Genomic DNA, 57671 nt, shown 5'->3' with positions numbered 1-57671 from the left:
GTGCCGGCCTGCGTCTCGGTGACGGCGGTGCTTCCCCCGGCAGCGGGGGAGTGCCTGGCACTGACCCACTCCACCCGCCACCCCAGGCACAGGGCCTGGACAGAGAGCCAGAGAGCTAGGGCAAAGCCGTCCTCCCCCACGGTGCCCATCGCCCGTGCCCTCGCCCACCCGCGCCCAGGCTCTCCCCACCCGTGCACCTCCCACCCGTGCACCTCCCGGCCGAACGCCTCCCGGTCGGGCGCCTGCCGGCCGCGCGATCCGCCCGACGCTCCCCGCACCTCCCGCCGCGAATCCGGTGGCGTCCAGGCTCAGGCTGAGCTGCCGGGCCACCCCGGGTACCGTCCTCGCGCTACCCGCCGCAGGGGCGGGGAACTGGGCGGCCAGGCGCGGCAGGACGGAGTAGAGCAGCCGGGCCGGGTCCGATCTCACTAGGCGGCGGGTGCGGTACTCGCGCACCCGCGCGGAGAGCCTGCGCCAAAGTGGCGCTCCCACCCAGCGCAGGAGCGCCCACGCCACCACGGCCGCGCCGATCACCAGCGCGGCCCGCCGCCACCCGCCGGTGCGCAGGAGCGGCCAGGCGAGCATGAACACCACCGGCATCGCCAGCCGCGCCACCCAGGTGCCGAGACCCGCCTTGCCCCGCGCGCCACCACCGGCATACCGTCCGTAGCCGCTCAGTCCCGAGTCCTGCCCGCCGCCTCCGCCTAGGGCGTGCTCGCGCTCGTCGTCCAGGGACCAGCCTGCAGCCCCGACTGTATCCGCCGCGCCCGGCACGCTTGTGCCCGCCCTGCTCCCCGCGCCCACCGCAGGCAAGGGAGCGCTCAGCGGCGAGGTGGTCAGGCCGGACAAGCTCGGCCCGTCGTGCCCGCCCGGCTGCCCGATTTGCCCTGTTTTGTCCGACGTTCCGCCCTCCGCCCCGCCGTGCCCGCCCGCTGCGTCTGGGACCGTGCTGCCGACGGTGAGCGGCCGCAGCGCCAGGGCGGTCTGCCCCAGCCTGACCACCTCGCCGGGGCGCCAGTGCCGCCAGCCCGCGCGCCCCGTCCGACCGGCCACCCCGGTGGCGGCGGGCCGGACCCCGGGCGCGTAGCGCCAGGTCACCCCGCCCCGACCCGCGCGGACCTCCAGGTGGAACCTGGACACCCGGGGATCGCTGAGGGCGTCCGGGCCCCTGCCGAGCCGACTGGTGCCGGTAGGCAGCAGGAACCTGGCCCCCAGGTCCGCGCCCTCAATCACGTCTATCGCCCACACCCCTTCAGTGTTGGTGGGCGCTCTCCTCGGGCAAAACCGGGGCGGTGCCGGGACGCGACTAGCGATTTCCACAGGGAGGGCCGCCGCCGGGCCGCCGTAGAGTCACCACAGGGCCGCCGCCTTGCGGCGCCGCTTTGCCCCAGTTTTGCCGCCGCCGGGCCGCCGCAGCCCTACCTAGCTGCTTTGCCTGGCCTGCTTGCCGAATGGGAGGGAGGCCGCCAGCACGGCGGCGCATACCCCGGCCGCCAGCGCTGCGGCCATCGTTATTCCAACCATGTCCCAGGGAACGTCGGGCACAAAGACCCGCGTGCGCGACAGCACGGTGTAGCTCCCCAGTAGGCCAAGCGGGATCCCGCCCAGGACGCCCACGCTCACGCCCACCCCGGCCAGAACCAGGCCCTCGATGGCGAGCATGAGGCGGACCTGGCGCCGGCTCATGCCAAGGGCGCGCAGGGTGGCGAGCTCGTCTCGCCTCTCCACCACGGACAACATCAGGGCGTTGGTAACGCCCACGAAGGCGATGACGACGGCGATGGACAGCAGCCCCACCAGCAGGGTCAGCACCCGGTCGATAAGTATGTGGTAGGCCTGCATCTTGGCCACCGGTCCCTCGATCTGGGGCATCTGGCCGTTGGTGCGTTCGGCGATCTTGGGGCCCACCTGCGGCAGCAGGTCCTGGGCACGGTCCTGGTCAACCTGAACCAGGATCCGGCTGTTTTGCAGCGGGGTGCGCTGGTTGGTCAGGGTGGGCAGCGAGGTGGATTCGCCCGCCCCCAGCGTGGCCGGCACGGGCGCAGCGTCGAGGCTGAATCGCTCCTGCGTGTGCAGGCTATCCACGTCCACGTTGATCACGGGCGTGTAGTAGACCGTGCGCACCACCAGCGTCGGGGCGCGGCCCCAGTCGAGGGACAGGATGTGGGCTCGCGTTGCCTGGAGCATTGCCGCGATCTCCCGGTTCAAGCTCGCCAGCTGTGCCTCGCTCGCTGCGGCTTCGGCGGCCAGCACCTCGAGCCCTGCCTCGGTCCCCGCCTCGACTCCTACCTCGAGCCCTGCCTCAGCCCCCGCCTCAAGGACAGATTCCTCCAGGAGGGGGGCCGTCGCGTCGGACTGGCCAGCGCCGTATTGGCCACCGCCGTACTGGTCACCGTCGGACTGGCCAGCGCCGGCGTGTCCCCCGTCGCCGGGACCGAGCTGGTCGGCAACGTACTCGAGGGCGGTGAGGTAGAAGGAGGGCCCGCTGACCGGGAAGTAGAGGTCGGCGGGGGAGACAAGCACCCCGTCGACGATCTTCGGCTCGCCTGGCGGCGCGGCCAGTGGGGCCACCATGATGGCCTCGCCGTCGCTGAGGCCCAGGGTCTCGGCGTGGTCGACGGAGAGCAGCAATTCCCCGGGCAGGGGGAGGTCCAGGTAGGCGTCGGAGGACACCTGGGCGATCTGCTCGGACCGCCCGACGCTCAGCGTCCCGTATCCCACCTGCTCGCCGTGCGTGAGGCGGAGCGCGATTGGTGCTTCGTGGGTGGCCGCCACGGCCTCCACGCCGGGCAGGTTGGCTATGGCGGCGAGGTCGGCGTCGTCCACCGCGTCAACGTGGTAGGCCTCGATGTCGAACGGGTTGGAAGCAGTGAATAGGTAGGTGAGGGAGCTGTGGGCGGTGCGCGCGCCGGTGGCCACGATCACCGCCAGGGACACGCCCACCACGACTGCTCCGATGGTGGTGCCCGCGCGGGCAGAGGAGCGGGTGATGCTGAGTAGCGCGATCCGCGTGCTGGCCCGCAGTCTGCTCCCCCCGGCGTGCTCCAGTAGGGGCTTGGCCGCCCGGATCGCCCACACGAGTGCGGGGTGGGAGGCGATGATCAGGCCCGCCATGAGGGGGACCGCCCCGCCGATTCCCATCAGGGAGAGCGTCACGAATCCCTCGCTGCCCAGGTTCAGGTAGCTGTTTGCCGCCTGCGCAACGATGAGCAGCATGCTCACCCCGGCTGCCACCAGGGCGCCGCCAAAGAGCAGGGTCTTGCTGGACGACGTTTCCTGGGACTGTGTGCGCATCGCGGCCAGCGGCGAGGTGCGGGAGGCCCGCCGCGCGGCGGGCAGTGCGGCCCCCACGGTGATGGCGATTCCAGCCAGGAGGGGAACCAGCACGGAGGTGGGGGTGACCAGCAGGCCGGGGGCCGATAGCCTGATCCGCTCGTGGCCCTGGGCCACCATGGCCGCCAGCTGCCCAATCAGGTGGCCAGCGGTGACGCCGATCGCGCTGGCGGTGCCGCCCAGCAGGAGGGCTTGGCGCAGCACCTGGTTGCGCAGCTGCCTGCGGGTGGCCCCCATGCAACGCTGGATGGCCAGCTCCCAGGTGCGGCGGGTGATCAGCACGTGGAAGGTGGTGGCCACCACCAGCCCGGCCACGGCGACGCCGAGGGCGGCGAAGCTGAGGGTGAGGGCGTCGGTGAATCTGTCCGTGCCGGTGTAGGCCAGCAGCCGGTTCTCCGCCCAGGACTGGGCGGTGTAGACCACCGTGTCCGCCCCGAGGCGTTCGCGCAGTCCCTGGGCCACGTTCTCGGGGTGGGAGCCGGAGACGGCGACGAGGATCGTGGCCCACTGGGAGATGGAGACGTCCTCGCTGGTGAACTGTTCGATGTGGGCAAAGTCCTGTGGGTTTACCAGCGCGGGGATCTGGTTGGTGGCGAACGAGGACGGCGGGGCCAGCGTGGTCCGGTAGGTCAGGTTCAGGTAGCGGGTCTGGCCCGAGAGGTCCTGCAAGTGCAGGCTCACCGGCTCACCCAGCTCCAGGTCCAGCTCTGCGGCCGTCACGGCGGTTAAACCGATCTCGCCCGGCAGGGGGCTGTGCCCGTGCTGGATGGCAACGGTCTCCAGCTCCGGGACCGGGGCGTTGGCCTGCAACTCCACGGAGGCGAGCGTCTCAACCAGCTCGTCCTGCCGCACCTGGGCGGGGGGCTGCTCGCCCGGCTTGCTCAGCGCACACCAGATGGTGTGGACCCGGTGGGCGGCGCTCACGCCCGGTTGGGTGGTGATGACCGAAAGGTCGGGGATTGGGTGGGCGGGCTCCACCACCACGGCGGCCTCGCCCAGGCCCGCCGTCATCACGTTGTTCAGGCTGCGCCCCACCTGGCCCATGCCGAGTAACAGGGTGGACAGGAAGGTGGTTGCCAGCGCGACCGCCAGCGCCGCCCCCCAGAGCGAGGAGAGCTGCCTGCGCAGCGGGGAGGGGCCCATTAGTTGTAGGCCCCCTGCCCAAGGGCCTCCAGGCCGGCCAGCACTGAGGTGGTGGTCGGGTTGACTATGCGGCCCACCAGGAGACCGTCGGCCAGCAGCAGCACCTCGTCGGCGTAGGCGGCGGCGGCCGGGTCGTGCGTCACCATCACCACGGTCTGCCCCAACTCACGCACCAGCGTGCGCAACAGCGCCAGCACCTCGCTGGAGGAACGCTGGTCCAGGGCGCCGGTGGGCTCGTCGGCAAACACCACCTCGGGCTGGTTGACGATGGCACGGGCGATAGCAACGCGCTGCGCCTGGCCGCCCGCCAGCTGCTCTGGCAGGTGCTCCAGCCGCTCGGCCAGGTTGAGCGTCGCCACCACCCGCTCCCACCAGGCCTCGGTGGGGGCGGTGCCCGCCAGGTCGCAGGGCAGGAGAATGTTTTGCCGCGCGGTCAGGTTGGGCAGCAGGTTGAACTGCTGAAACACGAACCCGACCCGGCGGCGGGCCATGGCCAGGGCGTCGTCGTCCATGTCGGTGAGGCGCTGCCCGCCCAGCTCCACCTCGCCGGAGGTGGGCTGCGCGATCCCGGCCAGGATCTGCAGCAGGGTGGACTTGCCGGAGCCCGAGGGGCCCATGATGCAGGTGAACTTGCCGGCCGGGATCTCCACGTCCACCCCGCGCAGGGCGTGCACGGGGACCGCAGAGTTGAATTGCTTGGTCAACCCCTTGCCAGAAACAGCCGATCGCATGCTTGCACCTCCTGACAAGACGCTAACTCTTGCGGGGCCGCCGCCCCATCCGACCAGGGTGGGACGCCCGCGTCGCGCAGTTACGCCCCAGGGTGCACCAGGCCCAGCTCGTAGGCCGCGACCACTGCCTGCACCCGGTCGCGGGCCCCCAGCTTGGCCAGCACCCGCCCCACGTGGGTCTTCACCGTCGCCTCGGCGACGAACAGGTCAGCGGCGATCTCGGAGTTGGACTTGCCTCGGGCCATCAGCACCAGCACCTCGCGCTCGCGGTCCGTCAGGCTGTCCAGCAGCGGGGAGGGCTCTTGGGGCGTGGGCAGGTGGTTGGCCACGTGAGCCAGCAGGCGGCGGGTGGAGGACGGCGCGATCACTGCATCGCCGGCGTGGACGGTGCGGATCGCCTCCAGCATGTCCTCCGGCGGGGCGTCCTTAAGGAGAAAACCGGAGGCCCCGGCACGCACGGCCGCCAGCACGTACTCGTCCAGGTCAAAGGTGGTCAGGATGATGATGCGCGGGCTGTCGCCGCGCTCGGTGATGAGCTGGGTGGCCTCCAGGCCGTCCATCTCCGGCATGCGCACGTCCATGAGGACCACGTCAACGGGGTGGTCCTTGAGGAGCCGCACTGCGGAGGCGCCGTTGCCCGCCTCGATCACCACCTCCATGTCCGGCTGGGAGGAGATCACCAGCGAGAATCCCGCCCGCACCAGCTGCTGGTCGTCCACGATCGCTACCCGGATGGGTTCCACTGCTAGTCCTCCCTTGGGGCCGGCTGGTCGGCTCGGTCTTGGGCAATGCTACCGAGCGGGTCGGGGGTCTTCCCCGCCCCTTCGGTCCCGCCCGCCGGTACGTCTGCCGCAGCCGGTGCTTCTGCCGCAGCCGGGGTTTTGGCCGTGGCGGCCCCTGCGGGGGGCGTTCCCGTGGGGACGGGCCGGGGCGGCAGCGTCGTCCCTGCACCGTCCGCTCCCTGGCCGGAAGTCAGCGCGGCGTGGGACAGGGGGATGTGGGCGCGCACGCGAAAACCGCCGCCGGGCTTGGCCCCCGCGTGCAGCGAACCACCAAAGGCCGCCACGCGCTCGCGCATGCCCACCAGGCCGTGCCCCTTGCCGTCGTTCTCCACACCGGCGCCGCGGCCGTCGTCGTCCACAGTCACCTCCAGGGCGGAGTCGGTCCAGTTGACCACCACGGTGGCACTGGCCGCCGGGCCGGCGTACTTCAACGAGTTAGTCAGCGCCTCCTGGACTAGGCGGTGCACGGTCAGGCCCAGCCCGGGGGCGAGCACCTGGGAGGTTCCCACGCGCACGATGGAGGTGGGCAGGCCCGCGTCCACCACGGTGGCCACCAGGCTGTCCAAGTCGTCTTCCATGGGCTGGGGCAGGCGCTGCAGGGCGTCCTCGTCCGGGCCGCGCAGCACTCCCAGGATCGCCCGCATGTCCTTTAGCGCGGCACGGGAGATCTCCGCGATGGTGGTCAGCGCGCGCTCTGCGGCCTGCGGGTTGGTGGCGGCGGCGTAACGTCCCCCGTCCGCCTGGGCGATCACCACGGAAAGGGAGTGGGCCACGATGTCGTGCATCTCCCGGGCGATGCGGGTGCGCTCGGTGGCACTGGCGGCGAGCGCGGCCTGCCCGGCGGCCTCCTGCACCAGGAGCTGCTCCTGCCTGGCCCGCTGGGCCGCTGCGGTCCCGACGCGTCGCCGCATGCCGAGCAGCACCGCAGTGGTCAGGATCAGGGCGTTGTAAAGGGCGAAGAAAAGGGCAGAAGCGTCAGACGTCCCGTAAGCCAACAGCAGGGTGGCCGCAGCGGCCAGAGCCCCGCTAAGGACGAATCCGGTCAGGGCCAGCGCGGTCCCTAAACGGTAGGCCGCCTGGTAGAGCACCAGGGGCAGCAGCACGGCCGCCGGCACGAACCAGTTTGTGGATACCAGCCCCAGCGCGGTCACCCCCAGCACGGCAGTCAGCGGCACGGCGGGCAGCTTGCGCACGAGCGCGCAAGAGAACGCCGCCAGCAAGGAGAGCACCACCATCGGTAGGTCGATGGGCATCTCCCAGGGGACGGAGACCAGCAGCTTCTGCTCGTAAGCGAGCAACGCCAGGGCGGTGGCGGTCAGCGCCGCGACGGCTATTGCCCCATCGCGCGATTCCAGTGGGAGCAGCGAGGGGCGGGAGGGAGCGGCCGGCTTGTGCACGGGCTCAGCCTAAAGGGGGCCGTGGCGCCGGGACATGCACCCTGGGGTGCAGTTGCTGGCTCGTTTTGTCAGACCACGGCCTGACCCGGCGGCGCCCCGACCCCGGCGCGCCCCGCCCCCGGCGGGTGTTCACCCCAGCGTGTCCCTGGGGTCGGCGCGGCAGGGCCGGGTGCGCGATGATTGGGGAGGCTCGCGGTTGGCGCTCAGCGCTAATCGCATCGGGGCCGCAGGCGAGGGGCCCCTTGGTGCCGCCCTCGCCGATAGGTTGAGTGGAGAGGCAGGGGAAGTGGACCACCTGGTTGACGCCGAGAAGCGGGCGGGCGAGCTGCGCCAGATGATCGCGCAGGCGCGCGGGGTCTACTACCGGCCCGAGGGGGACGCGGCCGAGCCGCTCTACTCCGACGCCCAGTACGACGCCGCCGTGCGCGAGCTGCGTGACCTGGAGGCGCGCTTCCCGCAGCTGATAAGCCCGGACTCGCCCACGCAGACCGTGGAGGAGCCGCTTGCCGACCGCGGCGAGGTGGCCGCCACTGAGAGCGGCGGCGGGGTGGGGGAGGCGGGCGGAGCGTCGGCCTTCGCCCCGGTGGTGCACGGGGAGAGGATGCTCTCGCTGGAGGACGTGTTCGACTTCGACGAGGTCGCCGCCTGGGGCGAGCGCGTCGGCGCCACCACGCTGACTGCGGAGCCCAAGATCGACGGCCTGGCCGTCTCCATCACCTACGAAAACGGCGTGCTGGTGCAGGCCGCCACGCGTGGGGATGGCCGCGTGGGGGAGGACGTCACGGCCCAGGCTCGCACCATCGCCAACCTGCCGGCCTCACTGGCGGACGGTCCGCACCCGGCGCACGTGGAGGTGCGCGGCGAGGTCTACATCCCCGTGGCGGAGTTCGAGCAGTTCAACGCCGCGCGCGCCGCAGCCGGGGAAAAGACCTTCATGAACCCGCGCAACGCGGCGGCCGGTTCGCTGCGCCAGAAGGACGCGGCGCAGACCGCCAAGCGGCCACTGCGATTCCTGGCCCACGGGGTGGGCGCCCTGCGCCTGGAGACGGCAGGGGACGACGCTGCCTTCGCGCCGCCCCCAACGCAGAGCGGTTGGTATGCGCTCCTGGCGGCCTGGGGGCTGCCCACCATCCCGGGCACGCGGGTGGTGAGCGGCAGCGCGGGTGCCCTGGACTACATCAGGGAGCTGGGGGAGGAGCGCGCCCGCCTGCCCTTCCTGATCGACGGGGTGGTGTTGAAGGTGGACGGCCTGGCCGAGCAGGAGGAGCTGGGCTTGACCTCGCGCACCCCGCGCTGGGCGGTGGCCTACAAGTACCCGCCCCAGGAGGTGCACACGCGGCTGCTGGACATCGCCGTGGACGTGGGGCGCACGGGGCGGGTGACCCCCTACGGGGTGATGGAGCCGGTGCTGGTGGACGGTTCGATGGTTGCCCGCGCCACGCTGCACAACGGTTTCGAGGTGACCCGCAAGGACGTGCGCATCGGTGACACGGTGGTGCTGCGCAAGGCCGGGGACGTGATCCCGGAGATCCTGGGCCCGGTGGAGCGGGCGCGCACGGGCCACGAGGTCGTCTTCGTGATGCCCACCAATTGCCCGGCCTGCGGGGCGGTGCTGGCGCCCACGAATGAGGGGGAGAAGGACCTGCGCTGCCCCAACGTGGCCCTGTGCCCGGCGCAGCTGCGCGGGCGGGTGGAGCACCTGGCCTCGCGCGGCGCCCTGGACGTGGAGGGCCTGGGGGAGGAGGGGGCGCGGGCCCTGACCAACCCGGACGCCAACCGGCAGGACGCCGTAGACGCGCTGCTGCGCGGGGGTGCGCTCTGGATCGACCGCGAGGCCCACTATCTGCGCGCGCCAGAGGGCGTGGACCCGGCGGACTGGGACGTGGCCGAGCGCACCGCCGCCGCCCACGCCCTGCTCGACCGCCTGGCACCGGTGCAGGCTGCGCCCCTGACCAGCGAGGCGGGGATCTTCCACCTCACCCCGGAGGACCTACGCCAGGTGCGCATCTTCCGTCCCGCCGTCGGCAAGGGGGCCGGGGAGAACGACGTGGCCTGGGTGCGCGCCTTTTGGACCACCCCGTCCGCGCCGCGCAAGGACGGCAGCGTGGCCAAGCCCTCCGAGCTGTCCAAGTCCGCCGCCGCCCTGCTGGCCAACCTGGCGGCCGCCCGCACCAAGGAGCTGTGGCGCTTCCTGGTGGCTTTGTCCATCCGGCACGTGGGCCCGGTGGCGGCGCGCGCGCTCGCGGCCCGCTTTGGTTCCCTGGCGGCCATCGAGGAGTCGATTGCGCTCCACGACCTGGTCGAGCTGGCCGACGTCGAGGGCGTCGGGCCGATCATCGCGGCCTCCCTGCGGGACTGGCTGGCCACCGAGCGCGGCCAGCAGATCATCGCGGCCTGGCGCGAAGCCGGGGTGGAGTTGGCCGACGCTCCGCTCGCCGAGTCTGAGGAAGCGGCGCCCCAAACTCTGGCCGGGTTGACGATCGTCGCCACCGGGGCGCTGCAGGGCTACACGCGCGACTCAATCGGGGCCACGATCGCTCTCCACGGCGGGAAGGCAGCGTCGTCCGTGTCTAAGAAGACCGACTACGTGCTGGCGGGCGAGAAGGCGGGCTCGAAGCTCACCAAGGCGCAGACGCTGGGGGTGCGGGTGATCGACGAGGACGAGTTCGAGGTGCTGCGCAGCGGGGGCACGCTGGACTAGCTGCCCAGGCTGAGCGTGGGCGCCGGGCGAAGGTGCGCGGTACTGGGCTGCTGGTCGGGTGGGCGGCTGGGCGAAGGTGCGAGGTACTGGGCTGCTGGTCGGGTGGGCAGCTGGGCGGCGGTGCGCGGTAGGGCGGGGATTTGCTCACCTGTTGGACTGGCCGCGAAGGGCCGGAAAAATGCGCCTTAGCAGACGGTGACGCTTGTCATGGAGCGTGTGAATCTCGCAACCAGACCCCGGAAACGGCCTATTTTGTGCAAGTATTCGTTAGGCATCTACCTCGTTTGAAAGGGATCCGATATGTCTTTCCCCGCTCCCGGCCAGGGACCGCAGCAGCCGATGGTTCCTCAGCAGCCGCAGGCTCCCGCCCCGGCTTTCAACTTCGGCGCCGTGATGGCTGACACCAAGCAGCGCTGGCTCCTCCTCGCTGGTGCCGCCGGCGTATTCGTCGCGCTGGGCTCCTTCCTCCCCTGGGCGTCCGCGAAGGTCTTTGGTGAGACGATCAACGTCAACGGCGTCAGCGGCGAGGGCAAGTTCACCCTGATCCTGGGCCTGATGCTGGCCGTCTACGCCGGCCTGAAGGTCTTCAAGCCGGAGATCCTGAAGGAGCAGTGGGGCGCCCCGGCTTTCATCGCTGTCGCGGCTGTTTCTCTGCTGATCACCATCGCCTCCATGATGTCCATCAAGAGCGAGGACACCTTCGGTGTCATCTCCTACGGCTACGGTCTGTGGCTGACCTTCTTCGCCGCGATTGCCGCCGTGGCCTTCTCGGTCCTGAACTTCTTGGCCAACCGTGGCGCCGCTCCGGCCGCAGGCCCGGTGCCGCAGGTTCCCACCACCCCCTTCACCGCTCAGCAGCCGCAGGCCCCGGGCTACCCGATGCCGGGTCAGCCCGTACCCGGCCAGCCTATGCCGGGTGTTGCCCCGCAGCAGGGCTTCCCGCAGGCCCCGCAGCAGCCCCAGCCCCCGGTTAACCCGCAGGGCTGATCCCAACTAACCGCGCTTCCGAGTCCCCGCCCAGTAGGACGGAAAGAGCGGAAGTCGAAGTGAGGTGGGGGCGAGCAGAAGATGCTCGCCCCCACCTCGCTCATTTGTGCGCCAAGCGGCGAAAGCGCGTTCTGCCGGTCTTGTTGGCATGAGCGCAAACGTGGGAGCATATTCGGGCTTTAACTGAATCGAAAGGTGCGTCGAATGACCTTCCCCGCTCCCGGCCAGGGTCCCCAGCAACCGCAGGCCCCGATGGTGCCGCAGCAGCCGCAGGCTGCCGCCGCTTCCTTTAGCCTCTCCGCCGTGATGGCCGACCCGAGGTCCAAGTGGGTCTTCCTGACCGGCGCAGCGAGCGTCGTACTCGCCCTTGCGGCGTTTATGCCGTGGGCCAATGCCAGCTTCCTGGGCGCCACCATTCAGGTGAGCGGTACCTCCGGTGATGGGATGCTGACCCTCATCCTTGGTACTGCCATGGCGGTGCTGGCGGGCCTGAAGACGTTCAAGCCGGAAGTCCTGAAGGGCTCGTGGGTCGGCTACACCCTGATCGGCCTCTCTGCGGTGTCCCTGCTGATCCCGGTGGTCTCCTTTTCCAACTTCGCTTCCAAGGACACTCGCGGGATGGTCTCGATCGGCTTCGGCCTGTGGCTCACCTTCCTGGCCGCAGCAGCTGCCGTGGCCTTCTCCATCCTGAACTTCCTGGCGACCCGTGGCGCGGCGGCGCAGGTTCCGGCGCGGGGCTTCGCCCAGCCTGCGGGCTACCCGCTGTCGGGGCAGCCGGTCGCGGGGCAGCCGGTCGCGGGCGTTGCCCCGCAAGCCCAGGTGCCGGGTGTTGCCCCGCAGCAGGGCTTCCCGCAGGCTCCCGCTCAGAGCGTCCCGCAGGTTCCCGCGCAGGGTTTCCCGTCGGTGCCGGGCACCGTGCCGCAGGCTCCTCAGCAGCCCCAGCCCCCGGTGAACCCGCAGGGCTGATCCCCGGCGTGCGGAAGCGGTGGCGGGGTGAGTGTCAAACACTCACCCCGCCACTTCTTGCGTTTCTGGGCGGGCCGTTTCGAGCGGTCGTTTTTCGCCCGCCCTAACGGCCGGGGCTGCCGGGGCCTGGAGGAATCGGGAGAGGGCTGGTGCCTGAGCCACTTGTATGAGTGCTGCGCGATGCCCGGGTGGCGCGGTGCACGGGTGGCGCGATGCCCGGGTGGCGCAATGCCCGGGTTACGTTGTGGTGCCCGGGTGCCGGCGAGCGTGAATCTAGACGTTCGCCCTTTCAACTCGACGTTTGGCCTTTCAACTCGACGATCCCGACCTGGTTTACGTCGAGATTCGGCACCAAACGTCGAGACGGGCCACCGAACGTCGAGATTCGCCCCCAAACGTCTAGATTCGAGCACAGGAGCAGCGCCTTGCTCGGTGCCGAGCACCTCCGCCCGGCGGTTCCAACCCCGACACGCCGAGCCTGCACACACATTTCTGCAGCTAACCCGCGCTTCGGGTCGGCCTAGATCAGGGGCGCGAAAGGCCGCAGCAGCCGCTCGCCGACGCGGTGGATGAGCGGGCGGTTGTCCCATTCCTCCAGGGTGAGGCGGCGTGACTGGCTGAGGTCCCGCAGAAAGACCGCCTCCATGTTTTGCGCCTGGCCGTAGTCGAAGAACTCCAGGTTGACCTCGTAGTTGCCGCGCAGGCTGAGACGGTCGATGTTGGCGGTGCCGATGGTGGACCAGCGGCCGTCCACGGTGGCGGTCTTTGCGTGGATCATTGCGCCCCGGTAGAGCCACAGCTCCACGCCTGCCTCCAGGAGGCGGGAGTAGTGGGAACGGGCCACCCAGTCGGCGACCACGTGGTTGGAGATCTCCGGCACCAGCACCTTCACGTCCACCCCGCGCCTGGCGGCCGCGATGAGGGCGTCCAGGATTTCCTGGTCGGGGATGAAGTAGGCCTGGGTGATCCAGACGCGGTCGGTGGCCCGCTCGCACGCGTCGATGTACAGGCCGCGGACGGGGAAGAGCCATTTAGTGGGGGTGTTCTGGGCGGCGCGGATGCGGGCGTTCCAGGATCGGGCTCCTGCGTCGGGCAGGGCGGGCAGCTTGCCGCGCCGGTGCTCGTTCCAGAAGTCAACGAAGGCGTTTTCGAGCTCCCAGGCCCCCTCGCCCTGCACGCGCACGTGGGTGTCGCGCCACTCGGCGTGGTACAGGCTGCCGATGTTGTAGCCGCCGGTGTAGCCGTCCACGCCGTCCACCACCAGGATTTTGCGGTGGTCGCGGCCAAAGTGGCGCAGGGAGAGGGAGAGCATTCCCCAGTTGAAGGTGGGGAAGCGCAGCACGTGCAGGTTGGCCATCTTGGGGAAGGCGAACAGGCGGGGGTCCACCACCCAGTTGCCGAAGGCGTCGTAGATGATCCGAACGTCAACGCCGCGCTTGGCGGCCTGGATGAGCTCGTGCTTGAACTGCTCGCCCCATTCGTCGCTCTTCCAGATGTAGGTCTCGAAGTAGATGTGGTGCTTGGCCGCGCGAATGGAGGCGAGCATGGCCTCGTACAAGGCCCGGGCATCGGTGTAGGTGGTGACGCAGTTGCCGGCCACGGAGGTGGCCTCGGGCGGGCCGGTGAGGAACGAATCGGCGGTGAACTTGCGGCGCTTTCGCAGGTGATCGTTGATCATCACGGTGGCAAGGGTGACCGCCTGGGCGGCGGCGATGCTGCCGATCCACCACTTGGCTGCGCGGGTGATGGTGCGCGGGCTGGGTGGGGTTAAGAGTTTGCGTGCAAGGCGGTAGCGCCACGATGTCATGGTGGTAACTCTATGCAATGGCGGGCTGACACTAGAATCGAGCCCATGACCACGTTCACCACCGGCGAGGTGCACCGCTTGGCGGGCCTCGCGCGCATTGCAATGACAGACCAGGAGGCGGCCAAGCTGGCCAGCGAGCTGGAGGTGATCGCCAACTCTGTGGCGCGAATCAACCAGTTTGTGGGGCCGGACGTGCCGGCCACGTCTCACCCGATTCCGCTGACGAACGTCATGCGTGAGGACGTCGTAGTGCCGACGCTGTCCCAGGAGGAGTCCTTGGCGATGGCGCCCGCCAGCGAGGATGGGCGTTTCTTGGTGCCGCAGATTCTGGGGGAGGACGCGTGAACGAGCTGATCAAGCACAGTGCGGCCAAGCAGGCCGCGATGCTGGCCGCCGGTGAGGTGAGCTCGGTTGAGCTGACCCAGGCGCACCTGGACCGTATCGCTGCGGTGGATGGGGAGGTGCACGCGTTCCTGAACGTGAGTGGGGAGGATGCCCTGGCGACGGCGGCGGACGTGGACGCTCGCCGCGCTGCGGGCGAGGAGCTGCACCCGCTGGCTGGTGTGCCGGTGGCGGTGAAGGACGTGGTGGTCACGAAGGGCCAGGTGACTACGGCGGCATCGAAGATGCTGGAGGGGTGGATTCCCCCGTACGACGCGACGCTGGTGAAGAAGCTGCGCGCTGCGGGCATGCCGATCTTGGGCAAGACGAACATGGACGAGTTCGCGATGGGCTCGTCCACGGAGCACTCCGCGTTCGGCCCCACTCGCAACCCGTGGGACCTGGAGCGCATTCCTGGCGGTAGTGGTGGTGGATCGGCCGCTGCGGTGGGCGCGTTTGAGGCGCCGCTGGCGGTGGGCACGGACACGGGTGGTTCGATCCGTCAGCCGGCGGCGGTGACGGGCACGGTGGGCGTGAAGCCCACGTATGGCTCGATTTCCCGCTATGGCCTCATTGCGATGGCTTCCTCGTTGGACCAGGCCGGTCCGTGCACGCGCACCGTGGAGGACGCCGCGTTGTTCCACGAGGTGATGGGCGGTCACGACCCGCTGGATTCCACCTCGCTGCCGATGCCGTGCACGGGTTACGTGGCGGCGGCGCGTGACACCTCCTCCTTGGAGGGCGTGCGCGTGGCGGTGGGCAAGCAGCTGACGGGCGAGGGCTACGAGGAGGGCGTGCGCGCCTCCTTCGAGGAGTCCCTGGACCTGCTGCGTGAGGCGGGTGCGCAGATCGTGGAGGTGGACTGCCCTTCGTTTGAGATCGCGCTGGACGCCTACTACCTGTTGATGCCGGCGGAGGTTTCTTCCAACCTGGCGAAGTTTGATGGCATGCGTTATGGCTTGCGTGTGGAGCCCGACGATGGCCCGGTTACCGCAGAGCGCGTGATGGCCGCTACGCGTGCGGCCGGTTTTGGTGACGAGGTCAAGCGCCGCATCATCTTGGGCACCTACGCGTTGAGCGCCGGCAACATTGACCACTATTACGGGGCGGCGCTGAGGGCCCGCACGCTGGTGCAGCGTGATTTCGCGAAGGCCTTTGAGCAGGCCGACGTTCTAGTCTCGCCTACGGCACCGACGGTGGCTTTCAAGTTTGGCGCCAAGGTGGATGACCCGATGGCGATGTACCTGAACGACGTTGCCACGATTCCCGCGAACCTGGCCGGCGTGCCGGGCATGTCGCTGCCGTCGGGCCTGTCTGAGGGCCTGCCGGTTGGTTTCCAGATCCTGGCCCCGGCGTTCGAGGACGCCCGCCTGTACCGCGTCGGTGGCGTGCTGGAGCGCGCCCTGGAGTCCAAGTGGGGCGGCCCGCTGCTGGCCAGCGCCCCGGCCCTGAAGGAGAACTGAGATGACGGACCTGCTGGACTACGACGAGGTCACCGCCCGCTTCGACCCGGTGCTGGGCATCGAGGTGCACGTGGAGCTGGGGACGGCCACGAAGATGTTTGATGGCGCCCCGAACGCGTTTGGTGGCGAGCCGAACGAGTACGTCACTCCGGTGTCGCTGGGTCTGCCGGGCACTCTGCCGGTGGTGAACGCGACGGCGGTGCGTTACGCGGTGATGATCGGCCTGGCGCTGAACTGCAAGATCCGCGAGTCTTGCCGTTTTGCCCGGAAGAACTACTTCTACCCGGACGTGCCGAAGAACTTCCAGACCTCCCAGTACGACGAGCCGATCGCCTACGACGGCTACCTGGACGTGGAGCTGGAGGACGGCGCGGTGTTCCGCGTGGAGATCGAGCGGGCGCACATGGAGGAGGATGCCGGCAAGAACACCCACGTGGGTGGCTCGGCCGGTCGCATCCAGGGGGCGGACTACTCGCTGGTGGACTACAACCGCGCCGGCGTGCCGCTGGTGGAGATCGTGACTCGTCCCGTTGCCGGGGCGGGGGAGCGGGCCCCGGAGGTGGCGCGCGCGTACGTGCAGGCGTTGCGGGACATCTTCCGCGCGTTGGGCGTGAGCGAGGCCCGCATGGAGCGCGGCAACGTGCGTGCGGACATTAACGTCTCGCTACGCGAGGGCGTGGACGCGCCGCTGGGCACCCGTACGGAGACCAAGAACGTCAACTCCTTCCGCGCGATCGAGCGGGCGGTGCGTTTCGAGATGCAGCGTCAGGGCGCGATCCTGGCGGGTGGCGGCAAGGTGGTGCAGGAGACGCGCCACTGGCATGAGGACACGGGTACCACTTCTGCTGGCCGCGAGAAGTCTGACGCGGACGACTACCGCTACTTCCCCGAGCCGGACCTGGTGCCGGTGGTGTGCACGCCGGAGTGGGTGGAGGAGGTGCGCGCCTGCCTGCCGGAGATGCCGGCGGTGCGCTGCCGCCGCCTGCAGGAGGAGTGGGCTTGCACCGACCTGGAGATGCGCGACGTTCTGAACGCCGGCGCCCTGGACATCATCGAGGCGACCGTGGCGGCTGGTGCCGGCGCTGCGGCCGCCCGGAAGTGGTGGCTGGGTGAGCTCTCCCGCGAGGCCAAGGAGCGCGGCGTGGCGCTGGAGGAGTTGCCGGTTGGTCCGGCCGACGTTGCAGAGCTGGCCGCCTTGGTGGACAAGGGCGAGTTGAATGACAAGCTGGCCCGCCAGGCGTTGGCAGGCATGCTGGCTGGTGAGGGGAGTGCCGCGGAGGTCGTGGCCAAGCGCGGCCTGGCAGTGGTCAGTGACGACGGCGCCTTGCGAGCCGCGGTCGAGGAGGCGCTGGCCGCGCAGCCCGACGTGGCGGACAAGATCCGTTCCGGCAAGGTTGCTGCCGCTGGCGCGATCGTCGGCGCGGTCATGAAGGCCACCAAGGGGCAGGCCGACGCCGCCCGGGTGCGTGAGCTGATCATGGAGGTCTGCGGCGCCTGAGCCGTTCTGCCCTAGGCGGGAGCGTCCACACACTGGACGCTCCCGCCTAGTGATTTTCGCCTGGCTGTGGGCGGTGCCGGCCTGAGGCAGGGCGGGAAAAACGTCGTCCACAAAAAACTTCCCATAACTTGTGGGCCTTTGGTACTAGCCAACGCGGGGGGCGGCGCGCCAATATCGGGGCGAACATCACGTCTTCATGTGAGGAGCGAGCATGGCTCAGCCATCCCCCAGTTACACCGTTGTACTGCGACTGGAGGCCAACGCCTCGCAGGCCGACGCCAGCAAGATCGTTGACCTGGTGGCCGCCACGGGCGCCGTCATCACTGGCCTGGACGTCACCGACGCGGAGGGCGGGCGCATCTCCTACGACCTGACGTGCGACGCGCGCGACTCGGTGCACCGCCTGGAGATCGTCTCCATCCTGGAGGGCGTGGACGGGGTGGAGGTCACCTCGGTGGAGGACTCCACCTTCCTGGCCCACCTGGGCGGCAAGGTGGCCATCCACTCCAAGATTCCGTTGCGCAACCGCCGCGACCTGTCGCGCGCGTACACGCCTGGTGTGGCGCGCGTGTGCAAGGCCATCTACGACACTCCCTCGCGTGCCCGCGAGCTGACCATCAAGCGCAACACGGTCGCCGTGGTCACCGACGGCACCGCGGTGCTGGGCATGGGTGACATCGGGCCGGAGGCTTCCCTGCCGGTGATGGAGGGCAAGGCGCTGCTGTTCAAGGAGTTCGGTGGCGTGGACGCCTGGCCGGTGCCGCTGGCCACCAAGGACGTGGACGAGATCGTGGCGATCGTCAAGGCGATCGCGCCGGCCTACGGCGGCATCAACCTGGAGGACATCTCCGCGCCGCGCTGCTTCGAGATCGAGGAGCGCCTGCGCGCCGAGCTGGACATCCCGGTGTTCCACGACGACCAGCACGGCACGGCCATCGTGACGCTGGCGGCGCTGATCAACGCGCTGAAGGTGGTCGGCAAGCGCATCGAGGACGTTCGCATCGTTATCTCCGGTGTGGGCGCGGCCGGTTCCGCCATCGCCAAGCTGCTGATGGCGCAGGGTGCGCGCGACATCGTGGGCTACGGCCGCTCCGGGGCGTTGAGCGCGTCCGACACCGAGGGCATGAACCCGCACCGCAAGTGGCTGGCGGAGAACACCAACCCGCGCGGTGTGACCGGTTCCTTGGAGGAGGGCCTGAAGGACGCCGACGTGTTCATCGGTGTCTCCTCCGGCAACCTGTTCCCTGCCGAGCTGGTGGGCACCATGGCCAAGGACGCGATCGTGTTCGCGATGGCCAACCCGACCCCGGAGACCGACCCGATCGAGGCGGCCAAGTACGCGGCCGTGGTGGCGACGGGCCGCTCCGACTACCCGAACCAGATCAACAACGTGCTGGCCTTCCCAGGCCTGTTCCGGGGTCTGCTGGACGCGGGCGTCTCTGACATCACCATGGAGCTGCTGCGCGTGGCGGCCGTGGCGATCGCGGAGGTGCTGGACGACAGCGAGCTCAGCCCGGCCTACATCATCCCGGGTGTGTTCGACACCCGCGTGGCCAAGGCCGTGGCCGGGGCGGTGCGTCGCTCGGTCGAGGCCTGAGCCGGAAGGGCGAAGGCCCGGCGGTTGAAGCCTGGTGGGCGGGGTGGCAAGCCACCCCGCCCACCAATTTTCGTTGCGATTCCAGGGAAAATGGGGTGTGTGTTGCGTGCCACGTGGATCTGAGTTGACATGGCTGCGGAAACTGCGTAAATTATTCACTCGCTGCCGGGGAGCACGGCTTCCGGGAAGCGAGCAGTGAATCTGAGGCCTGCGGGCCACGGAGGAGCGATCAACAAGCCATCTTGTTGGGGTGCTGGTTCTGTTTGGGGCTGGTGTTCTGGTGGGTGTGGGTGTTGTTTGGGAACTCAATAGTGTGTGGTTTGTTTTTTGTTTAGTGTTTGTTTTTTGGGCTGACTGTTTTGGTTGGTCTGTTTTGTTTGCCTGGCCTTTTTGGTTGGGTGTTGTTTTTGTCAGGGTTTCTGGCAGGGGCTTTGGCTGGCTGGCCTGTTTGTGGGTTGGTTGGTTTTGGTTTTTGTTGGAGAGTTTGATCCTGGCTCAGGACGAACGCTGGCGGCGTGCTTAACACATGCAAGTCGAACGGGATCCAAGCGAGCTTGCTTGTTTGGTGAGAGTGGCGAACGGGTGAGTAACACGTGAGTAACCTGCCCCCTTCTTTGGGATAACGACCAGAAATGGTTGCTAATACTGAATATTCACGCATGATCGCATGGTTGTGTGTGGAAAGGTTTTTCTGGTGGGGGATGGGCTCGCGGCCTATCAGCTTGTTGGTGGGGTGATGGCCTACCAAGGCTTTGACGGGTAGCCGGCCTGAGAGGGTGACCGGTCACACTGGGACTGAGATACGGCCCAGACTCCTACGGGAGGCAGCAGTGGGGAATATTGCACAATGGGCGAAAGCCTGATGCAGCGACGCCGCGTGAGGGATGACGGCCTTCGGGTTGTAAACCTCTTTCAGTAAGGACGCAGGCCTAGGCTTTTGTTTGGGTTGACTTTACTTACAGAAGAAGCGCCGGCTAACTACGTGCCAGCAGCCGCGGTAATACGTAGGGCGCAAGCGTTGTCCGGAATTATTGGGCGTAAAGAGCTCGTAGGCGGTTTGTCGCGTCTGTCGTGAAAACCCACAGCTTAACTGTGGGCTTGCGGTGGGTACGGGCAGGCTTGAGTGCGGTAGGGGAGACTGGAATTCCTGGTGTAGCGGTGGAATGCGCAGATATCAGGAGGAACACCGGTGGCGAAGGCGGGTCTCTGGGCCGTTACTGACGCTGAGGAGCGAAAGCATGGGGAGCGAACAGGATTAGATACCCTGGTAGTCCATGCCGTAAACGTTGGGCACTAGGTGTGGGGGCTGTTTCCATGGTTCCTGCGCCGTAGCTAACGCATTAAGTGCCCCGCCTGGGGAGTACGGTCGCAAGGCTAAAACTCAAAGGAATTGACGGGGGCCCGCACAAGCGGCGGAGCATGCGGATTAATTCGATGCAACGCGAAGAACCTTACCAAGGCTTGACATACATCCAGAGTCTGCAGAGATGTGGGCGCATTTAGTTGGGGGTGTACAGGTGGTGCATGGTTGTCGTCAGCTCGTGTCGTGAGATGTTGGGTTAAGTCCCGCAACGAGCGCAACCCTTGTCTCATGTTGCCAGCACGTTATGGTGGGGACTCGTGAGAGACTGCCGGGGTTAACTCGGAGGAAGGTGGGGATGACGTCAAATCATCATGCCCCTTATGTCTTGGGCTTCACGCATGCTACAATGGCCAGTACAGAGGGTTGCGATATCGTAAGGTTGAGCGAATCCCTTAAAGCTGGTCTCAGTTCGGATTGGGGTCTGCAACTCGACCCCATGAAGTCGGAGTCGCTAGTAATCGCAGATCAGCAACGCTGCGGTGAATACGTTCTCGGGCCTTGTACACACCGCCCGTCACGTCACGAAAGTTGGTAACACCCGAAGCCCATGGCCTAACCGTTTGGGGGGAGTGGTCGAAGGTGGGACTGGCGATTGGGACGAAGTCGTAACAAGGTAGCCGTACCGGAAGGTGCGGCTGGATCACCTCCTTTCTAAGGAGCAACTTTTTCCACCTGCCGGGCTGGTGCGCGTTTTTGTGTGTTGGTTTGGTGTTTGTGGGTTTCCTGGTTGTTTGTTTCAGGCGCGTGTTGTGTCTGGCTTCTGGGGGGCTTGGTGGGTTGCTTTTAGTGGAAAAGACACTAGACACACTTTCCTCGTGTCTGCTTGGTCCTTGGGGCTTTTGGGTTCCCGGGGCTGGGTTCGGGGTTGGTGTAGTGGAGAACAGGCCGCATGCTATTGGGTTTCCAGGCCACACTTGTGGTTTGGGTGTTTTGACTACTTGCTGCTGAGCTGGCCTTGGTTTTTTGGTTTGGTTTGGTGGTTTGTTGGTTGGTTGGTTTGTAACTGTATAGTGGGTGTGAGCATGATACGTAGTGTTGTGTTCATGGTTTATTGTTTTCTGTATTAGTGTTTTGTTTGTAGTTTCTAAGAGCATTCGGTGGATGCCTTGGCACTAGGAGCCGATGAAGGACGTGGTAGTCCGCGATAGGCCTCGGGGAGTTGACAAACGAGCTTTGATCCGAGGGTGTCCGAATGGGGAAACCTGGCCAGAGTCATGTCTGGTTACCCGCGCTTGAATATATAGGGCGTGTGGGGGGAACGCGGGGAAGTGAAACATCTCAGTACCCGCAGGAAAAGATATTCCGTGAGTAGTGGCGAGCGAAAGCGGATGATGGCTAAACCATGTTCGTGTGATACCCGGCAGGGGTTGCGGATGTGGGGTTGTGGGACGCGTGCGTGTCTGGTCTGCCGGCCAGTGGTTCCAAGCGTGGTTGTAGGTGAATGGTTTGGGAAAGCCAGCCGTAGACGGTGAGAGCCCGGTAACTGAAACGATCATTGCTTGTGTTCGGTGCGTGTTCCCGAGTAGGACGGGGCCCGTGAAATCCCGTGTGAATCTGGCAAGACCACTTGCTAAGCCTGAATACTACCTAGTGACCGATAGCGGATCAGTACCGTGAGGGAATGGTGAAAAGTACCCCGTGAGGGGAGTGAAATAGTACCTGAAACCGGATGCTTACAAACCGTAGGAGCCCTCTTTTGTTGGGGTGACTGCGTGCCTTTTGAAGAATGAGCCTGCGAGTTACTGGTATGTGGCGAGGTTAACCCGGGTGGGGAAGCCGTAGCGAAAGCGAGTCTGAATAGGGCGCTTGAGTCGCATGCCGTAGACCCGAAGCGGAGTGATCTACCCATGGTCAGGTTGAAGCACGTGTAAGAGCGTGTGGAGGACCGAACCCACTTCAGTTGAAAATGGAGGGGATGAACTGTGGGTAGGGGTGAAAGGCCAATCAAACTCCGTGATAGCTGGTTCTCCCCGAAATGCATTTAGGTGCAGCGTCGCGTGTTGCTTGCTGGAGGTAGAGCTACTGGATGGCTGATGGGCCCTACAAGGTTACTGAGGTCAACCAAACTCCGAATGCCAGTAATGTTAGCGCGGCAGTGAGACTGCGGGGGATAAGCTTCGTAGTCGAGAGGGAAACAGCCCAGATCACCGGCTAAGGCCCCTAAGCGTGTGCTCAGTGGGAAAGGATGTGGAGTTGCAGTGACAACCAGGAGGTTGGCTTAGAAGCAGCCACCCTTGAAAGAGTGCGTAATAGCTCACTGGTCAAGTGATTCCGCGCCGACAATGTAGCGGGGCTCAAGCACACCGCCGAAGCCGTGGCAACAACACAAAACCCACACACCTAAAGCTTTCGAGCTGGTTGGGTGTGCAGGGGTGTTGTTGGGTAGGGGAGCGTCCCACGTGGGGTGAAGCTCATCTGGAAGGATGGGTGGACTGCGTGGGAGTGAGAATGCAGGCATGAGTAGCGAAACTAGGGTGAGAATCCCTAGCGCCGATTGACCAAGGGTTCCAGGGCCAGGATCATCCGCCCTGGGTAAGTCGGGACCTAAGGCGAGGCCGACAGGCGTAGTCGATGGACAACCAGTTGATATTCTGGTACCGGCGAAGGACCGTCCATGGTGAGCCTGGTAGTACTAACCACCAACCCAAACCATCCACACCTTCGGGTGTGGTCGGGGCGGGCTCGTGGGACCGATACCAGTAGTAGCCAAGCGTATTAACAGGGGTGACGCAGAAAGGTAGCCACCGCGGGTCTTATGGCATGGCCCGTCTAAACACGCAGCCCGTTACCCAGGCAAATCCGGGTAACACCAGGGTGAGGTGTGATGGTGACCCACACTCGTGGGGAAGCAGGGTGATCCTATACTGCCAAGAAAAGCCTCGACGCGAGGGACTAGCCGCCCGTACCCCAAACCGACACAGGTGGTCAAGTAGAAAATACTAAGGCGACGAGATAATCATGGTTAAGGAACTCGGCAAAATGCCCCCGTAACTTCGGGAGAAGGGGGACCTGGAACGTGAAGCCCCTCGCGGGCTAGCGCGAAAGGTCGCAGAGAATAGGGAGAAGCGACTGTTTACCAAAAACACAGGTCCGTGCGAAGTTGCAAAACGATGTATACGGACTGACGCCTGCCCGGTGCTGGAAGGTTAAGAGGAAAGGTCAACCCTCGGGTGAAGCTTTGAATCCAAGCCCCAGTAAACGGCGGTGGTAACTATAACCATCCTAAGGTAGCGAAATTCCTTGTCGGGTAAGTTCCGACCTGCACGAATGGCGTAACGACTTCTCTACTGTCTCAACCATGAACTCGGCGAAATTGCACTACGAGTAAAGATGCTCGTTACGCGCAGCAGGACGGAAAGACCCCGGGACCTTTACTATAGCTTGGTATTGGTGCCCGCTTCAGCTTGTGTAGGATAGGTGGGAGACTATGAAACCAACACGCCAGTGTTGGCGGAGTCATTGTTGAAATACCACTCTGGTTGAAGCGGTCATCTAACCTCGGTCCGTAATCCGGACCAGGGACAGTGCCTGGTGGGTAGTTTAACTGGGGCGGTTGCCTCCCAAAAAGTAACGGAGGCGCTCAAAGGTTCCCTCAATCTGGTCGGCAACCAGATGTCGAGTGTAAGTGCACAAGGGAGCTTGACTGTGAGACTGACAAGTCAAACAGGTACGAAAGTAGGAACTAGTGATCCGGCACCACCTTGTGGAAGGGGTGTCGCTCAACGGATAAAAGGTACCCCGGGGATAACAGGCTGATCTTGCCCAAGAGTTCATATCGACGGCATGGTTTGGCACCTCGATGTCGGCTCGTCGCATCCTGGGGCTGGAGTAGGTCCCAAGGGTTGGGCTGTTCGCCCATTAAAGCGGTACGCGAGCTGGGTTCAGAACGTCGTGAGACAGTTCGGTCCCTATCCGCTGCGCGCGTAGGAAACTTGAGAAGACCTGTCCCTAGTACGAGAGGACCGGGACGGACGAACCTCTAGTGTGCCAGTTGTACCGCCAGGTGCACCGCTGGTTAGCCACGTTCGGAAAGGATAACCGCTGAAAGCATCTAAGCGGGAAGCCTGCTTCAAGACCAGGTCTCCAAACACACAAGTGTTGAAGGTCCCCCGCAGACCACGGGGTAGATAGGCCAGACGTGGAAGCGTGGTAACACGTGAAGCTGACTGGTACTAATCGACCAAACAACTACAAACACCAAAACACGCCAAACAACAAACACGAACACAACACCACACGCTCACACCCCCTATACGGTTACAAACCCACCAAGGGTTAAAACACGTGCGGCGGTCACAGCAGCAGGGAAACGCCCGGCCCCATACCGAACCCGGAAGCTAAGCCTGCCAGCGCCAATGGTACTGCACCCGCCAGGGTGTGGGAGAGTAGGACACCGCCGCCACCAACCACAACACAACGGCCCCCGTAGCGCGAACCAAACCGCAGCAACGGGGGCCGTCCCCACACCCACAAACACCCAACCCCCTGGGTCACTAAAGACGCACGACTCAAGTGACAAAACCAGCCACACCCACCACACCCGGAACGTGAAACTCGACGCTCGAAACCCCAACACGACGAAAACCAGGGCCAAACGTCGAGTTGAAGAGCCGAACGTCTAGTTGACTGGGGGACCCGCGCAGCGTCCGAGAGCGCGTCATCAACCAAGCCAGCCAGAGCCACCGCACTCGGAACGTGAAACTCGACGCTCGAAACCCCAACTAGACGTTCGAAGCTTCAACTCGACGTTCGAAACCCCAACTCGACGTTCGATGCCACAACTCGACGAAAGACCGGCCCAAACGTCGAGCCGAGCATTCAAACGTCCAGACGAAGACCCAAACGTCGAGACGAAGGGGCAAACGTCTAGTTGACTGGGGGACCCGCGCAGCGGCCGGGAGCGCGTCAGTGAATAACCCAGACAGGGGCCACTCCACCCGGAACGTGAAACTAGACGTTCGAAACCCCAACTCGACGTTCGATGCCTCAACTCGACGAAAGACCGGCCCAAACGTCGAGTTGAAGGGCTGAACGTCGAGCTGAAAAGCCGAACGTCGAGCTGAAGAGCCGAACGTCTAGTTGACCGGGGGACCGACGCACCAAGCCGGGAGCGCGTCATCAACCAAATGAGCCAAAGGCGCCACACACGGAACGTGAAACTAGACGAAAGCAGCTTCAACTAGACGTTTGGCGCCTCAACTAGACGAAAAGCCGGCCCATACGTCGAGTTGACGGGCCCAACGTCGAGTTGAAAGGCCAAACGTCTAGTTGGCGAGCTGAATGTCGAGTCGACGGGTCCAACGTCTCGTTGGCCGTAGGACCGGGGCACCAAGCTGGGAGCCGAACCCGGGGCACCAAGCTGGGAGTCCAACCCGGCAACCCAACCAACCCAAGCGGCCCGGCGCGTCGATGCCGAATATGTGACCCATGTCCGCCCGTAAATTGCGTCCCGGCACCACCCGCACACGGACTGCGGCAGTTGCATGTTTGGCGCAGTTTGGCCTATGCGGGCCACGGGTTGAGCACCGCAACGTGGGGGAGAGGCTCGAGGCATAGAATCACGCGCATGGGTACCAACGAGATTGACATCAAGCCGCGCAGTCGGCAGGTGACCGATGGTCTGAAGGCCACGGCGTCGCGCGGAATGCTCCGCGCCGTCGGCATGGGGGACGCCGACTTCGTTAAGCCCCAGATCGGTGTCGCTTCATCCTGGAACGAGATCACGCCCTGCAACCTCTCCCTCCAGCGCCTGGCGCAGGCGGCGAAGGAAGGCGTGCACGCCGCCGGTGGTTACCCGTTGGAGTTCGGCACGATCTCCGTCTCCGACGGCATCTCCATGGGGCACGAGGGAATGCACTTCTCGCTCGTCTCCCGTGACGTGATCGCGGACTCCGTGGAAACCGTTATGCAGGCCGAGCGCCTGGACGGCTCGGTGCTGCTGGCCGGTTGTGACAAGTCGCTGCCGGGCATGCTCATGGCGGCGGCCCGCCTGAACCTGGCCTCAGTCTTCCTCTACGCCGGCTCGATCATGCCCGGCCACGTCAAGCTCTCCGACGGTACGGAGAAGGACGTCACCATCATCGACGCCTACGAGGCCGTGGGTGCCCACCAGCGCGGCCTGATGAGCCACGAGGACGTGATGGCTATCGAGCGCGCCATCTGCCCCGGCGAGGGCGCCTGCGGTGGCATGTACACCGCCAACACCATGGCATCCGTTGCGGAGGCGATCGGCATGTCGGTGCCCGGCTCGGCCGCGCCGCCGTCCGTGGACCGCCGACGGGACGCGGCGGCGCGGCGCTCCGGCGCTGCGGTAGTTGAGCTCCTGCGCAGGGGCATCACCGCCCGCGACATCATGACCAAGGAAGCCTTCGAGAACGCCATCGCCGTGGTGATGGCCTTCGGCGGCTCCACCAACGCCGTCCTGCACCTGCTCGCGATCGCTCGCGAAGCCGAGGTCGACCTCACCCTGGACGACTTCTCCCGCGTCGCCGCCCGCACCCCGCACCTGGGAGACCTCAAGCCGTTCGGCCAGTTCGTGATGAACGACGTCGACCGCGTAGGCGGAGTCCCCGTGCTGATGAAGACCCTGCTGGACGCCGGCCTGCTGCACGGAGACTGCCTCACCGTCACCGGCAAGACCGTGGCCGAAAACCTGGCAGACATCGCCCCGCCTGCCGCCGACGGCGAGATCCTGCGCCAGCTGGACAACCCGATCCACGCCACCGGCGGCATCACCATCCTCAAGGGCACCCTGGCCCCCGAGGGCGCCGTGGTGAAGTCCGCCGGCTTCGACACCGAGGTGTTCGAAGGCACCGCCCGCGTCTTCGAGCGCGAACAAGGCGCCCTGGACGCGCTCGCCGACGGCACCATCACCGACGGCGACGTCGTGGTGATCCGCTACGAAGGCCCCAAGGGCGGCCCCGGCATGCGCGAGATGCTGGCCATCACCGGCGCCATCAAGGGAGCCAACCTCGGCAAGACCGTCCTGCTGCTCACCGACGGGCGCTTCTCTGGCGGCACCACCGGCCTGTGCGTCGGACACGTCGCCCCAGAGGCAGTGGACGGCGGCCCCATCGCCCTGGTGCGCGACGGAGACAAGATCCGCCTGGACGTGGCCAACGCCCGCCTAGACCTGCTGGTGGACGAGGCCGAACTGGCCGAGCGCGCCAAGACCTTCGAGCCGCTGCCCCCGCGCTACACCCGTGGCGTGCTCGGCAAGTACATCAAGCTGGTGCACTCCGCGTCCGAGGGCGCAGTGCTCTACTAAAGCGCACCCGCACACCGGGGAGGGGATGGTCGCAGACTCGCTGCGACCATCCCCTCCCGCAGTGTGAAACGCGTAACGCGCAAATCTGCCAGAAAGCGACAAAAGGGCAAACAGGCGGCAAAACCGGGCGGCCGGGCGGCAACGTCGTCCATCCAAGCGGGACCAAGGCACCGGAAAGCCACCGTCTGCGGCCCGGATAATTGAGGGCGAAGACCTACACAAGGAATCCACATGGACACGTTTTTCTACGCGCTGCAGGAGAATGACGTCCTGCTGCTGTTCTTGCTACTTGGCGTTGGCATGGTATTCGGAAGCGTCAAGGTAAAGGGCATCAAGCTGGGCGCCGCCGCCGTGCTATTCACGGCAATGGCACTGACGGCGTGGGCGCTCACCTACGGCTACGAACTCCAGGTAGCGCACGACATCGGCATCCTGGGCCTGGCCCTGTTCGCGTTCGCGATCGGTATCAACGCCGGCCCCACCTTCTTCAACACCCTCAAGACGGCGGTCGGTCCGATCATCGCAATGGTAGTGGTGGTGGCGGCCGCCGGTGTGCTTGCCTGGGGCGTCGGTAACGCGCTCGGCATGTCCCCCGCCCTGATCGGTGGAACCTACGCCGGCGCCATCACCAACACCCCGGCCCTCTCTGCGGCCGGTCAGGCCAGTGGCGACACTGCCACCGCGACCGTCGGCTACTCCATCACCTACCTGTGGGGTGTGTTCGGCATGCTGATCGCCGCCGGCTTCGCCCTGTCCAAGGCCCGCCACGACAAGGACGCCCCCTCCCCGCTGGTCAACCGCACCATCCGCGTCGAGCGCGACGACAACCCCCGCGTGGGCGACCTGTTCGAGCGCGCCGGCGGGCAGGTCACCTTCTCCCGCCTCCGCCGCGGCGAGACCGGCCCAATCCTGCGTCCGAAGATGGAAGACACCCTTGACCGTGACGACCTGGTAACCGTGGTCGGCAACGAGAAGGCCGTGGCGGCCATCATCTCCCAGCTGGGACACTCCTCCACGCACTCCCTGATCTCTGACCGCTCCTACCTGGACTTCCGCCGCATCACGGTTTCCGACCCCAAGCTGGCGGGTCGCACCATCGCCTCTCTGGACCTGAGCGGCAAATTCGAGGCAACCATTTCTCGAGTCCGCCGCGGTGACATCGACATGATTGGCGCCCCCAACCTGGTGCTCCAGCAGGGCGACCGCGTCCGCGTCGTTGCCCCCACCGGCACGATGACCAAGATCTCCAAGTTCTTCGGAGACTCCGCGCACGGCCTATCCGACATCAACCCGGTGGCGCTCGGCCTCGGTATGGCACTAGGCATCCTCATCGGTAACCTGCCGATACCCACCCCCGGTGGCGCCTCCTTCACCATCGGTTCGGCCGCCGGCACGCTGCTGGTGGGCCTCGTGCTGGGGCGCATCGGCCGCGTGGGCCGCGTGGTCACCTCCGTGCCCTACACCACCTGTATGGTCCTCGCCGAGCTCGGCCTCCTGGTCTTCCTGGCCTACGCCGGCACCAAGGCAGGCTCTCAGATCCTGAACGCCTTCACGTCCGGCGCCTGGACCAACATCCTGCTGCTCGGATTCCTCATCACCACGTTCGTGGCCGTGGGCCTGTACGTGACGATGCGCTTCATGTTCAAGATGGGTGGCACCCGCCTGGCCGGTGTACTGGGCGGTACCCAAACCCAGCCGGCAGTGCTGGCCTTTGCCAACAGCCGCACCCAGAACGACCCGCGCGTGGCGCTCGGCTACGCCATGGTCTACCCGGTGGCCATGGTCGCCAAGATCCTGGTGGCCCAGGTCCTCGGCATGCTTTAAGCCCAGCGGCTCACTCTGGCGGCCTGGAGAGCGCGTAAGCGCCCTCCAGGCCGCTTTCGTGTGTCCGAGCCGCTGGGGCCGTGTAGGAGCCTGGGAGCCGGGGCACGCGACTTAGCGAGAATGATGCACACCGGCGTGCAAAAGCCAATAGAAGAAGTAGTACAGGTTTTCATACAGGCCAAAACCTTCAACACGGACGCCGGAATCCATACGTTTAGGGGAGGTATCCCCTCCGGTCCTTGGCGACCCCGGAATCGTGACGGAAGGAATCAAAGATGACTCCGCAGCGAAAGCCCCGCTTGGTTGAAAAACTGGCTGTTCTAGCCCTGCCCATAGCTCTTGTACTGGCCGGACTAACCTCCGCCTCGGGGCTGGGCGCAGGAACGGCATGGGCAGCGCCCGACGGCGGGCTGCCGGGCGAGCAGCACTCCAAAGCCCTCACAGACCCGCAGCCGGTACCGGAGCCGTCGTCTACGGGTGGGCCGGTGCCGCCGCCTTCGAGCGAACCGGAGCCGTCGTCTACGGGTGGGACGGAGCCGCCGTCTACGGGTGGGCCGGTGCCGCCGTCATCGGGTGAGCCGGTGCCGGGAGGCGGCGAGGAACTCAATGAGCAGAACGCCGGCCGCTTTTCAATTCAGATAAATTTTGTTGATCCACCCGATGGACTTAGCCCGATAGCGTTCGGGTACACCTGCTACGTGCCGGAGCGCGATCAGATTCAGGGGACAATCTCCATTGAGAGGTTTAACGAGACGTTTCCCTCTCCGCTGATTCCGGCGGAAAGCACCTGCTATGTCAGGTCGCAGTCTGCGGATGAGATTAGATTGGAAGAGACGTATTGGGATTTTGGCGTACAAGTTGGCGGCTTACATCAGATACAGGTCTCTGCGCGTTTGAGGCCGACGGAGGGTGCGTTATTCATTTCGAGTGAGGTAAATGAGATTGAGGGACTCGACCTATCTCAGGTGGCATACAATTATGAGTGTGCCAAGGAAGGGGTAAACCCGTATATCAAGCGAGGTGTTGCGATAGTACCAACGAATGGACGGCCAATAAGCGTCGAAAATGCCATCCCGTTTGGAGCAAACTGCAAAGTGACTGAAGTAGCTGCTTCAACTGAGGTTGAGGGATTCTCCAGAACTGTGGGGGACGCTTCCGTCACTGTGCACATAGGTGAGTGGGCTGATAGCACTGCACGTTTCGACTATAGGTACATCCCAACAGGCAAGGGCGAGTTGATCATTCTATATCGTGAGTCCGGGAGGAAAGATGAAGCCAGTAGTGACGATATACTCATCGACATTAGTTGTGGAAGTGAGTATCGAAAGGTAAAGGTTGATCGACAAACCCATGAAGCCCAATCGGTAGGATGGTTTGAAGCGGGACAAACCTGCATCGTGGCTATAGATACAAATAGCCTAGCGGTCCCCAATCATTCGTTCGACGCTCCCGTACAGAAACAAGTCGAGATTGTTGACGGCCAGGCAGCGGAAATCGAAATAGAGACAACCTACATCCCAGATCCTGTGCCGGTGAGAATTGGTATTGAGATTGAGGGACTTCCGGCGGGTCAGGAAAATCGCCAGTTCAGAGTAAATTATTCCTGTGGAGACGTGTCAGGCAGTGTCGAGGTCCGGCCCGGGCAGGCTCCAGTCGAGTTGGAAGAGCTGTTTCATGTAGGTGGCAATTGTAGGGCGCAGTTTGCTCCAGAGTCCATAAGAATCCCTGGGTACTACTTTCATGGCAGTGAGCACGAGTTCTATGTGACATACGGTCGCGATCAGGTGTTAACGTTGCGGGGGCTGTATAAAAAGGGTGAAGGAGCGATACGGGTTCAATATTCGCAGAATCCGGATGTCTATTCAGGTTACTTGGATTATCGAGTTAGGTGCGATAAGTCGCTAGGTGACGGATCTGCCCCATATGACGTGGTGCACGGAGGGATGGCTTACCGCAATGGAGAGTCTGATACGATTGATGGCTTAGCTGCTGGCGCAGTATGCACCATTGAATTGCAGAGGCTGCATGATTCAAAATATCTAATGCTGATGCCGTCACCGGTAATCGTCACCGTTCCCAATGGTGAAGTCGTCGAGGTAAATCTTCATGCCGAGTGGATTTTGAAAACATGGGAGGAGCGATACCTTAAGGTCGTTCCAGAAAGTATCGGCTATGATAGTGATTGGCTTGGGGGATATTTTCGCTACAGTTGCCGTTTTGAAGGCGAGATGCCTGTCGAGGGTGAATTTCAACGGGTCGAGGGTGGATTCGAATCAGATCATTATTATCAAAGCAAATCGGGGATTCGAGTTGGTAGCGTTTGTCAGATCTCGCCCAGCCGGGATTTGTACGTCCCACGCGGTTACGAGCTAGTTCGAGCTGAGCCGTATACCTTGACCGTAGAGGAGGGTAGCGAAATCGCGATTGCGCGCCCCAAGGTAGAATACCGGCAGCGGGTTAGCACGGTGAATATTCTCTGGAGGGAGAGGAATCATAACTGGGCCTTGGTGGATCATCTTGAGCCTGTACTCAGCTACCGTTGTGGTGATGACGAGGGGCGGGTGAGAGTAAACTACGGTGGGTTTGAGTTGCCTCGGGAGTATCCGGTCGGTACAACCTGCTCAGTGAGCGCCGATTTCAGCACAGCGCAGCTTGAAGGGTATCGAGTAGTGGGGCCCGAGCCGAAGACTGTTACAGTAACCGAATTTGGGCAGATTTTAGATGTAACCCTTGAGGTTGAGTATGTGTCCGAGCCTGTCTTGGACCCAGCGCGAGTCGGCACTCTAAGTGTCTCTTTCGCGTTAACAGATTATAGTTATTCGCCGAACGGATTGCGTAGAGGTAGGTTCAATATAAATTGGTCCTGCGGCTCATATAGTGGGGTTTCCTTCGTTGAGGGCATAGAGAAGGTCGTCGAGGTCGATCGAGAATTTCCTATTGGTACGACATGTAGGGTTGAGATCGACCCAGAGAGCCCGGCATTTAAGGGCTATTCTGTAAAGGACGTCCGGGATGGCACTGTTCGGATAGGTGCAGGTCGAAACTACTACGCAGCGGAGCTGTTTCTTTCCCCAAAGTTCGGCAGATTCTCTGTTGTGTCAAGTGTTCGAGGAGCGGGAGTCGATTTTCTAAGGGGTATGCCCTTAACCTTTGACTACGCGTGTTTGTCCTTCGGTGGGGTAAAGGAGGAGGGGCGTGTTCATGCCAATGTTGGCCAAGCGACAGATCCTTTTCCAGTAAGGGAGGGGATTTGTTCGATTAAGCCCCAAGGATTCCCAAATAGTTCTAGTCTAAGCTGGGGCGTCAAATATAATGGCCAAGACCTCGCTGCGCCAGGGAAGATGTTCGAAGTGTCCGGCGCCGAGGTGAATCGTGTCGAAGTAATCTTCGAAAGCGTAGGCGAGTTCCCGTCAATGTCGATTGCGGCTGTGGGCGATGCCACCAGTCCTACAACCTATAAATGGTCCTGTGGACACCAGCGGGGCACGATGGATGTTCTTGGCAGTGGTATTCCAGTTACGGTTGCGGAAAGGATTCTTCACGGCAGTACCTGTGTAGTTTGGGTGGTTCCAGAGTCGGTGCCGGATGGTTGGCGTTTGGTCGGCGCGCCGTTCCAAATTAAACGGGTTGGATTGTCGGAAACGGAAACTTCGTTCTCGTTCGAGTATGAGCAGTTGCTCGGCGAACTGGAATTCTGGGCAGACTGGGCTGGCGGATGGCGTCCTGTCGATGAGCCAGGTGTAGTTGTTTCATACTCCTGTCTGTCCTCGTCAGGTGAGGAGACCCAGGGAGCCGTTAATATTGGTGAGAGCAATCCGGCGGCAAGCGTGTTGGTCGCCGGCGGGAGCTGTGATCTAACACTCTCCAGAAAGCCGTTCCCTGGCCAAACGTTTGAAGGCATGTTTGATTCTAGCTCTACGCTTTCGAAGCGCGTGGTGGTTCGCCCCGGTGAACGTACATACGTGCATGTAGTATATTCATACCGGGTTGAGTTAGGAGCATTGGCTGTTACTGTTAATGGCAACGGCGCGGATGTTGCATCTAATCTATTCCGATACAAATATGAGTGTAGCGACACGTACGGGTCTGGCAGCGTTGTAGGCGACGGAACAATGGGCGCATTGCACGAGGTGCCTATTGGTGCTAGATGCAGGGTCTGGATTGGAGATGACTCCGCATACGTTCCCTTCTACGATGTTTCGCTGCCGGAACCAAAGACGGTATCCATAGAATCCACTGAGCCTGTAGTGGTGCCGTTTGAGGTGGTCTACACGCCCCGGCCCACATCATTCTCTGTGAAAAAGACTGTTGAGAATGGTCCATTGGGTGCCGACCGGGCCTACCACGACTTCCACTACATCTGTAGCAATGAAGGTGGTGTAATCGCAGAGGCAGATCTTTCGGTTGAGGCGAATGGTCAAGCGGTTACCGCCCCTGAGAGCATGCCAGCGGGGACGAGCTGCGTCATAAACGAGATTCTCCCGGTCGAGCCTCCGAACGGCTACACACTGACGTCGACGCCGCCTCAAACCATTGAGATCGTGGCGGGGCGCAACGCCGAGGTGTCCTTTGCGGACCGTTACACGCGCACCGGTGGCTCGCTGCTTGTTACCAAGGCCGTGCAGGGAGACGCAGCCTACAAGGCGTATAACCAAGAGTTCGAGTTCTCATACGCCTGTAACGTGGGCCAAGACAACGCGGAGAACGGAACATTCACTGTGCATCACGCGACGCCAAAAGAGATTAGCGGGCTGCCCGAAGGATCGTGCGTCATCACCGAAACCAGCCCTGCTCCTCAATACGTTGATATCACAACTACTGCAACACTTAACGACGCACTAGTTGAGGGACCTTCCTACTCGATCTCGGTGCAAGCTGGGCAGTTGGCACGTCTCGACATAAGCTCTCACTACGCCGCGCAGTACGGGACGCTAGCAATTGCTAAGACCGTTCAAGGCTTGGACCCGGCAGACCGCACCTTCGAGGTGCATTGGCAGTGCTACGGAGACGGGTACGGATTCGGATACGGAAGTGCACATGGGTACCAGTACGGAGTAGTTCAAGTAGATGGGCGCGGCACTCCCGTAGCAGTTGATCGTCGCATCCAGGCCGGGTCGAGGTGCGTCGCTTCTTCGACGAGTAGCGGTATCCCTGGGTACTCCATAGTAGGAACCTCAGAAGTAACGGTAAACATCGGAAAGGACGCCCAGACGTTGGCGCACCTGATCGACGAGTACGAGCGTGACCTGGGCAGTCTTGAGGTCGATGTGCGCGTATTCGGCGCTGTGGAAGGGACAGAATCGCTCACCTTCGACTTCAGCTACTCCTGCAAGGGACAAGACGAATCCGTCACAAATGGGCAGTTCCAGGTAACAGGGCCACAAAATCATGTGGTACCGAACCTCCCAGTAGGTGAATGCACCGTCACCCAGCAGAACCCGAAACTTGAAGGCTTCGACATCGAAACAACCTTCTGGTATCAGTCGAGCGCGCACCCAAGGCCATCGATAACGGTATGGATATCCAAGGATCAATTCGCCTCCTTGGGATCAGCAAACGAGTTAGCAACGGAGTTTGTGCCTCTCTTGGTGAAGAACCGGGTAGAGGGCGTAGAAACCAACGGCTCTGAACTCCGGTTCGACTGGTCGTGTGACGGCTGGAGTAGACGGGGCAGCTTCTACCTTCCGGACAACGTTTCGGACTATCAAATCCCCTATAGGTTCCCAGTTGGTACCAAGTGCACAGTGAAGCAGACAATTAGTCCCCATTACTCGGGCTTCAAACTGGCTCTTCCCAATTGAGGGTGTATTGGTGGTGTGATCCAGGGGAGGGTGTGTTGGTGTGTGGGTAGGGGTTGAGGTCTTCCGATGATGGGAGTCATCACACCGCCCACACGAAAGACCTCAACGTGTCCAACGCTACCTTCGTCGCGCCTGATCTGACTACTTTTGCTGGCTTGGACGAGCTTGGTCTTGTCGTTACTGGCCAGCGTGTCGAGCCTGAGCGGGCGATACTGGAATGCCGCCTGGTCGAGCCTGATGACTGGTGTGGGCGGTGTGGATGTCAAGGCCTGGCACGTGACACGGTCAAGCGCCGGCTGGCTCACGAGCCCTTTGGGTGGCGTCCCACCACACTGGAAGTGCGAGTGCGTCGTTACCGCTGCCAGGAATGCGCACACGTATGGCGTCAGAACATGGACCTGGCAGCTGAGCCCAGGGCACGCCTATCGAGGCGTGCGGTGCGTTGGGCGTTGGAAGCCTTGGTGTGTCAACACCTGAGCGTATCCCGCATCGCTCAGGGCCTGTCCGTGGCTTGGGACACCGCCAACGATGCTGTGCTGGCCGAAGGACAGCGCCTCTTGATCAACGACCCCGTCCGGCTTGAAGGAGTCAGAGTTATCGGCGTGGATGAGCATGTTTGGCGCCATACTCGCGCAGGTGACAAGTACGTAACCGTGGTCATCGACTTAACCCCCGTCAAGGATGGCACTGGCCCTGCCCGGCTACTCGCCATGGTCCAGGGCCGCTCCAAGCAGGCTTTCAAGGGCTGGCTGGCCCAGCAGCCCCGAGCATGGAGAGATGGCGTGGAAGTGGTCGCGATGGACGGTTTTAGCGGGTTTAAAACCGCCACCACCGAGGAAATGCCCCAGGCCAGGGCCGTGCTCGATCCCTTCCACGTAGTACGCCTGGCAGGCCAGGCGCTTGATGAGTGTCGTCGGCGTGTTCAGCAAGAACTACATGGACGGCGGGGACGGGCTGATGATCCCCTGTACAAGGCCCGCCGTACTCTGCACACCGGTAGCGACCTGCTCACCCCTGCCCAGCGCAAGCGTTTAGACGCGCTCTTCGCCAACGATGACCATGCCCAAGTCGAGGTCACCTGGGGTGTGTACCAGAAGATGGTGGCCGCTTACCGTCAGCCCGAGCGGGCCAAGGGCAAAAGACTCATGCAAGAACTGATCACCGCGATCTCTAGCGGCGTACCTGCCGCCCTGAGCGAGGTCATCACCCTGGGACGAACGCTGAAGAAACGCGCCGGTGACATCCTGGCCTACTTCGACCATCCCAGGACCAGCAACGGCCCCACCGAAGCACTCAACGGACGCCTGGAACACCTACGCGGCTCAGCACTCGGCTTTCGCAACCTGACCAACTACATCACCCGCAGCCTGCTCGAAGCAGGCGGATTCAAACCCCAACTACACCCTTAAATGGGAAGAGCCTTCAAACTGACGCCGCCTGCCGACGTAACTGTCACCTTGGAAGGAGGCGGTTCGCCCGCGATTGCGTCGTTTGTCAGTCAGTATGTGCCTAGGCTGGGGGCATTCGAACTCTCCACAGTTGCGTCGGGAACCGATGCGGACATGCTTACGGGGAAGCAGTTCACCTTTGCCTACACCTGCCAAGGACAGTCGGGAGTGAGCAAGGACGGCACAGTGAGTGTTGATAGCACCACACCCGTCCGGGTGGACGGCCTACCGGTTGGAACTTGTACGATCCGGGAGACCAGCGAGGCGATCGCAAACGCGGATATTCACAGCACTTTTGCGATTCATGGGTCACCGGTGTACTCCTCAGAATGGACCTTTGGCATCGACGAAGACGTGGTTGTACCGCTCAGCGTCGACAAGTCGGTCACCGCCCACGTGGGGTCCTTCTCAGTCGCTAAGGCGGTCAACGGTGTCGAAGTAGCTGACCGAGAGTTTGAGTTCGCCTACGACTGTGGGGGCGTGACCGGCAGCTTGCGAGCACGGGCGAACGGCGTCGCCGTTCGGGCAGGGCGTGAATTCAGAGCCGCTACCTCCTGCACGGTTCGGGAGGAGACTGCTGGCGCCGTCATAGACGGGTACAACCTGTCAGCGCCGGCGCCGCAAACCTTCACGATCGTGAAGGACCAGACCACCGAGGTCAGGTTCACCAACCAGTACACGCTTCGCAGCGGGACGTTCTCCGTGGCCAAGAGCGTGACAGGCGCTCCCGAGTTCGCAACACAGAAGGACTACACGTTCAACTACAACTGCGGCGGTGAGGAAGGCACCGTGGTCGCCAAGGGCGACGGTGTGGCAGTACCCGTAGATAAGCAGTTCCGGATGGGCACCAGCTGCGTAATCACCGAGGACCAGCAGTCGGCGCAGATCGCCGGCTACCAGCTCACCCCACCCGAGGCTCAGACGGTCGTGATCCAGGAAGATGCCACCGCCGCGCTGGCGTTCACCAACGCGTACGCGCGCAAGCTGGGCTCCTTCACGGTCACCAAGACCGTCACCGGCGCCCCCGAGGCGCAAACGGAGAAGGAGTACTCCTTCAGCTACGACTGCGCCGGTGAAACGGGCACGTTGACCGCTAAGGGCGACGGCGTGGCGGTGGCCGCAGACAAGGACTTCCCGGTTGGGACGTCGTGCACCATCACCGAAGACACAGCGGCGGCCGCGATCGAGGGCTACAACCTGAACGCGACCGGCCCGCAAACCGTCGAAATCACCGACGCTGTGACGGTGAACGCGTCCTTCACCAACTCCTACGCGCAAAAGGTGGGCAGCTTCAAGGTCGCCAAGACGCTCGAGGGCGCACCGGCTGCGGCGAGCAGCAAGGACTACACGTTCAACTACGACTGCGGCGGCACCACCGGCCGGGTCACCGCCAAGGGCGACGGCGTCGCGGTGGCCGCAGACAAGGACTTCCCGGTTGGGACGTCGTGCACCATCACCGAAGACGCAGCGACGGCGGCGATCGAGGGCTACACGCTCACGCAGCCGCAGGCGCAGACCGTGCAAATCGTGGAGGCCGCCCCGGTGGTCGCCACCTTCCAAAACACATACGCGCGCAAGACGGGCTCCTTCACGGTGGCCGTCACCAGCAGCGGCGCCCCGGCAACCGCCGCTACCAAGGACTACCCCTTCAACTACGACTGCGCCGGCCAGACCGGCCAGGTCACCGCCAAGGGCGACGGGGTCGCGGTGGCGGTGGAAAAGACGTTCCCGACCGGGACGTCGTGCACGATCACCCCGGATGCGCAGGCTGCCCAGATCGCGGGCTACAGCCTGCAGGCCGACCAGCCTCGCACCATCGAGATTAGGGAAGGGGAGCCGCAGCCAGTAACGTTCGCCCACGCCTACCAGCGGGAGCTGGGCAGCCTGTCCCTGACCAAGCAGGTCACCGGTACCGGCGCCGCGATGGCGGCGGGGAAGGAATTCACCATCCACTACCTGTGCCACGGCCTGGACGGCACCGCGCCAAGCGGAAAGGTCACCGTGCGCGCCGGGGAAACGCAAACCATCCGCGAGATCCCGGTCGGCAGTTGCGCAATTCGCGAGGCGGCCGCCCCCATCGAGGACACCGACCTGACGGTGAACGCCACAGTGGACGACGTTGCCGCCGGCCAGCAGCCCTTCACCGCCCAGATCGCGGCGAACAAGACGACCAACGTGGCCGTCACCAACGAATACACCCAGCACCGGGGCTCCTTCTCTGTTGCGAAGACGGTTGATGGTGTTGAGGGTGCGGCTAGGGAGTTCCAGTTCCAGTACGTGTGTGGTGAGCAGGCCGGTGACCTCACTGTGAAGGGTGATGGTGTTGCGGTGGCTGTGGGGCAGGACTTCCCGGTTGGGACGTCGTGCGAGATTAGTGAGGATGTGGAGTCCGCTGAGATTGAGGGTTACAACTTGATGGTGCCTGAGCCGCAGCAGGTTGTGATCGGTAAGGATGTGGTTGCTCCACTGGTCTTTGCCAATAGCTATGTGCGCAAGACCGGCACGTTCGAGGTGGTCAAGACTGTGGCTGGTGGGCCGCAGGCGGCTGCTGATAAGGAGTACACGTTCAACTACGACTGTGGTGGTGTCACTGGTCAGGTCAAGGCCACGGGTGACGGTATCGCGGTTGCTGCGGACAAGGAGTTCCCGACCGGGACTACTTGTACGGTTAGCGAGGATGCTGCCAGTGCGCAGGTGGCGGGTTACACGTTGGTGGTGCCGCAGGCGCGGGTGGTTGAGATTGTGGAGAGTGAGCCGGTGGTGGCTGCTTTCCGTAATGAGTATTCGCGTGATTTGGGTTCGTTCTCGGTTGCCAAGGTTGTGGCTGGGGACGGGGCCGATTTGGCGGCGGGCAAGGAGTTTGCCTTCTCTTACAGTTGCACTGGTTTGGATGGGACTGTGACGAGTGGCAGCTTTGAGCTTGCTGCGGGTGGTGTGCGTGAGGTGTCCGACGTTGCGGTGGGACGTTGCACGCTGACTGAGGCCGATGCTGGTGTGGCTGGGGCTGATGTGGCTGGTGTGTTCACGGTGGCTGGGGCTGATAGCCCGGGCGCTAGTGTCCAGTTCGATGTGGTCAAGGGCGCCAAGAGCGAGGTTGCGGCAACAAGCACCTACACCGCCCACGTGGGCTCCTTCTCCATCACCAAAACCGTCAACGGCGTTGAGGTAGCGGATCGGGAGTTCGAGTTCTCCTACGACTGTGGGGGAGTGACCGGTAGCCTGCGGGCGCGGGCTAATGGCGTTGCCGTCCCGGCGGGACGCGACTTCCGAGTCGGGACTTCTTGCACCGTTAGGGAGGAGAGCGCTGGCGCGGTGATCGACGGGTACAACCTGTCGGCTCCTGCTCCGCAGACCTTCGCGATCGTGAAGGACCAAACCACCGAGTTGCGCTTCACCAATGCCTACACGTTGAAGGTGGGCTCCTTCCAGGTTGCTAAGACCGTGACGGGCGCCCCGGCTGCGGCGAGCGGCAAGGACTACACCTTCGCCTACGACTGCGCTGGCCAGACCGGCCAGGTTGTGGCCAAGGGCGACGGCAAGGCAGTGCCCGTGGGCGTCGACTTCCGGGCCGGGACCAGCTGCTCGGTGCGGGAGGTCGAATCCTCGGCAAACATCGACGGCTACGACCTGACAGTGCCGCCCGCCCAGACGGTGGCCATCGTTGAGGGACAAACCCCCACCGCTTCGTTCGAAAACGCCTACAAGCAGAAGGTCGGATCGTTCCAGGTCACCAAGGCGGTAACTGGCGCTCCCGAGGCGCAAGCGGAGAAGGAGTACTCCTTCAGCTACGACTGCGGCGGCGAAACGGGCACGTTGACCGCTAAGGGCGACGGCGTGGCGGTTGCGGCGGGCAAGGACTTCCCGGTTGGGACGTCGTGCACCATCTCCGAAAACGTAGAGGCGGCCGCGATCGAGGGCTACAACCTCAGCGCGACCGGCCCGCAAACCGTAGAAATCACCGACGGTGTCACAGCCAACGTGAGCTTCACCAATGCGTATGTGCGCAAGACCGGCACGTTCGAGGTGGTCAAGACTGTGGCTGGTGGGCCGCAGGCGGCTGCTGATAAGGAGTACACGTTCAACTACGACTGTGGTGGTGTCACTGGTCAGGTCAAGGCCACGGGTGACGGTATCGCGGTTGCTGCGGACAAGGAGTTCCCGACCGGGACTACTTGTACGGTTAGCGAGGATGCTGCCAGTGCGCAGGTGGCGGGTTACACGTTGGTGGTGCCGCAGGCGCGGGTGGTTGAGATTGTGGAGAGTGAGCCGGTGGTGGCTGCTTTCCGTAATGAGTATTCGCGTGATTTGGGTTCGTTCTCGGTTGCCAAGGTTGTGGCTGGGGACGGGGCCGATTTGGCGGCGGGCAAGGAGTTTGCCTTCTCTTACAGTTGCACTGGTTTGGATGGGACTGTGACGAGTGGCAGCTTTGAGCTTGCTGCGGGTGGTGTGCGTGAGGTGTCCGACGTTGCGGTGGGACGTTGCACGCTGACTGAGGCCGATGCTGGTGTGGCTGGGGCTGATGTGGCTGGTGTGTTCACGGTGGCTGGGGCTGATAGCCCGGGCGCTAGTGTCCAGTTCGATGTGGTCAAGGGCGCCAAGAGCGAGGTTGCGGCAACAAGCACCTACACCGCCCACGTGGGCTCCTTCTCCATCACCAAAACCGTCAACGGCCTGGACGCGGCCGGAAAGAACTACAAGTTCAACTGGGCTTGTGGCCCCGAGAAGGGCTCTATGACGGTCACGCCGGGCGCTCCGGCGGTGCCGGCGGGACGCAGCTTCCGCGTCGGCACCTCCTGCACCATCAGCGAGGACGCCCAGGCGGCGGCGGTCACGGGATACAACCTGGAGCTGCCGGCATCCCAGCAGATCGTCATCGCCAAGGACACCTCGACGGAACTGGCCTTCGTTAACCGCTACGAACGCAAGACCGGCACGTTCAAGGTGGCCAAGACTGTGGCCGGCGGGCCGGATAGCGCCACGGCCAAGGAATTCACCTTCAACTACAACTGCGGTGGAGACACCGGGCAGCTGAAGGCAAAGGGCGACGGCGTCGCAGCGGCCGCAGGGAAGAACTGGCCGGTCGGAACGTCGTGCACCATTACCGAACAAACGAGCACGGCCCAGATTGCTGGCTACACGCTCAACCCGCCACAGGCGCAGGTGATAAGCATCGTGGAGGGCACCCCGGTGATCGCCGCGTTCCAGAACACCTACACGCGGGACACGGGCTCGCTCGTCGTGGACGCGCGCGTCACCGGCACCGGCGCCGACCTCGCCAGCGCGGCCCAGATCGACGTCTCCTACTCCTGCACCAACGCGCAGGGCGAGAAGACCGACGGTGCCTTCAAGATCGCCGCAGGCGGCTCCAAGCGGATCGCCGACGTGCCCACCGGCACCTGCAACATCAAGTGGCAGGCACCCGCCGTGGCAAATGCGGACCTGGCCACCCAGGTCAGCGTCACCTCTGGTGAGAGCGGATCCAGTCGGTTCGAGCTCGCCAAGGGGCAAGAACGCGTGGTCTCCATCGAGGCCCGCTACACGGCACACGTCGGCACGTTCGCAGTCGCGCACAAGGTGGCCGGAGCGCCGGCGCAAGCCACCAACAAGGACTACAAGTTCAACTGGGCCTGTGGTGACCAAACCGGAGTGCTAACCACCAAGGGAGATGGCGTGGCCGTGCCCGTGGACAAGAAGTTCCGGGTCGGCACCTCCTGCACCATTACGCAGGAGCTCGCCGGAACCGCAATTCCTGGGTACACATTCACTCCGGGAGCGAAGGTGGTTTTGATCGTCGGCAAGGACACCACGGCAGAGGCAGCCTTCCGGGGCACCTACACCAGAAACATGGGGTCCTTCTCGGTCGCCAAGACCGTCAGCGGCGCCAACGCGGCAGGGAAGGTCTACGAATTCGACTACAACTGTGGCGGTGACACCGGCAGTCTGGAAGTCCGCGCGGACGGAAAGGCCGTTTCGGTCGGCAAGGACTTCCCCACGGGCACCAGGTGTGAGATCAGCGAGGACGTTCAGTCAGCTGGGATTCCCGGCTACGACCTTGCTGCCCCTGCGGCCCAGTCCGTCACGATCACCAAGGGAGAGGCAGCCCGAGTCAGCTTCGTGAACAAGTACACGAAGAAGGCCCAGCCGACGCCGACCCCAACCGCGTCGGTCGAGCCGAGCGCGAGTACGAGCGCTTCGGCCAGTGCGTCGGCGTCTGCGAGTGCGAGTGCTTCGGCCAGTGCGAGTGTGTCTGCGTCTGCGAGCACGAGTGCGAGTGCATCTGCCAGCGTCAGCGCGTCGGCGTCTGCGAGTACGAGTGCTTCGGCCAGTGCGTCGGCGTCGGTCGAGCCGAGCACGTCGCCAAGTGCGAGCTCGAGCGCGAGTGCGAGTGTGAGCGCGAGTGCATCTGCCAGCGCCAGCGCGTCGGCCCAGCCTTCCGGCGGTCCTTCGATCCCGGCCCCGGGAACGGTGGTGCGGTTGGCCGGAGAGTCGAGGTACGGCACATCTGCGACAGTCATGGAGCAGGGTACCTGGGGCAAGGCAATTGTGTTGGCGTCCGGTACTAACGCGGCTGACGCGCTGGCGGCAACGCCACTTGCGGGCGCGCTAGACGCACCTGTTTTGCTCACCGGCAGGAACGCGCTGGACGCTGAGACTCGACGCGTGCTGGTCGCTGCGAGGGCGGCTGGAGCTTCTAGGGTTCTCATCGCGGGTGGCACGGGTTCGATCAGCGTTGCGGTGGAGAACCAGCTCAAGGCCTTGGGCTTCGAAGTGGGCCGCCTGGCAGGCGAGGACCGATTCTCTACAGCGTCCAAGATTGCGCAAGAGACAGGCAGAGTGCTGGAGAGCAACGGCTCCGCTGTGGGAGCGGTCGTCTTCGTGGATGGCCATTCCTTCGCGGATGGGCTGACGGCCGGTCCCGCTGCTGCCGCAAAGAACGGAGTCATTCTCCTGACCAACGGCAAGCATCTACCTGCGGGTGCAGCAGCCCAGGCAGCCGGATTCAATGCACCGGTCTTCGGAGTGGGCGGAAACGCGGCGGTGGCCACGCGCGGTTTGAACGCAACGGGCGTAGTCGGGCGCGATAGGTTCGAAACGGCTGTTGCGGTGGCCAATGCCTTCCTCCCGGAGGCCAAGTACGCCGTGATTGCAAGTGGTCAGGACTTTGCCGATGCCCTCTCGGGTGGTGCCCTGGCCGCCAACAAGGGGGGCGTACTGCTCCTTACCAGGTCGGCTGTCGCTCCCACCGCTTTGCTCTCTCACCTACGTGCCGGTAAGTACACGAGTCTGCACGTAGCAGGTGGGCAGCGCTCGGTTTCTGAGCGGGTGCTCAGCCAGCTCAGGGCAGCGCTGGTCAGATAGCGGAACTCTCCCCAAGGACAGTGGGGTCGGCGTTTATAGAAACGCCGACCCCACTGCATCGCTTTTGGACTCGGCCGGGTGCCCCGGGTACTCCCGAACGAGGGTGTCGGCGATGGCGTTATGGCCGGCCCGGGTTGTATCCCTGGGGGCCGCCCGCACGGGCCACTCTCCTGGGTGCCGCCCGCACGGCGATGGGCGCACCCTTTCGCCAGGCAACGAGTTGGCTTCCCGCCGGACGTGATTAGTGCCAATCTCCTGCCCCTGGATACGCGCCCGGCCCTGGCCTAGGCTCGCTGTTAGGCGGGTTGTGTGGCGCCGGCATGGTGGCTTCCGACAACCCGCCAATCCGATCGTTCATTTTGTGGACCGTTATCCCAGGATGTGGACGCAGCGGGGGGTTGCGTGACTACTCGCCACCCAACGAGATAGTGTTTGCCCATGTTGTTCCCCGTATCGCTCTGACGCAGTCAACCTGCGTCGGTCGGCGTGCGGGGCTTTGTATGTTTGCGGAGCCAAACCCGAGGGAGGGAGGAAAGCATGACGAGCAATGCGGAAGAGACCGCAGCGCCCGCCACCGCGGAATCGATGGAGGGCGGCAACGTCGTGCAGCCCCAGCGCATGAACGGGGCGCGGGCGGTAGTAGCCACCCTTGAGGCTCTAGGCGTCACCGACGTCTTCGGCATGCCGGGCGGGGCCATCCTCCCCATCTACGACGAGCTCTACTCCGCCAAGCTGCGCCACATCTTGGTGCGCCACGAGCAGGGGGCGGGCCACGCCGCAGAGGGCTATGCCCACGCCACCGGCAAGGTGGGCGTCTGCATGGCCACCTCTGGCCCCGGCGCCACCAACCTCATCACCGCGCTGGCCGACGCCAACATGGACTCCGTGCCCGTCCTGGCCATCACCGGCCAGGTGGGCCGCGCCGCGATGGGAACGGACGCGTTCCAGGAGGCTGACATCGTCGGCGCCACCATGCCGATGACCAAGCACTCCTACCTGGTCACGGAGGCGGCCGACATCCCGCGCGTCATCGCCGAGGCCTACCACCTGGCGGGTTCGGGTCGGCCCGGCCCGGTTCTGGTCGACATCCCCAAGAGCGTCCAGGTGGCGGAGATGGACTTCACCTGGCCGGTCCAGATGGACCTGCCCGGCTACCATCCGCCCACCACTCCGCGCGAATCTCGCGTTGCGGCCGCAGCGGAACTGATCGCCCGGGCGAAGCGGCCGGTGGCCTACGTCGGCGGTGGTGTTTCCCGCGCGGGTGCCAGCGAGGAACTGGCCGCGTTCATCGAGGCGACCGGCATGCCCGTCGTCACCACCCTGAACGCTCGCGGCGCCTTCCCCGACTCTCACCCCCTCCACTACGGCATGCCAGGCATGCACGGCACCGTGGCCGCGGTGGGCGCGCTGCAGCGAGCCGACTTGATCGTCGCCCTGGGCGCGCGCTTCGACGACCGCGTCACCGGCCTGCCCTCCTCCTTCGCCCCCAAGGCGCAGGTGGTGCACGTCGACATCGACGCCGCCGAGCTGCACAAGATCCGCAAGGCCGACGTCGCCATCGTGGCCGACGTCAAGCTCACGCTGCCCGCCCTGACCCGCGCCGCCACCCAGGCCTACGCCACCATGGGCCGCCCGGACCTGAGCGCGTGGGTCTACAAGCTCTCCGAGATGCGCTCTACCTACCCGCTGGGCTGGAGCGAGCCGGAGGACGGCCTGCTCTCCCCGCAGTACGTCATCTCCCAGATCGGCGAGCTGGCGGGTGAGAACGGCGTGTTCGTCACCGGCGTGGGCCAGCACCAGATGTGGTCCAGCCAGTTCATCAAGTACGAGCGCCCGCGCACCTACATCTCCTCCGGTGGCCTGGGCACCATGGGATTTGGCGTCCCGGCCGCGATGGGCGCCAAGGTGGCCCGCCCGGACGCGAACGTGTGGTGCATCGACGGGGACGGCTGCTTCCAGATGACCAACCAGGAGTTGGCCACCTGCTCCCTGAACGGCATCCCGATCAAGGTGGCGATCATCAACAACTCCTCCCTGGGCATGGTGCGCCAGTGGCAGACGCTCTTCTTCGAGCAGCGCTACTCCAACACCGACCTGTACACCGGGTACGAGGACGTGGTGATCCCCGACTTCGTGAAGCTGGCCGAGGCCCTGGGGTGCGAGGCCCGCCGTGTCCACACCAAGGAAGAGGTGGCAGAGGCGATCCAGTGGGCCAACTCCATCAACGACCGCCCTGTGGTGATTGACTTCCGCGTGGGCCGCGACGCCATGGTCTGGCCGATGGTCGCCGCCGGCGTGTCTAATGACGAGATCAAGTACGCGCGTGACATCGCGCCGGCTTGGGACGACGAGGAGGAAATGCTGTGACCGGCCTGAAGACCCTTTCCATCCTGGTTGAGAACAAGCCGGGCGTGCTCACCCGCATCTCGGCGCTCTTCGCGCGCCGCGCCTTCAACATCCACTCCCTGGCCGTGGGCCCCACCGAGGTTCCCACCATCTCCCGTGTTACCGCGCTGGTGGATCCGGACCCGGAGGCGCTCAAGCAGATCCGCAAGCAGCTGGACAAGCTGGTCAACGTGCTTGAGGTGCACCTGCTGGACGCCGAGAACTCGGTGCAGCGCGAGCTCATGCTGGTGAAGGTGGCCGCTAACGCCACCAACCGGACCTCAGTTTTGGAGATCGTGGACTTGTTCCGGGCCCACGTGGTGGACGTGCACACGGACTCGATCGTGGTCGAGACCCTGGGCTCGCGCTCCAAGATCGCAGCGCTCCTGGAGGCGCTGGCCCCCTACGGAATTACCGAAATCGCAAAGTCTGGCGCCGTTGCAATCACGCGCGGCCCCGCCTCTCTCACCCAACAGTTCAAGGAGAACAACCGTGGCTGAAATGTTCTACGACGCCGACGCCGACCTCGCCGTCATCCAGTCCAAGAAGGTAGCCATCATCGGCTACGGCTCCCAGGGCCACGCCCACGCGCTCAACCTGCGCGACTCCGGCGTGGACGTGGTGGTCGGTCTGCGCGAGGGCTCCAAGTCCCGCGAGCAGGCTGCCGAGGCCGGTTTGGCCGTGGCTACCGTTGCCGAGGCGGTCGCCTCCGCCGACGTGGTGATGATCCTGACCCCGGACCAGTTCCAGGCGGAGATCTACAAGCAGGACATCGAGCCGAACCTGAAGGACGGCGCCGCCCTGTTCTTTGCCCACGGCTTCAACATTCGCTTCGGCTACATCGCCCCGAAGGACACCGTGGACGTGTGCATGGTCGCCCCGAAGGGCCCGGGTCACACCGTTCGCCGCCAGTACGAGGAGGGCCGCGGCGTGCCCGCGATCGTGGCCGTGGAGCAGGACGCCACCGGCAACGCCTGGGCGCTGGCTCTCTCCTACGCCAAGGCGATGGGTAACCTGCGCGCCGGCGGCATCAAGACCACCTTCACCGAGGAGACCGAGACGGACCTGTTCGGCGAGCAGGCCGTCCTGTGCGGTGGTGTTTCCCAGCTGATCCAGTACGGTTTCGAGACCCTGGTTGAGGCCGGTTACCAGCCGGAGATCGCCTACTTCGAGGTGCTGCACGAGCTGAAGCTGATCGTCGACCTGATCAACGAGGGTGGCATCACCAAGCAGCGTTGGTCTTGCTCCGACACCGCCGAGTATGGCGACTACGTCTCCGGCCCGCGCGTTGTCACCCCGGACGTGAAGGAGCACATGAAGGACGTCCTGACCGACATCCAGACCGGCGTTTTCGCCAAGCGTTTCATGGACGACCAGGCCGCCGGCGCCCCCGAGTTCCTGGCCTTGCGCGCCGCTGGCGAGAAGCACCCGGTGGAGGAGACCGGCCGCAAGCTGCGTTCCCTCTTTTCCTGGTCCGCCTCTCAGCGCGACGCCGACTATGTGGACGGCTCTGCCGGCCGCTGATTTAGCACGGCGTTTCTTCGGACCGGCGGGTGGCCTTGTGGCCGCTCGCCGGTCCGGCCTTTTGTGGACGACGTTGCCGCCGTGCCGCTGCGAGAGCCCGGCCGCGCGGCACCCACCCCGCCTTCATCCGACATGCGAGACGGACTAATCCGCTATCTGGACCGGGGCTAAGCTTTGCCCATGACGATCAAGCTCGCGCTCATTCCAGGTGATGGCATCGGCCAGGAGGTTGTTCCCCAGGCCCTGAACGTGCTGCGGGCCGCCCTGCCCGTGGAGGTGGAGGCAACCGAGTTCGATCTCGGTGCGCGCCGCTACCTGGCCACCGGCCAGGTGCTCACCGAGCAGGACCTGGCGGACATCGACTCCCACGACGCGATCCTGCTAGGCGCCATCGGCGACCCGCGCGTGCGCTCCGGCGTGCTTGAGCGCGAGCTGCTGTTGAAGATGCGCTTCGCCCTGGACCACGGCGTGAACCTGCGCCCGTCGCGCACCTACCCGGGCTCCGCCTCCATCCTTGCCGCCAACCCGCAGATCGACATGGTGGTGGTGCGCGAGGGCACGGAGGGCCTCTACTGCGGCAACGGCGGCGTGGTGCGCGCGGGCACCGATCAGGAGATCGCCACCGAGGTCAGCGTCAACACCGCCTTCGGGGTGAAGCGCGTGGTCCGCGACGCCTTCGAGCGCGCTGTGGCCCGCCGCGGCAAGCTCACCCTGGTCCACAAGCACAACGTGCTGGTCAACGCCGGGCGCCTGTGGGCCCGCTGCGTGGAGGAGATCGGGCAGGAGTTCCCGCAGGTTGCCACCAACTACCTCCACATCGACGCCGCCATGATCGCGTTGGCCGTGGACCCGGCGCAGTTTGACGTGGTGGTCACCGACAACCTGTTCGGCGACATCTTCACGGACCTCGCCGCTGCCGTCACCGGCGGCATCGGGCTGGCCGCCAGCGCCAACATCAACACTGAGCGCGTGCACCCCTCCATGTTCGAGCCGGTGCACGGCAGCGCCCCGGATATCGCGGGGCAGGGGATCGCCGACCCGATCGCGGCCATCCTCTCCGGCGCGATGCTTGCCGAGCACCTGGGCCACGCCGATTCCGCCCGCGCGATCGAGGCTGCCGTGACCGCCCACCTTTCCGAGCGCACCGGCCGCCTTTCCACGCAGGAAGTGGGGGACGACGTTCTGGCTCGCCTGTCTTAGGGCGCGCCGGGTCTAGGCTAGGACTGCCAAAGCAGGAGGAACTGGAATGACGCTTACGCCGATCGAGCAGATCGCAGCTCAGGGCGGGCCCGCCGCCGACGAGGTTTCGGGCCGTTTCCCGGTCGTTGTCGGGGTGGAGACCAAGCCGGCCGCCGAGCGCGACCACCTCATGGCGGACCTGCGCTTCGGTGAGGTCTTCTCTGACCACATGGCCCGCGCGGTCTGGCGCGCGGACTCCGGCTGGGGCGAGCGGCGCCTGGAGGCATACGGCCCCAAGGCCATGGCCCCCGGCGCGAGCGTGCTCCATTACGGCCAGGAGGTATTCGAGGGCCTGAAGGCGTACCGGCACGCCGATGGGAGCGTGTGGACCTTCCGCCCCACCTGGAACGCCGCCCGCCTGAACGCCTCCGCGCGTCGCCTGGCCCTGCCGGAGCTTTCGGTGGAGGACTTCCTGGCCTCGCTGGTGGACCTGGTGCGCGCCGACGTGGAGTGGGTGCCCAGCGAGGAGGGCTCCACGCTCTACCTGCGGCCCTTCCTGTACGCCTCGGAGTCCTTCCTGGGGGTGCGGGCCGCCAGGACCGTCACCTACGACCTGATTGCCTCCCCGTGCGGTCCCTACTTCAAGGGCGGATTCCACCCCGTGTCCATCTGGGTGACAGACGAGTACCACCGGGCCGCAGTCGGCGGCACCGGGGCGGCCAAGACCAGCGGCAACTACGCCGCCTCGCTGCTGCCCCAGCTCGAGGCCGCCGAGCGCGGCTTTGACCAGGTCTGCTACCTGGACTCCACCAACACGCACCTGGAGGAACTGGGTGGCATGAACGTGTTCGTGGTGGCCCGAGACGGCGTGGTGCGCACCCCGGCCCTGACCGGCACGATCCTGGAGGGCTGCACCCGCAACTCCATCATCCAGCTGCTGCGCGACCGTGGCGTGGACGTGCACGAGGAGCACATCGCCCTGGACTGGCTGGTGGAGGCCCTGCGCAGCGGCGAGGTCACCGAGATGTTCGCCTGCGGCACCGCCGCCGTGGTCACCGCCATCGGGCGCCTGGCCGGGCGCGGCTTCGACGAGCAAGTCGGTGCAGGCGAACCCGGTGCGGTCACCCAGTCCATCTACGACGAGCTCACCTCCATCCAGTTGGGCAAGCTGCCGGACAAGCACGGCTGGCTCTACCGGATCGCCTAGCGGTCACAGTGCCAAGGAAACAGCGCGGCGCCGCAGCCCCCACCCGGAGGACTGCGGCGCTCGCGCTGCTCTCCGCGCTGGCGCTCGCTTTCCTGGGCGGGTGCGCCATCGACGACACCGACGCCGCCAGGGCGTGGATGGAGCGCCACTACCCGGGCGCACGGCACAACTTCCGGCACGGAATGGTTGGCCCAGTGGCCTTCCTGGCCAGCGTAGAGGCCCGCAACGCCGAGGAGGGCTACGCGGCGGCGCTGGACATCATGGCGAATGCCACCAGTGTGCCCACCGTGGTGTGCGTGTCCTGGCCCCAGGACGGGGGCTACTCCCGCCTGAACGTCACGGAGGCCACCTCAGCAGGGGAGTGGGAGCGGGCCCGGGCCGCCCTGCCCGCAGGCGCATCCGAACGGATCATCGCCACCACCGGCGACGGCTTCGACGCCTGCCAGCTGCCCCTCGGGGTCGCCTCCTACCGGGACGGCAAACGGGAGTACGGGCGCGTCTACACCGCCTACGTCACCACCAGCCCGGAGCTGGTGGCCGGGGACCCGCAGACCGAAGCCGAGGGCTGGGTCACCGAGCCCTTCCGCCACCTCGCGGACGCGCTGCCCGACGTCGCCCGAGTGGCCGACTTTCCGCTGATCCGGGAGCTGGGCGCCACGGACTACCGGGGCAGGTTCCTGCTCTTCGACTCCCCGGCAAAGGGCTGGGCGGCCCTCGACCGCCTGGGGGAGGGCTGGGAGGTCCACGCGGGCCAGGTGGGCCTGGGGGCGGAGCTGGCCACCGGGCAGGAGGCGGCCGAGCTGAGCCAGCTGCTGGGCGACTCGGTCCTGGTGGCCCGCCAAGGAGACGGGACCACGCTCACCGTGCAGGACGGCACCGATGTGGCAGCGATCTTCCAGCGGGTGCGCGCCCTGAAACTGCCCAGCCCGGTCGTGCTCAGCTTTGGCAGGCCCAACGACGGCGTGGACTTAGACGAGCCCACCGCTGAGGAGGCGGCAGATCCGCTCCTGGCCCCCATCTTGGCCGCCTGGAAGGAATCAGCGGGCTCCTAGCGCCGCCCCGGGCAGAGCCGAAACCGCTGCCCGCGCAACGCGCAGCGGCCGCGCTCACGGGGCGGCGGGTGGGACGTCGGCCAAGCAGGGCCTGCCCCACCGGCCAGCCGAATCAGCGCGGACCGAAGTAGACCGCCTCCAGGGCGAGCGGCAGGCGGGGCTGGGGGCGGGCAGTGCCGGTCCAGTCGGCGCCACCGGCGGGAGTGGGGGCGGCATCGTAGGCCGCGCGGGCGCGCTGATCGGTCTGGGCCAGGTCCACGAGCACCACCAGGCGCCAGTCGCGCTCGCCGGCCTCGTCATCCAGGGTCTGAATCGCCAGCCAGCGCTCGGGCCCGGCCAACTGCTCCAGGCGGTCCGCGCCCAGGTCACCCAAGCCGGCTGCCAGCAGCGCGTCCGCGTCAACCCGCTCGACAATCTCCACAAAGTCCCCGCCGCGCGCCGCCGCGTCCGTGCCGATCCACTCGTGCTCCTCCCAGTAGGCGCCGAGCGCCTGATCCCACTGGTCAAAGCTCCACCCGGTGCCGCCCTCGTAGCGGGCCAAGCCCTCCACGTCGTCGCGCGCCATGAACTCCACGCGCCTGAACAGGGCGGTGCGCACGGCCGCCCGCACGCGGGCGGGCACCCGCGAGGGCCGCACAAAACCGTCCGCCTCCGCGCCAAACGGCAGCTCGGCCGGCGCCTGCTGCCCGCCCGGGAGCCGGTCGCTCTCCCCATCGCCGTCCTCGTCCAGGCCCAGCGCCACCCACTCGTCCAGCAGCGAGGTGTCCACCGCCCGCACCAGCGAGCCCAGCCAGGCCACCATCGCGTCCAGCTCGGGCGTGCGCGCCTCCGGCGGCACCCCGCGCCGCAGCGCCCGGTAAGCGTCCGTCAGGTAGCGCAGCACCACGCCCTCGCTGCGGGCCAGGTCGTAGCGGCTAATCAGGTCCGCGAACGTCATGGCGTGCTCGATCATGTGGCGCACCACCGACTTCGGGGCCAGCTCGTTGCCGCCCACCCACGGGTGGCTGCGCCGGTACATCTCAAAGGCTGGGGAGAGCAGCGCGACCAGCGGGCGCGGCCAGGTGACGTCCTCCAACGCCTCCATGCGCGCGTCGTAATCCACCCCGTCCGCCTTCAAGGCGGCCACCACCCGGCCCTTCTCCTCGTTCTCCTGCGCCCACAACACCGGGCGCGGGTCCTCCAAAGTCGCCTCGAACACGCTGATCACGTCCAGGGCGTAGTCCGGGCTCTGCGGGTTGAGCAGGTCCAGGGCCGCCAGCGCGAACGGCGCCAGCGGGGCATCCAACGCGAAACGCTCCGGCAGGTCCGCCGCCAGGCGCAGGCGCGGCAGACCATCGGCCGCCGCCTGCGCACTCGAGACGTGCTGCACGATCTGCCCATCGCGCAGGGAGGCGTAGATCCGCACCGCTTGGCGCACCAGCTCGTTGCGGTCGCTGCGCGGCTCGTGGTTGTCCGTCAGCAGCTCCGCCAGCACCCGCACCGGGTCGGCGCCCCTGCGCTGCAACACGGACAGGATCATCGCCGCCGTGATCTGCAGCTGGGAACTCAACTTCTCCGGGGCCGCATCCCGCAGCCGCTCGAAGGTCTTGTCCGTCCAGTTGACGAATCCCTCCGGGGCCTTCTTGCGCACGATCTTGCGGCGCTTCTTCTCATCGTCCCCGGCCTTGGCCAGCGCCTTGGCGTTTTCGATGACGTGCTCGGGAGCCTGGACCACCACGTAACCCACCGTGTCGAAGCCGGCGCGCCCGGCCCGCCCGGCGATCTGGTGGAACTCCCGGGCGGTGAGGTGGCGGGAGGACTGCCCATCGAACTTCGTCAGGCCCGTGAAGACCACCGTGCGGATGGGCACGTTAATTCCCACCCCCAGCGTGTCCGTGCCGCAGATGACCGGCAGCAGACCCTGCTGGGTCAGGCGCTCCACCAGGCGGCGGTAGCGCGGCAGCAGGCCCGCGTGGTGCACGCCGATCCCCAGGCGCAAGAGCTTGGACAACACCCGACCGAAGGCGGTGTTGAAGCGGTAGCCCTCCAGCTCGGCGGCGATCCTGGCCCGCTGCTCCTTGCTGGTGACCTGGATGGAGGTGAGCGCCTGGGCACGCTCCATCGCCTCCTTCTGGGAAAAGTGCACCACGTAGACGGGGGAGCGGCCCGTTCCCACCAGCCGCTCCAAAAGGTCCTGGATCGGCTCCAGCGAGTACTCGAACTCCAGCGGGACCGGCCGCTGTGCCCCCTCCACCAGCGCCACGGGCCGGCCCGTGCGCCGCTCCAGGTCCTGGCGCAGCCAGTCCACCTCACCCAGGGTGGCGCTCAGCAGCACGAACTGAGCCTGCGGCAGGCACAGCAGCGGCACCTGCCAGGCCCAGCCGCGCTGCGGGTCGGCGTAGAAGTGGAACTCGTCCATCACCACGGTGCCCACGTCCAGCTGCGGGCCCTCGCGCAGCGCCGCCAACGCCAAGATCTCTGCGGTGCAGCAGATGATCGGGGCGTCAGCGTTGATCGCAGTGTCGCCGGTCAGCATGCCCACGTTCGCCGCCCCGAACAGGTTGACCAGCTCGAAGAACTTCTCACTCACCAGCGCCTTCAGCGGGGCGGTGTAGTAGGTGCGGTCGTCGCGGGCCAGGCTGTAGAGGTGAGTAGAGGCCGCGATAAGCGACTTGCCGGAGCCAGTGGGCGTGGCAGCGATGACGTGGCTGCCCGCCAGCACCTCGAAGAACGCCTCCTCCTGGTGCGGGTAGAGCGGGCGACCGGTGGAGGCGGCCCAGCTCGCAAAGGCGTCGGCTAGCGCCTCCTCGCTCACCAGCATCCCGGTCGAGGGCGCCGGCTGGGCAGCGTCGTCCCCGCCGGCGGCCTCCGCCCGGTCGATCAGCTCATCCAACAATTCATTCAGTGCCGCAGCCATAAGACCATTTTCCCATTAGCGTTCACTAGCTGAACGTCCCATCCCAAAAGCGGGTAAAAGGGGAGAAAATCCCTTATCCCTCACGCCCTGGGCAGGCAGGCCGGGGCAAGGCCCTTCTAGGAGCAAGCATGGAAGCGGAAAACAGCGGCCTCACCGCAGTCCTGGGCGCCATCAACGACTACCTGTACGGCTACGTGCTGGTGGGACTACTGGTGCTGGTGGGCATCTTCTTCACCGTCCTGATGCGCGGCGGCCAGTTCACCTTAATGCCCGACGCTCTGCGCGCGCTGATGCGAAGCAGGCGCGCCTCCCACGGCATCTCCTCCTTCCAGGCCTTCGCGGTCGGCATCGCCTCCCGCGTCGGCATCGGCAACATCGCCGGCGTGGCCCTCGCGCTGGTCTACGGCGGCCCGGGCGCGCTGTTCTGGATGTGGATGGTGGCGCTGCTGGGCATGGCCACCTCCCTGGCGGAGTCCGCCCTGGCGCAGGTGTTCAAGGTGCGCCACCGCGACGGCTCCTACCGGGGCGGCCCGGCCTACTACATGGAGCACGGCCTGGGCTCGAAGGCACTAGGTGGCGTGTTCGCGTCCCTGTTCATCTTCGCCGTGGGCCTGTGCGTCACCATGGTGCAGGCCAACACGGTGGCAGAGATCTTCTCCGCCACCCACGGCGTGCCCATGTGGGCCACCGGCATCGGCCTGATGGTGCTGGTGGCGCCCGTGGTGATCGGCGGCGTGAAGTCCGTTGCCCGCGTCACCGAGTGGCTGGCCCCCGCCATGGCAGTGGTCTACATGATCGCCGTGGCCGTGATCGTGGCCCTCAACATCACCGCCGTCCCGGGCGTGTTCTCTGACATCTTCCGGGGCGCCTTCGGGCTGGACCCGGCCCTGGGCGGCATCGCCGGCGGCGTGCTCGCCACCGTCCTCAACGGCGCCCGCCGCGGCGTGTTCAGCAACGAGGCCGGTCTGGGCACGGCCGCCAACGCGGCCGGCACCGCCACCGTGGCCCACCCGGTCAGCCAGGGCCTTATCCAGTCCCTGGGTGTCTTCATCGACACGATCCTGGTGTGCACCACCACCGGCATCGCCATCCTGTTGGCGGGCCCGGAGATCTACGCCCCCGGCGTGGACCTGGCCTCCCGGGGCGCGGTGCTCACCCAGGAGGCGATCGGGGCCGGTCTGGGCGCCTGGACCGCCACCCCGATGGCGATCATCATCCTGATCTTCGCCTACTCCACGCTGCTGGGCATCTACTCCTACTCCCAGGTCAACATCGACTTCCTCTCCCGCAAGCGCGACCTGCACGTGGTCAACGGCGTGATCGTCACCGCCGCCGCCGGCCTGGGCACCGTGTTCAGCCTGAAGACCGTGTGGGCCATGAGCGACGTGGCCCTGGGCCTGCTCGGCATCCTCAACCTGCTCACCATCATCGTGCTCTCCCCCTGGGTGCTGGCCGTGGTGCGCAACTACCGCGCCCAGCGTGCCCGGGGAATCGAGGAGCCGGTGTTCGACGAGGCCGCCCGCGAGAGCCTGCCCCGCCTGCTGCCCACCGACGCCTGGGTGACCCACGCCGAGAAGGAATAGACCCACCCGGCCCCGCCAACCGGGGCGCGGAACTAGGAAGTCCCGGGACATCTACGGCGATGTCCCGGGACTTCCCCCGTTTTGGCAGCGCGGCTAGTCCCGGCCGCGGCTGCGCGGCAGCGAGGAGCCGCGATCGGCCCAGGAGGCCATGGCCTGCTCCAGCGGCCCGCGCTGGAAGAACCACGCCCAGACCAGCGCGAATACGCTCAGGCCGACCGCCTGCCAGATCAGGGGCGCGTTGGAGCTGTTGTAGCCAGTGCTGGTGAGCACCGCCGTGGTTACCACGTGGATGGTGTAGGCGGTCAGGGACATGGAGCCGACCGCGGCCAGCGGGGCCAGCGCGTACTTCAGGCGCCGCCCGATCGCCACACACCCGGCGATCACGGCCATGGCGAAACCACCGGAGGAAAGGGCCTCAAACGGGGAACCCGTGTGGGGGTCCATCGTGAAGACGTGGGAGACGTAGCGCTGCCAGAAGGAAGAATCCTCCCCGGGGACAAACTCCTGCGGCCCCATCAGGCCGTCGTAGTAGCGCCAGTCCTCCTCGGTCCAGGTGGTGGTGATCCGGCCGAACTCCTCGCCGGTGCAGGGGTAGAGCTCGCCGTCCTCCATGCACATGAAGTCGCTGGGGGCGGTGATGTCGTTTCCGGTCACGCCCTCCTCGAGCCCGGGGGGCGGGGTGGTGGCGGCCGCCAGGCCCCGGATGTCCGGCCCGAGTGGCTCGGGCGAGGGCTGCGGCGGGATCGGGACGCTGATGCCCGGGTAGCTGCCGAAGGGGTCAACAATGCCGTTGTCGACGTCGATGCGCAGCAGCGGGTTGACGCCGTCCTTGGCAACGAACGGGGCGGCGAAGGCGGCGAACAGGAGCAGGCCGCTGACGCCGTAGGCCAGCAGCACCCTGGGCTTGGTCAGGTCGCTGCGCCCGATCGCCATGCCGATCAGGACGAAGCCCATCCAGACCACCGCCGGGTAGACGGAGACGAAGAGCATGGACAGGAAGCCGTTGCCGGGCGAGCCGCCGGTATAGTAGCCGAACCTGACCGAGGCCTCCTCGACCAGGAAGATGGCGGTGCTACCGAGGGCGGCGAACGAGAACCCCCAGGCCAAGAGGGCGCGCACGCTGCACCGCACGAACGGCAGGGCGAGCACGAACCAGAGGGCGTAGGCCCCCAGGATCACGGCGATGGGGGTGGCCAGGGTCTCCAGCACGGAGGCGAGCACCAGCAGCACCACGGCGCGGGTGAAGATCCGCAGACGGTCGCGCAGCAAGTATTCGCCCTCGCGCGGCCTGGTGCCGCCGGTGATGATGGCCAGGGAGATGCCCGCCACCATCGCGAAGAGGATGGAGGCGCGCCCGTGCGCAAAACCCAGCCAGCGTGGCGTGTTGCCCACCGCGTCGATGGCGCCGGCGTGGGCGATGACCATGCCCAGCAGTGCGATTCCGCGCGCCGCGTCCAGGCCGGTCACGCGGCCCGCGCCGCCCAGGTAGGGGCCCTTGCGCAGCTGGGGCCACCACGGGCGCGGTTTCTGCGTCCACGGCGACTTGCTCTCCGGGGCATTAGCGTGGGCTGGCAGGGCGGCCTGGTCCACCGGGAGGGCGGCCTGCGTGGGCGGGGCGGTGGGGGCGGCAGCGCTCGTCCACCAAGGAAGTCCCAATCTGCGCGGCGGCCCGTGGGGGGACCGGGCCGGGGGCGGGAATCGAATCTGTCATGGTGGGAGCCTAAATGGGCGCGGCCGGTTTGCAGGTCATGCGTCGGTATGAACGCGCCGCCCGTATCCTCATACCATGCGCATTGCTCGTTTTTCCCTTGCAGACGTTCCCGCCTACGGCGTGCTGGAGCCGGACTCCGACCGGATCGTGGTGCTGGACGGCGACCCCCTTTTCGGCGGCACCAAGCCGCGCGGTGAGATCACCAGCGTGGACGAGGTCCGCCTGCTCTCGCCCGTGATCCCGCGCTCGAAGGTGATCGGCGTGGCCGGCAATTTCCCGGTGGACG

At 65.4% G+C, this 57671-nt stretch carries 28 protein-coding genes and 3 rRNA genes (1 of these 31 running past the window's edge); 23 read left to right on the top strand and 8 right to left on the bottom strand.

From position 1 onward, the window contains the following. The 5 genes from AC4PWQ_RS03475 to AC4PWQ_RS03455 all read right to left on the bottom strand — a co-directional run. Positions 1 to 149: the 5' portion of an FtsK/SpoIIIE domain-containing protein gene (locus AC4PWQ_RS03475; protein ID WP_492089769.1), read on the bottom strand. The gene continues 2734 nt to the left of window position 1, outside the view; 149 of the gene's 2883 nt are visible here — the first part of the coding sequence; the start codon lies at positions 147 to 149; its stop codon lies off the left edge, out of view. A gap of 1273 nt (positions 150 to 1422) precedes the next feature. Then, positions 1423 to 4476, bottom strand: a complete 3054-nt coding sequence (locus AC4PWQ_RS03470) for an FtsX-like permease family protein (protein ID WP_371163745.1) — start codon at positions 4474 to 4476, stop codon at positions 1423 to 1425. After that, on the bottom strand, positions 4476 to 5207 hold the full coding sequence (locus tag AC4PWQ_RS03465; protein ID WP_371152542.1) for an ABC transporter ATP-binding protein: 732 nt from the start codon (positions 5205 to 5207) through the stop codon (positions 4476 to 4478). Before AC4PWQ_RS03465 ends, AC4PWQ_RS03470 begins: the two co-directional genes overlap by 1 nt. An 80-nt stretch (positions 5208 to 5287) precedes the next feature. After that, on the bottom strand, positions 5288 to 5950 hold the full coding sequence (locus AC4PWQ_RS03460) for a response regulator (RefSeq protein ID WP_371152541.1): 663 nt from the start codon (positions 5948 to 5950) through the stop codon (positions 5288 to 5290). Between the two features lie 2 nt (positions 5951 to 5952). Continuing rightward, complete coding sequence (locus AC4PWQ_RS03455) at positions 5953 to 7386, bottom strand: sensor histidine kinase (protein WP_492089768.1); 1434 nt, start codon at positions 7384 to 7386, stop codon at positions 5953 to 5955. 286 nt (positions 7387 to 7672) lie between these two features. Between AC4PWQ_RS03455 and ligA the strand changes: the two genes are divergently transcribed. The 3 genes from ligA (at position 7673) to AC4PWQ_RS03440 (ending at position 12040) form a co-directional block, all read left to right on the top strand. Continuing rightward, entirely contained in the window at positions 7673 to 10087 is a 2415-nt protein-coding gene (gene ligA, locus AC4PWQ_RS03450) for an NAD-dependent DNA ligase LigA (protein WP_492089767.1), read from the top strand. Between the two features lie 300 nt (positions 10088 to 10387). Continuing rightward, on the top strand, positions 10388 to 11074 hold the full coding sequence (locus AC4PWQ_RS03445) for a hypothetical protein (RefSeq protein ID WP_371173913.1): 687 nt from the start codon (positions 10388 to 10390) through the stop codon (positions 11072 to 11074). Positions 11075 to 11278: 204 nt separating this feature from the next. After that, entirely contained in the window at positions 11279 to 12040 is a 762-nt protein-coding gene (locus AC4PWQ_RS03440) for a hypothetical protein (RefSeq protein WP_492089766.1), read from the top strand. 520 nt (positions 12041 to 12560) lie between these two features. Here the strand turns inward: AC4PWQ_RS03440 and AC4PWQ_RS03435 are convergent. Next, entirely contained in the window at positions 12561 to 13847 is a 1287-nt protein-coding gene (locus tag AC4PWQ_RS03435) for a phospholipase D-like domain-containing protein (RefSeq protein ID WP_371173915.1), read from the bottom strand. A gap of 45 nt (positions 13848 to 13892) precedes the next feature. Between AC4PWQ_RS03435 and gatC the strand changes: the two genes are divergently transcribed. From gatC to AC4PWQ_RS03345, 18 genes are all read left to right on the top strand, one after another. Further along, positions 13893 to 14192, top strand: a complete 300-nt coding sequence (gene gatC / locus AC4PWQ_RS03430; protein ID WP_371152535.1) for an Asp-tRNA(Asn)/Glu-tRNA(Gln) amidotransferase subunit GatC — start codon at positions 13893 to 13895, stop codon at positions 14190 to 14192. Positions 14193 to 14230: 38 nt separating this feature from the next. Beyond that, entirely contained in the window at positions 14231 to 15691 is a 1461-nt protein-coding gene (gene gatA, locus AC4PWQ_RS03425; protein ID WP_492089772.1) for an Asp-tRNA(Asn)/Glu-tRNA(Gln) amidotransferase subunit GatA, read from the top strand. 1 nt (position 15692) lies between these two features. Further along, positions 15693 to 17189: an Asp-tRNA(Asn)/Glu-tRNA(Gln) amidotransferase subunit GatB gene (gene gatB, locus AC4PWQ_RS03420; RefSeq protein WP_492089765.1), complete on the top strand. Its 1497-nt coding sequence runs from the start codon at positions 15693 to 15695 to the stop codon at positions 17187 to 17189. Between the two features lie 211 nt (positions 17190 to 17400). Continuing rightward, positions 17401 to 18786 carry an NAD-dependent malic enzyme gene (locus tag AC4PWQ_RS03415; RefSeq protein ID WP_371152533.1) on the top strand — a complete coding sequence of 462 codons (1386 nt, stop codon included), beginning with the start codon at positions 17401 to 17403 and terminating at the stop codon, positions 18784 to 18786. A 472-nt stretch (positions 18787 to 19258) separates the two neighbouring features. Continuing rightward, positions 19259 to 20800 (top strand): 16S ribosomal RNA (locus AC4PWQ_RS03410). 423 nt (positions 20801 to 21223) lie between these two features. Continuing rightward, a 23S ribosomal RNA gene (locus AC4PWQ_RS03405) occupies positions 21224 to 24346 on the top strand. A gap of 88 nt (positions 24347 to 24434) precedes the next feature. Beyond that, positions 24435 to 24551: ribosomal RNA gene (rrf, locus tag AC4PWQ_RS03400) — 5S ribosomal RNA — on the top strand. The 16S, 23S and 5S rRNA genes sit together here, the layout of an rRNA operon. A 1164-nt stretch (positions 24552 to 25715) precedes the next feature. Next, a complete protein-coding gene (gene ilvD, locus AC4PWQ_RS03395; RefSeq protein ID WP_371152531.1) occupies positions 25716 to 27416 on the top strand; it encodes a dihydroxy-acid dehydratase in 1701 nt (566 codons plus the stop codon). 231 nt (positions 27417 to 27647) lie between these two features. Beyond that, positions 27648 to 29240 (top strand): aspartate:alanine exchanger family transporter, encoded by a 1593-nt coding sequence (locus AC4PWQ_RS03390; RefSeq protein ID WP_492089764.1) that lies wholly within the window; start codon positions 27648 to 27650, stop codon positions 29238 to 29240. A gap of 275 nt (positions 29241 to 29515) precedes the next feature. Then, positions 29516 to 35041 (top strand): DUF5979 domain-containing protein, encoded by a 5526-nt coding sequence (locus AC4PWQ_RS03385; protein ID WP_492089763.1) that lies wholly within the window; start codon positions 29516 to 29518, stop codon positions 35039 to 35041. 107 nt (positions 35042 to 35148) lie between these two features. Then, positions 35149 to 36450, top strand: a complete 1302-nt coding sequence (locus AC4PWQ_RS03380) for an ISL3 family transposase (protein ID WP_371151564.1) — start codon at positions 35149 to 35151, stop codon at positions 36448 to 36450. Then, positions 36451 to 43848: a DUF5979 domain-containing protein gene (locus AC4PWQ_RS03375; protein WP_492089762.1), complete on the top strand. Its 7398-nt coding sequence runs from the start codon at positions 36451 to 36453 to the stop codon at positions 43846 to 43848. It abuts the gene before it with no gap. A gap of 537 nt (positions 43849 to 44385) precedes the next feature. Beyond that, positions 44386 to 46215, top strand: a complete 1830-nt coding sequence (locus AC4PWQ_RS03370; protein ID WP_492089761.1) for an acetolactate synthase large subunit — start codon at positions 44386 to 44388, stop codon at positions 46213 to 46215. Further along, positions 46212 to 46733: an acetolactate synthase small subunit gene (ilvN, locus tag AC4PWQ_RS03365; RefSeq protein WP_371163737.1), complete on the top strand. Its 522-nt coding sequence runs from the start codon at positions 46212 to 46214 to the stop codon at positions 46731 to 46733. Before AC4PWQ_RS03370 ends, ilvN begins: the two co-directional genes overlap by 4 nt. 1 nt (position 46734) lies before the next feature. Next, positions 46735 to 47757: a ketol-acid reductoisomerase gene (ilvC, locus tag AC4PWQ_RS03360; protein ID WP_371152978.1), complete on the top strand. Its 1023-nt coding sequence runs from the start codon at positions 46735 to 46737 to the stop codon at positions 47755 to 47757. A 180-nt stretch (positions 47758 to 47937) separates the two neighbouring features. Then, the gene (locus tag AC4PWQ_RS03355; protein ID WP_492089760.1) at positions 47938 to 48957 is read left to right on the top strand and encodes a 3-isopropylmalate dehydrogenase; all 1020 of its coding nucleotides are present in this window, start codon (positions 47938 to 47940) and stop codon (positions 48955 to 48957) included. Between the two features lie 46 nt (positions 48958 to 49003). Next, positions 49004 to 50143, top strand: coding sequence for a branched-chain amino acid aminotransferase (locus AC4PWQ_RS03350; protein WP_492089759.1), 1140 nt, complete (start codon positions 49004 to 49006; stop codon positions 50141 to 50143). 8 nt (positions 50144 to 50151) lie between these two features. Then, positions 50152 to 51195, top strand: coding sequence for a hypothetical protein (locus AC4PWQ_RS03345; RefSeq protein WP_492089758.1), 1044 nt, complete (start codon positions 50152 to 50154; stop codon positions 51193 to 51195). A gap of 112 nt (positions 51196 to 51307) precedes the next feature. Here AC4PWQ_RS03345 and AC4PWQ_RS03340 read toward each other — a convergent pair whose 3' ends face one another. Continuing rightward, positions 51308 to 54091: a DEAD/DEAH box helicase gene (locus AC4PWQ_RS03340; protein WP_492089757.1), complete on the bottom strand. Its 2784-nt coding sequence runs from the start codon at positions 54089 to 54091 to the stop codon at positions 51308 to 51310. 128 nt (positions 54092 to 54219) lie between these two features. Here AC4PWQ_RS03340 and AC4PWQ_RS03335 point away from each other — a divergent pair, with 128 nt between their 5' ends. Beyond that, on the top strand, positions 54220 to 55674 hold the full coding sequence (locus AC4PWQ_RS03335; protein WP_371152521.1) for an alanine/glycine:cation symporter family protein: 1455 nt from the start codon (positions 54220 to 54222) through the stop codon (positions 55672 to 55674). Between the two features lie 93 nt (positions 55675 to 55767). Here the strand turns inward: AC4PWQ_RS03335 and AC4PWQ_RS03330 are convergent, their stop codons facing one another. Further along, entirely contained in the window at positions 55768 to 57330 is a 1563-nt protein-coding gene (locus tag AC4PWQ_RS03330) for a heparan-alpha-glucosaminide N-acetyltransferase domain-containing protein (RefSeq protein WP_492089756.1), read from the bottom strand. A gap of 130 nt (positions 57331 to 57460) precedes the next feature. On the opposite strand from AC4PWQ_RS03330, the gene AC4PWQ_RS03325 reads away from it, so the two are divergent. Further along, on the top strand, positions 57461 to 57671 hold a 211-nt coding region (locus tag AC4PWQ_RS03325; RefSeq protein WP_492089755.1), incomplete at its 3' end, for a DUF2437 domain-containing protein.

Source organism: Buchananella sp. 103232, from assembly GCF_058725725.1.
Note: the sequence above shows the minus strand (reverse complement) of the source record. Positions and strands in the feature narration are given on the sequence as shown.

Coding starts and splice junctions, on each gene's coding strand:
- AC4PWQ_RS03445 (WP_371173913.1), top strand. CDS start 10,388: ATGTCTTTCCCCGCTCCCGGCCAGGGACCGCAGCAGCCGATGGTTCCT.
- AC4PWQ_RS03465 (WP_371152542.1), bottom strand. CDS start 5,207: ATGCGATCGGCTGTTTCTGGCAAGGGGTTGACCAAGCAATTCAACTCT.
- AC4PWQ_RS03470 (WP_371163745.1), bottom strand. CDS start 4,476: ATGGGCCCCTCCCCGCTGCGCAGGCAGCTCTCCTCGCTCTGGGGGGCG.
- gatC (WP_371152535.1), top strand. CDS start 13,893: ATGACCACGTTCACCACCGGCGAGGTGCACCGCTTGGCGGGCCTCGCG.
- ilvC (WP_371152978.1), top strand. CDS start 46,735: ATGTTCTACGACGCCGACGCCGACCTCGCCGTCATCCAGTCCAAGAAG.
- AC4PWQ_RS03440 (WP_492089766.1), top strand. CDS start 11,279: ATGACCTTCCCCGCTCCCGGCCAGGGTCCCCAGCAACCGCAGGCCCCG.
- AC4PWQ_RS03375 (WP_492089762.1), top strand. CDS start 36,451: ATGGGAAGAGCCTTCAAACTGACGCCGCCTGCCGACGTAACTGTCACC.
- AC4PWQ_RS03370 (WP_492089761.1), top strand. CDS start 44,386: ATGACGAGCAATGCGGAAGAGACCGCAGCGCCCGCCACCGCGGAATCG.
- AC4PWQ_RS03355 (WP_492089760.1), top strand. CDS start 47,938: ATGACGATCAAGCTCGCGCTCATTCCAGGTGATGGCATCGGCCAGGAG.
- ilvD (WP_371152531.1), top strand. CDS start 25,716: ATGGGTACCAACGAGATTGACATCAAGCCGCGCAGTCGGCAGGTGACC.
- AC4PWQ_RS03415 (WP_371152533.1), top strand. CDS start 17,401: ATGGCTCAGCCATCCCCCAGTTACACCGTTGTACTGCGACTGGAGGCC.
- AC4PWQ_RS03340 (WP_492089757.1), bottom strand. CDS start 54,091: ATGGCTGCGGCACTGAATGAATTGTTGGATGAGCTGATCGACCGGGCG.
- gatA (WP_492089772.1), top strand. CDS start 14,231: ATGCTGGCCGCCGGTGAGGTGAGCTCGGTTGAGCTGACCCAGGCGCAC.
- AC4PWQ_RS03385 (WP_492089763.1), top strand. CDS start 29,516: ATGACTCCGCAGCGAAAGCCCCGCTTGGTTGAAAAACTGGCTGTTCTA.
- AC4PWQ_RS03435 (WP_371173915.1), bottom strand. CDS start 13,847: ATGACATCGTGGCGCTACCGCCTTGCACGCAAACTCTTAACCCCACCC.
- AC4PWQ_RS03350 (WP_492089759.1), top strand. CDS start 49,004: ATGACGCTTACGCCGATCGAGCAGATCGCAGCTCAGGGCGGGCCCGCC.
- AC4PWQ_RS03390 (WP_492089764.1), top strand. CDS start 27,648: ATGGACACGTTTTTCTACGCGCTGCAGGAGAATGACGTCCTGCTGCTG.
- AC4PWQ_RS03335 (WP_371152521.1), top strand. CDS start 54,220: ATGGAAGCGGAAAACAGCGGCCTCACCGCAGTCCTGGGCGCCATCAAC.
- gatB (WP_492089765.1), top strand. CDS start 15,693: ATGACGGACCTGCTGGACTACGACGAGGTCACCGCCCGCTTCGACCCG.